The organism is Ewingella sp. AOP9-I1-14 (assembly GCF_052375995.1).
Classification (GTDB): Bacteria; Pseudomonadota; Gammaproteobacteria; order Enterobacterales; family Enterobacteriaceae; genus Ewingella; species Ewingella allii.
The window spans coordinates 223,504-273,500 of the sequence record NZ_JBQSVA010000006.1; the positions used below are offsets into that span (position 1 = coordinate 223,504).

Here is a 49,997-nt window from a genome sequence, read left to right on the forward strand (position 1 = left end):
CGACGTGGCGGCCATTATTATCTCCGTGAGTGATTTGAACAGCGGCAAGCTGTCGGAGATAAATTCGCTGGGTTTTGGTATCCCGGCATTTGTTGCAGTGCAGGGGGCAGAGCAGGTTTCTCCTGATTATTTGTTGATGCTCAAAGGCGTGGTGACGCTGTCGGATGCCAATCAGGCGTTCTATGCGGCGCAGATTGAAGCCGCCGCGCAGGCTTATGAAGAGGCGCTTTTCCCGCCGTTCTTTGACACCTTAAAGAAGTACGTTGAGATGGAAAACGCCACCTTTGCCTGCCCAGGGCATCAGGGCGGTGAGTTTTTCCGTCGCCATCCGGCGGGCCGCCAGTTTTATGACTTTTTTGGCGCGAATATTTTCCGTTCCGACATGTGCAACGCTGATGTGAAGCTGGGCGACCTGCTGATCCACGAGGGTTCAGCCAAAGATGCCCAGAAATATGCCGCCAAGGTATTCAGCGCGGATAAAACCTATTTTGTGCTCAATGGCACCTCGGCGGCCAATAAAGTGGTCACCAACGCGCTGCTGACCCGCGATGATTTGGTGCTTTTCGACCGCAACAACCATAAGTCCAACCACCACGGCGCGCTGCTACAGGCCGGAGCAACGCCGGTTTATTTGGAGACCGCGCGTAACCCGTTTGGCTTTATTGGCGGCATCGACGCAGCCTGTTTCGACGAGTCCTATCTGCGTAAACAGATTCAGGCCGTCGCTCCGCAGCGTGCCAATGAGAAGCGCCCGTTCCGTTTGGCGATCATTCAGCTTGGCACCTATGACGGCACGATTTACAACGCCCGCCAGGTGGTGGATAAGATTGGCCATCTGTGTGATTACATCCTTTTTGACTCGGCGTGGGTCGGCTACGAGCAGTTCATTCCGATGATGGAGCAGTGCTCGCCGCTGCTGCTGAATTTGAATGAAAATGATCCGGGCATCATCGTGACCCAGTCGGTACACAAGCAACAGGCCGGATTCTCCCAGACCTCGCAAATCCACAAAAAAGATAACCATATCAAGGGGCAGAAGCGTCATTGCAGCCATAAAAAGCTGAACAATGCGTTTATGATGCACGCCTCGACCAGCCCGTTCTATCCGCTGTTTGCCGCGCTGGACGTCAACGCGCGTATTCACGCCGGCGGCAGTGGCAAGCATATGTGGATGGAGTGTGTGAAGCTGGGGATTGAGACGCGCAAAATGCTGCTCGACCAGTGTTCAATGATCCTGCCGTTCGTGCCGCCGGTGATTGACGGCAAGCCTTGGCAGCATCATGAAACCGAGAAAATGGCCAATGATGTGCGTTTCTTTGACTTCGTGCCAGGAGAAAACTGGCATGCGTTTGAAGGTTACGCCGAAAAGCAGTATTTCGTCGATCCTTGCAAACTGCTGTTGACCACACCGGGCATTGACGCTGCCAGCGGCAAATACACCGAGTTCGGCATTCCGGCCACTATTTTGGCTAACTATCTGCGCGAGAACGGCATTGTGCCGGAGAAGTGCGACCTCAACTCGATTCTGTTCCTGCTGACTCCGGCGGAAACCCCGGCCAAGATGCAGCTGCTGGTGGATGAGATCGCGCGCTTTGAGCGTTATATTGAAGAGGATGCCTTGCTGAGCGAAGTGCTGCCGACGGTGTATCGCAAAAACGAAGAGCGCTATCGCGACTACACCATTCGCCAGCTGTGTCAGGAAATGCACAACCTTTATGTCAGTTTTGATGTGAAAGAACTGCAAAAGGAGATGTTCCGTGAGGCCAGTTTCCCGAAAGTGGTAATGAACGCCCAGGACGCGCACAGCGAATTTATTCGCGATAACGTCGAGCTGGTGCCAATTGGCCAAGCAGAAGGGCGCATTGCTGCCGAAGGTGCGTTGCCGTATCCACCGGGCGTGCTGTGCGTCGTTCCCGGCGAAATTTGGGGCGGGGCGGTGCAGCGTTACTTTATGGCGCTAGAGGAAGGAATCAACCAGCTGCCGGGCTTCTCGCCTGAGTTACAGGGCGTTTATATCGAGAAGAAACCGGTGGGTTGGAAGCGCATCATGGGGTATGTGATTGCCAAATAAACACTCTTTTTAGATACACAGCGTGAGCGCGGCTAGGATAATAGCCGCGCTTTTTTATTGATATCTATAAGTGCTAGTTATTAGTTGATTGTTTAATTGCTGTTATTTCTATTGTTTACTGCTGTTTATTATTTCATTTTATTTTAGTTGATGGTTTTATTTCTTACCCCGTTCCCATCATGTTGCATTTAATTTATCATTGCTATAGTTTGCGAAAACTAAGTGCCAGTTCAGGACGAATGCAGGGTTGTTGAGTTTTATGTGTCGTTCCTTTTATTTAAATTACTTTTCAAATTAACAATCTATTGCATTAGATATTCTAATGAATAAGTCGAAGGATGCCCGACTTTTATCAATCCATAATAATGAGTTAATCAAATTACATAACTATTTTTTTACTTTTCGATATCAATGGACATGAAATGGAAAAAATTAAAAATATACAATTAATTACCGCCTTAATTGCAGCAATGTCAGTCAGTGGTTGTCAGATCACTCCCGGCTCTAAACTCTCCACCTCAGATAAAAATGTTATTAAATCCGCCGGACCTATTGAGGACATAAATAAGTTAGTGGATGTCTATCCCATTACGCCCAAGCTGGTGGATACATTACGGCGCTCGCCCGTGTCAGCTAAATCCAATAATCAATTGGATGATGAGGTAAAGAATTACGAGTATGAGATTGGTGTGGGGGATGTCCTGATGGTGACCGTTTGGGATCATCCTGAATTGACCACGCCGGCAGGACAATATCGTAGTGCTGGCGATACGGGGAATTGGGTGCATTCCGACGGGACGATTTTTTACCCTTACATCGGTAATGTGCATGTGCAGGGAAAAACGGTTTCTCAGGTTCGCAATCTAGTCACTCGCAAACTCGCCCAATTTATTACGTCGCCGCAAGTCGATGTGAGCGTTGCCATTTTCCGGTCACAAAAAGTGCATGTCACGGGTGAGGTCAATCGCAGCGGACAGCAACCTATTACCAACGTGCCCCTCACGGTGGTCGATGCCATTAATCAGGCTGGCGGAATAAGTGAACATGCTGACTGGAATAATGTTGTATTAACTCGCCAAGGGAAAGAGCAGGTCATTTCATTATATGAGTTGTTTAACAAAGGGAATTTAAGCCAAAACTATTTATTATTGAATGGGGATATTTTATATATCCCGCGTAACGATAATTTAAAAGTGTTTGTGATGGGGGAGGTGAAAAAGCAAACTACATTAAAAATGGACCGCAGCGGAATGACATTGACCGAGGCGTTAGGAAACGCTGAGGGCATTGACCAAATGACCAGCGATGCCAAGGGGATTTTTGTTATTCGCTCCCATCGCGGACAAGGTGAAAAGATTGCCTCTATTTATCAATTGGATGCGCGAGACGCCACTTCACTTATTTTAGGAACGGAATTCGTACTCCAGCCCTATGATATTGTGTATGTCACCACTGCACCAATTAGCCGTTGGAATAGAGTTATTAGTCAATTAGTCCCAACCATAACCGGTATCCATAGCATGACAGAATCGATCCGCTGGGTGGGAACTTGGAAAAATTAAATTTAAAAACTATTCTGGTGGTCTGCGTTGGTAATATTTGTCGCTCGCCGATTGGGGAGCAGTTATTACAAGATTTCCTCCCTGACCATTCGATTCGCTCTGCGGGGCTGAGTGCTCTAGTCGGTTATGATATTGACCCTATCATGGCTGAAAGCGCAATTCGGCACGGTATCAATTTAAAGAGTCATTCTGCTCGCCAGCTGACACAGGAGTTGTGTCGGGATTGCGACTTAATACTGGTAATGGAAAAACAACATATCTCTCAGCTTGCTCATATTGCACCAGCAGCTCAGGGGAAAACGTTACTGTTTGGTCACTGGAGTGATCAAATGGATATATGTGACCCTTTCCGTCGAGCGCAAAGCTTATATGACGATGTTGTATTGCAGCTGCGGCGCTGTGCTCAACAGTGGCGTAATGCTTTAACAATGGCCGAAAAATGAATGCCAAAGGAATAAATATGCTTGCTAAAGGCGTACCGCATCAGGATGTGCACCAAGAAAACGACATTGATTTGCGCTATTTGCTAGGGGTATTAATTGACGCTAAGAAGATGCTGATAGGCATTACGCTAACAGGTTTTCTATTGGGTTTTCTCTGTGTATGGAGCATGCCTACCGTCTATAAGGCTGATGCTTTGATTCAACTCGATAAAAGCACCGGCAGTAGCTTACTTAATGGGATATTTGATTTTGCCAATGGCCATGCGTCGCTTGCAACCACAGAAATTACCTTAATAAAGTCTCGTTCGATATTAGGCAATACGGTATCAGTGCTTGCGCTGGATAATGTGGTGCGAGAGAAGAAATGGCCACTCATCGGCGGGTTATTTCCCCAGCCCACCACGCGCCTCAAGGTGCCATTATTTACCCCACCCGAGAAGATGCAGGGCAAACCTTTTACGCTGACGCTATTGGACTCTGGCCGGTTTCATTTGCAAGGAGAAGGGGTCTCTGCCGAAGGGGAGGTTGGCAAAGAATTAACCTTGCCGGATCTGCGCATTCTGGTTCAGGCCGTTGATGCGCCAGTCGGCTCAATCTTCATCATAAATAAAATCAGTCAATTTGCGGCAATGGAGGCGATCAATAAAAACCTGACCGTTGCCGAAACATCCAAGGACAGTGGCGTTTTGCGCCTGAGCTTGTCGGGGACGGATAAGGTATTAATCCGTCAAATCGTCGATGAGCTGAGTGTCGCCTATCTGAAACAAAATATCGGTCGTAAGTCAGAATCCGCCAGTAAAAGTCTAGCGTTTTTGCAGCAGCAGCTTCCCAAAATAGAGTCGCAGTTGGAAAAAAGTGAAGCCAGCCTCAGGCATTACAGGCAGCTAAACGAATCTATTGATTTACCTATGGAGGCTCGTGGCATCTTGGAGGCAGAAGTCGCGATAACCACGCAATTGAACGGTCTGACTTTCGAAGAAGCCGAACTCTCAAAACGCTACACCAAAGCGCACCCGGTGTATCGCGCACTGGCTGAAAAGAGAAAGACGTTATCGGCGAGTAGAGCCGCGCTGGAGTCAAAAATTAACGGCATGCCGAAAACGCAGCAGGATATCTTGCGATTAACGCGCGATGTGCAAACGGCGCAAGAAATGCATTCTTTGTTAACTAGCAAACAACGAGAAATGGAGATTAAGAAGGTCAGCACCGTAGGGAATGTCCATATCATCGACTCTGCTCAGACATTACCTAACCCCGTGGGGCCGAATAAACCGATGTTGCTAGTGCTTGCGCTGATGTGCAGCGCATTTCTGGCATTAGGTGTCGTACTGTTGAGAAACGCCTTGAAACGCGGCATCAGTTCCTCCCATGAACTCGAGTTGCTGGGTTTAAAAGTGTATAGCAGCCTGCCTCATTCCAAGCACCAAAGCGTCACGAGATTATTTAAGGCGAAAAAAAATCTACCGCGAAAACATAGTTTATTGGCTATAGAAAATCCCGATGACTTGGCAGTAGAAGCGATCAGAAGTTTGCGCACCGGTCTCTACTTTCTACTCAAAGAGGCCAACAATAAGATCCTGATGGTGGTTGGGCCTACCAGTGGAGTGGGTAAAAGCTTCGTGATTAGCAATTTGGCCGTGGTGCTTGCCCAGTCGAACTTACGTGTCTTATTGGTTGATTGCGACATGCGCAAAGGTTGCTTACACCTTCCCTTTAAGTTGAAAGAGCATCGGGGGTTGGCGGAGCTACTCTCAGGACAGAAAAAGATTGCGGAGTGTCTCTACAAAACCTGTCTTCCGCAGCTTGACTTGGTTCCTCGTGGCATCGCACCCTCGAATCCGTCTGAGCTACTGTTGACGCCGCGCTTTGGCGAATTCTGCGATTGGGCGACTAAAAACTATGATGTGGTCTTATTTGATACTCCGCCGATCCTCGCCGTCAGCGATGCTGCGATTATCAGTAAATATGCCGGCACCAGCTTAATGGTGGCTCGCTTTGAAATGACATCCGCTAAGGAAGTTGAACTGGCTATGCAGCGTTTTGAGCAGCAGGGACACACCATCACCGGCGTGGTGCTCAACTCGGTCGAGCCACGGGTGGCGCAATTTTATCAGTATGGTCATTTTGAGAATTACCAATACAAATCTGATACCCACTAAGCACAAAAAACGGAGGCCAAAGGCCTCCGTTTTCTTTCATGCCAACTAGCACCAGGCTAATCCACCCGGCGATAGCTCTTCTGCGTGGTATTAACCTTATACAGATAGCGGCGTGACTCGCCTGATGGGTGTTTGGTGGTCAGCGTGGTGTAAACGTCACCCGGCTCCATGCTGTTGATGATGCTAAACGCACGGTTTTTATCGCTGGAGAAGACGCGCAACACGCTGCCCGCGCCGCCGTTGTAGGCGGTGATCACAGCATAACGTTTGGAGGTTGGGTTGGTGATATTACCCAAGTAGACGTTTTGCAGCATCGCCAGATAGGCAGTACCGGTGTTGATGTTGTTTTGTGGATCAAACAGATAGCTGCGACTTGGTTTGCCCCATTTGCCCTCTGATTTGAACACGTCAACGCCCGCAGTGTGCTGAACAACCTGCATTAAGCCCAGTGCATCAGCATGACTCACGGCATATGGGTTGAATGCGGATTCAGTTTGCATAATGGCGAGGATTAGCGACTGGTCTACGCCGTACTTGGCGGAGGCTTCTCGCACCATTGGCAGGTATTTATGTGCACGTTTGTTCAGGTGGTTTGGCACCATCTGAATAGTAACGGAATAGATGATGTGTAGCCCCGACTGGCGGCGCTGCAGCTTGTTCTGTACCAGATAATCGGCAAAATTAGACGCCCGACCCTGCCAGCGGATTGGCTGCCCGGTGTTGTCCAAAACCTGACCGTAAAGCATCGGCTCTTTACTGATCTGAATATCGTTGGCGTCGGAATAGAGGTCTACATTGCCCGGATCATCGCCTACCAGCAAGGTGCTGATAATCGCCTGATGAAGGTTAGCGGTCGGGTTAGTTCCGGCAATGGTTTCAATAGTGATGGTACCCGCATCAAAGTTGATGTGGCTACGGGTGTAATATTGATCGCTGTATTTTACGTAGTCTTTAGGACCGGCGATAAGGACTTCATTCAGCCCCCAGATATTCTCGATATTGTGAGCAAATTGGCCCATCAAAATATCGAAGCCATTGGTATCCTTGACGTAAGCTTCATTGAACTGGTCTTTTTTGCTCGAGCAGGAGATCAGGAGCGGGGCGATGACCAACAGCGCTAAAATTTTCTTCATCTTCAAAGCCGTATCGTGATGAAAGATGTCAGGCGGTTAATTTCGCGAAATAACGGCCTGACGGGGTTTCTAAATGGAGTGTTATCGACGGCAATTATTTTGACGGCGGCGTATAGCCTTCGATATGCACGTCCTGCCCTTCAAACAGGAAATTCACCATTTCCTGTTCCAGCAATTTGCGGTCATCGGGATTCATCATGCTGAGTTTTTTCTCATTAATTAGCATGGTTTGTTTGCTCATCCACTGTGACCAGGCTTCTTTAGAAATCTCATTGAAAATGCGTTTACCCAGTTCGCCCGGATAAAGCTGGAAGTCCTGACCTTCCGCATCACGTTTTAGAAAGGTACAAAAAATCGTTCTGCTCATGCTGATTCCTTATCGATCATGCTGTTGGGCGACTCTTTCGCCAACTGCGTTAACAAACGCTCTACCGGCGCGGCGAGCCCAACGGATTGTGGTTGCGCTAAGTTATACCAGAGACCCGCACCTTCATCCATGCAACCCGGCACTGAGCGCAGATTTAGCCACATTGGAACGATATCCAGATGGAAATGGCTGAAAGTGTGACGAAAAGCTACCTGCTGCTGCAACTGATTAAGGGTAACACCGTATTTATGCAGGCCACTTTCCAGCTCTTCTTCACTGGCAAATTGTGGGAAACAGAACAAACCGCCCCACAGGCCAACCGGCGGGCGCTGCTCCAGCCACACATTGTCTTTATGTTGAATCATCAACATAAAGGCCGTTTTCTCTGGCAGGGTCTTTTTCGGTTTTTTGCCGGGATATTTCGCCCAGCTGTTGTGTACGTATGACTCACACTGGGTATTTAGCGGGCACAGCTCGCATTTTGGTTTGGAACGCGTGCAAACCATCGCCCCCAAATCCATCATCGCTTGGTTAAATTGCTCAACACCCTTGGCTGGCGTGACCTCTTCGGCGATGGCCCATAAACGGTTTTCGACCTTTTTCTCACCCGGCCAGCCTTCGATGGCGTAACAGCGCGACAGCACGCGTTTGACGTTGCCGTCAAGAATCGGGTGGTGCTGGCCCAGTGAGAGAGACAGCACGGCTCCGGCAGTCGAACGGCCGATTCCCGGCAGTGCATTCACGGCCTCAAAATCGGTGGGGAACACGCCACCGTGCTCGCTGGCGATGGTCTGAGCGGCTTTATGCAAGTTGCGGGCGCGGGCGTAATAGCCCAGCCCGGTCCACAAATGCAGAACCTCATCCTGTGGCGCGGCGGCGAGATCGCTGACGGTCGGGAAACGCGCCATAAAGCGTTCAAAATAGGGGATCACCGTCGCAACCTGTGTTTGTTGCAACATCACCTCGGAGAGCCATACTTTGTAAGGCGTTTTTTCGAGCTGCCACGGTAATGTTTTGCGGCCAAAGCGCTGGTACCATTCGAGTACCGCTGGCGCGAACTGGTTCTGCGCTTGCTTCATAAATGAGTGATGGGTCCGGCAGGATAAATTCAGGGCGGGATCACATCACAGAGTCTGGTGGGTGTAAACCGGAAGTTTCCGACCTGTTTCTGGCCGCAACGCTTGCTTATCACCCCTAGGTTTGGATAATGCGCCATTACTGAATTTGTTGCCCAACCGCGCACTGCTTAAAGAGCACTGCCCAATAGAGTGAAAGCCCTATGAAAAACGACGTCATTTCACCGGAGTTCGATGAGAACGGTCGCGCCATGCGCCGTATTCGCAGTTTTGTCCGCCGCCAGGGCCGCCTGACTAAAGGCCAGCAACACGCGCTCGACAATATCTGGCCGGTAATGGGCGTTGAATATCAGGCAGAAGTTCTGGATATCGATGCGCTGTTTGGCCGCGCCGCGCCAACCGTGTTAGAAATCGGTTTCGGCATGGGTACCTCTCTGGTCACCATGGCGCAGCAAAATCCTGAGCAGAACTTTATCGGCATTGAAGTCCACTCACCGGGCGTGGGCGCATGTTTGATGACGGCTCAGGAAGAAGGGGTCAGCAACCTGCGCGTGATGTGTCACGACGCGGTTGAAGTGCTGGAAAAGATGATCCCGAATGGCTCACTGGACATGGTGCAGCTATTCTTTCCTGACCCATGGCACAAAGCGCGTCATAATAAGCGCCGTATCGTGCAGCCAGCCTTCGTTGAGCTGCTGCGTAGCAAATTAAAAGTCGGGGGCGTATTCCACATGGCGACCGACTGGGAGCCGTACGCTGAACATATGCTTGAGGTGATGACCAGCCTTGAAGACTGGAAAAACCTGTCGCAAGACAACAACTATGTTCCGCGTCCAGAATCGCGCCCGGTAACCAAGTTCGAAATGCGTGGCCAGCGTTTAGGCCACGGCGTATGGGATCTGATGTTTGAGAGGAAGCAATAATGGCCACGAATCGTAGTCGTCGTTTACGTAAAAAGTTACACATTGCCGAGTTCCAGGAACTGGGCTTCTCAGTAAAATGGCGTTTCGCGGAAGGCACCCCGGTTGAAACTATCGATGAGCAGCTTGATGCGTTCATCGAAGGCGTTATCGAGCCAAACAAGCTGGCGTTTGACGGCAGCGGCTACCTGCAGTGGGAAGGTTTGATCTGCCTGCAGGAAATCGGTCACTGCACCGACGAGCACCGCGCACAGGTTAAAAAATGGTTGGAAGACCATAAAATGGAAGATGTAGAAGTTTCCGACCTGTTCGATATCTGGTGGGATTGATTCTGTCGTCATCCTTCGCGCGACATCTGCTGCCTTGATGCAGCGCGAATGTTTTTGGCAGAATGAATAACGGAATTATTAAAGGTGCCTTCGGGGCACCTTTGTCATATCTGGAGTCGAGACGTTGGTAACCGAATTAGATAACCGTTTACTGGAAGATATTCTTGAGCAAGTCCGCCCGCTGATTGGTCGCGGCAAAGTGGCGGATTACATTCCGGCGCTGGCTGAAGTCAATCCTGACAATCTCGGTATTGCGGTCTGTACCACGTCTGGAGAGACGTTCAGCGCTGGCGACGCCAACGAGCGTTTTTCCATTCAGTCGATTTCCAAAGTATTAAGCCTGACGCTGGCGCTGACGCGCTATCAGGAGAGTGAAATCTGGCAGCGCGTCGGCAAAGAGCCGTCGGGCCAGCCGTTTAACTCCTTAGTTCAGCTTGAGCTGGAGCAGGGCAAGCCGCGCAATCCCTTTATCAATCCCGGCGCGCTGGTGGTGTGCGATTTACTGCAAACTCGCCTCGCCGCTCCTAAGCAACGCATGCTCGAAGTGGTCCGTCAATTGGCCGGACAGCCAGATCTCAACTACGATCGACACGTGGCGCGTTCGGAATTTGATAATTCCGACCGTAACGCAGCCATTGCCTATTTAATGAAATCTTTCGGTAATTTCGAAAACGACGTCATTACCGTGCTTCACACCTATTTTCATTATTGTGCGCTGCGCATGAGCTGTGTCGAACTGGCACGAACCTTTGCTTATTTGGCGAATAAGGGCCAGCCGCTCGACAGCGACGAGCCGCTGATTGACGCGCGACAGGCCAGACAAATCAATGCGTTAATGGTGACGAGCGGCATGTACGACGGCGCGGGGGAGTTTGCCTATCGCGTGGGGATGCCTGGCAAGTCTGGCGTCGGCGGCGGTATCATCGCCATCGTCCCAGGGGAGATGTGCATTGCAGTTTGGTCACCCGAACTTGATGCCGCAGGGAACTCTTTGGCCGGAACCGCTGCCTTAGAGAAACTGGCGCAACGAATTGGCCGTTCGATTTTTTAATTGTTTGCTGTTGGAAGGGAGAAAACATGGAATTTAAGACCGGATTGAAAATGAGCATCGCAGGGCTGTTGGCGATGACCGCATGGAGTGCGCAGGCGGACTACCAGTGTAGCGTTAATCCGCAAGATGACGTGGTGATTAAGCCGCAAACCGTGCAGGTGGTGGGCGCCAGCGGCAACTTGCTGATCACCCCGAACGGTGATGTCACGCTAAATGGCAAACAGCCGACGCTGAGCGCCAAACAGCGCCAAGAAGCGATTGATTATCAGGCCGCGCTGCGCCGCGACCTGCCGTGGATTGACCAAGGTGCCACCGCGCATCTGGAAAAAGGCCGCGTGGCGATGGATAAAGTCATCGTCGAGAAGCTGGGCAGTGACAGCAACGTGCGCAATCGCCTGACCACTCTCAACACTCAGCTTAAGCAGCAGATGAACCGCATCATCGAGCACCGCAGCGATGGCCTGACTTACCACTATAAAGCCGTGGATCAGGTGAAAGAGGATGGGCGTCGTATTCTCGAGCAGAGCATGGGCGGCGTCATGCAGGACAGCCTGAACGAAATGGGCGTCAAGCAGGCAACCAGCGGCGGCAACCCACTGCAAGCCGTGATGGGCAATCTGGGCGGCTTACAGCAGGCTGTGCAGAATGAGTGGAGCAAACAGGAGCAGGACTTCAAAAACTTCGGTGATGACGTCTGTAAACGCGTAACCTCACTCGATACCCAGCACAAGACGTTAATGGCGAGTTTGAAGTAATCGCGCCATTAATTGCGCCATCATAAATCTCTAATCCCGCCACAATCGCGCCATATTCGCCAACAAAAGTGGCGCGATTAGGGTGTGAAAGTGGCGCAATAGTGGCGCGAGTCTGCTCATCGCGCCATTCTTAACTCGCCAGCGCGATCAGCTGAGCATCAAAACTTGATGGCGTTGCCATCCGCCACATGCGGCTATAGAAGTCGCTTTCTATCTTATCTTTCAGCAGTGCGCCGGGTTCCAGATAGTAGTAGATATCCGCGTAGACCTTGATTTCCGTTGACGTGATGCGGCGCAGCATATGGTGTGACGTGAGCTGCTCTGGTCGGCTGACGCCCGCTGCGGCCAGCATCTCGGCCAATGCTTTGACGGTATTTTGGTGGAAATGGTAAACCCGCTCGGCCTTGTCCGGCACGACTAAGGCTTTCTGCCGCAGACTATCTTGAGTGGCGACGCCGGTCGGGCAGCGGTTGGTGTGGCAACTCTGCGACTGAATGCAGCCGACGGCAAACATAAAGCCGCGCGCCGAGTTCACCCAGTCCGCGCCCAGCGCCATGACGCTGGCGATATCAAAGGCGCTGATCATCTTGCCGCTGGCACCAATCTTGATTTTATTGCGCAGGTTACAGCCGGTCAGGGTGTTGTGTACAAACAGCAGCCCCTCGCGCAGCGGCATCCCCATGTAGTTCGACAGCTCGAGCGGTGCTGCGCCGGTGCCTCCTTCTTTACCATCAACCACGATAAAGTCCGGCAGGATCTTGGTTTCCAGCATGGCTTTGGCGATAGCCACGAACTCCCACGGATGGCCGATGCACAGCTTGAAGCCGACAGGTTTGCCGCCGGAGAGCTCGCGCAGCTTGGCGATGAAATGCATCATCTCGCGCGGATTGCTAAACGCGCTGTGAGAAGCCGGAGAGATGCAATCTACTCCCTGCGGCACGCCGCGCGTTGCGGCGATTTCGGCATCCACTTTCTTGCCCGGCAGGATCCCGCCGTGGCCGGGTTTAGCCCCCTGACTCAGTTTTATCTCGATCATTTTGACCTGAGAGCTTTTTGCCTGACGGGCAAACTGCACCGGGTCAAACTCGCCGTTCTCCGTGCGGCAGCCGAAATAGCCGCTGCCCAGTTCCCACACTAGGTCGCCGCCGCGTTCGCGGTGGTAGCGGCTGATGCTGCCTTCGCCGGTATCGTGGTAGAAATTGCCCATTGCTGCGCCTTTGTTCAGGGCGCGAATGGCGTTAGCGGAGAGCGCGCCGAAGCTCATGGCGGAGATATTAAATACCGAGGCGGAGTAGGGCTGCTGGCAGTCCGGTCCGCCAATCTCGACGCGGAAGCTTTCCGGGTCCGACACCGGCACGGGCTGCATTGAGTGGCCGATGCACTCATAGCCGGTTTGATAGACGTCCAGCAAGGTGCCAAAAGGCTTCTCGCCCATCTCGTTTTTGGCGCGGCGATAGACAAGCGTGCGCTGGGTACGTGAGAACGGGATCTCTTCGTTATCTTCTTCCAATAAATACTGGCGCAGCTCGGGGCGAATAAATTCAATCAAAAAGCGTATGCGGCCAATCACCGGATAGTTACGGCAAATCGAGTGGCGCTTCTGCACCACGTCCCAGCAGCCAAGCAGGCTCAGCGCGGCGAAGATCAGGGTGACTATCCACATGCCTTCAATGCGTGAGAGGTAAAACAGGCTGACGAGGGTGATAAGCAGGCACAGCGTAAAGCAGGTGTAGCGGCTGAATAGAGAGACTTTCATGACAGCTCCTGTCGTTTTATCTTGCGGATGCAGTTGTCTACTGCTTAACCACAGAGTACTGACAGGAGCCGAATGTTATTTGATTGTTAGTGGCAGATTGCTTTTAGTTACATTTAATTAACTTCTATTCATCCAAAAACAGTTCCAGCAAGGAGTTGAGGAACAGCTTGCCGTGCTCGGTGATTTGCCAGTGTGAATCCGTTTCGAGCAGATAATTCTTGGCGATAGCCTCATCCAACTGCGGGCGAATGGTGGATTCGTCCAAACCGGTATAAATTGCAAACTCCTCGCGCGGCGCGGCTTCCAGCAGGCGGAAACGGTTCATAAAGAACTCAAACGGCAGCTCGGCGGTTTCCACCTGATGCTGTTTATCCATGTAGCGCCCCTGCATATAACCCCGTGGATGCTTGGTTTTCACGGTACGCAAAATCTGCCCGTCGGGTTGAGTGAGCTTGCCATGCGCGCCACAGCCAATGCCGAGGTAGTCGCCAAAACGCCAGTAGTTGAGGTTGTGCTGGCACTGATAACCTGGCTTGGCGTAGGCCGAGGTTTCATACTGCTGGTAGCCCGCGGCGGTCAGCAGCTGGTCGCCCTGCTCGAAGATATCCCACAGCGCGTCGTCGTCTGGGAGCTTTGGCGGGCGCGAAGCGAACATGGTATTAGGCTCGATGGTGAGCTGATACCAAGAGAGGTGCGGCGGATTGAGAGCAATCGCCTGTCGCAAATCGTCCAGCGCCTCTTCCAGCGTCTGATCTGGCAAACCGTGCATTAAGTCGAGGTTGAAGCTGCGCAGCCCGAGGCCAGTCGCCAGATGCGCGGCGCGTTTGGCTTCATCAGGGCCGTGAATGCGCCCCAGACGCTCCAGCTTTTGCGCACTAAAGCTTTGCACGCCAATTGAGATGCGATTGACGCCAGCGCGCTGGTAGCCGCTGAAGCGGTCTGCTTCTACCGTGCCGGGGTTGGCTTCCATGGTGATTTCAGCATCCGCCGCCAATGGCAGGCGCGCACGCACACCGTCGAGCAGGTTTTGCATCGCTTGCGCGCTGAGCAAACTTGGGGTTCCGCCGCCGATAAAAATGGTCTTCACCTCGCGGCCCGCGGTCAGATGCAGGTCAGCATCCAAGTCTGCCAGCAAGTGCGCCACATAATCGTCGTGCGGCACTTCGCCTTTCAGCGCGTGTGAATTGAAATCGCAGTACGGGCATTTCTGCACGCACCACGGGATATGGATGTAAAGACTTAGCGGCGGTAACTTACGCATTCTTCTGGGTTTTCTCTTTCATAGCGGCAAGCAGTAATTTCAGTGCCTGCCCGCGGTGGGATACCGCGCTTTTCTCTTCACGTGTCAGTTCGGCGGCGGATTTACCCAGCGCCGGAACCTGGAAGATAGGGTCATAGCCGAAGCCGCCTTTGCCCGCTTCGGCAAACAGGATTTCACCGTCCCAGCTGCCGTGGCAGACGATGGGCGTCGGGTCTTCGGCGTGGCGCATATAAACCAGCACGCAGTGGAACTGGGCGCTGCGCTGGCCCTGCGGCACGTCTTTCAGCGTGACCAGCAGTTTATCGAGATTCTGCTGATCGCTGGCTTCTAAACCGGCATAACGTGCCGAGTAGATGCCCGGTGCGCCGCCCAAGATATCCACGGCTAAGCCGGAATCATCGGCGATGGCAGGCAGGCCGGTGATGGCGGCGGCGTGACGCGCTTTCAAAATGGCGTTCTCAATAAAGGTCAGGCCGGTTTCCTCGGCTGACTCCACGCCAAGCTCGGTTTGAGCCACAACATCAAGGCCGAAGTCAGCTAACAGGTGGGCGAGTTCGCGCACTTTGCCGGGGTTGCCGGTCGCTAAGACTACTTTTTGCATGAGATTTTATCCTGATAAAGCGGCTTACTTGCCCTTTGCGGGCGTCAGTCCGGCTTTATTGTCCTAAGAGTTAACGATTATTTTGCGAGCAACGTCGCGACTTCGGTCGGTATCTGTTGCGGATTTTCAATGCGGACTTGTTTGTGACGGCCCAATTCGCCTTTCTCAATACTGACCTGACTTTTGGCGACTTTAAACTGTTTGGCGAGGTATTTCACCAGATGCGTATTCGCTTGACCATCAACGGGCGGGGCGGTGATGGCGACTTTGAACTCGTCGCCATGCAAACCTATCAGGCCGTCGCGGCTGGCTTTCGGCTGAATAACTAGCCGTAAAACCAGTGCGTCGGCCTGCCAGCAGACCGGGTTTAGAGCAGGAACCACAGCTCACCCAGCAGATCCATACCAAGATAATTCAGCATATAGAGGATAAGGATCACCACCATCGCTGAGAAGTCGATACCGCCCATCGCGGGCAAAAAGCGGCGAATCGGCGACATTAGCGGCTCGGTCAGCTGCATCAATACATAGTCCATCGGCCCACGGCCCTGGCTGACCCAGCTCATCAGCGAGCGGATAATGATAAGCCAGAACACCAGATAGCCCGCCGACTTCACCAGCGCAATCAGGCCGAACAGCAGGTTATAAGGGCTAAGTGAAATCCCTCCGCCCTGAATCAACAGCAGCAGTGGATATTTGATAGTCATCAGCAAGAAAGCCAGCAGCAGCGAGGCGCTGTCAATCGGCCCCAGCGGCGGAATAATGCGACGCAGCGGCCCAATGATTGGCTGGGTGATTTTCACCACGAACTGTGAGAACGGATTGTAAAAATCGGTCCGCGCCCACTGCATCCAGATGCGTAATAGTAAAACCATGACATACAGGTCAATCAGGGTTTTAACCAAGAAAGTCAGCGTTAACATGCGTTACCCTTGTGTTTGCCCGGCATCGTGCGAGACGGCTCGCAGGAGCTAGGGCATCAATATTTTTATGTGTTCAGAATGATGAATTAGAACAGTTTTTCCATTTCCTGCGCGCGTTTAATGGCAGCTTGCATGGCTTGCGAAACAATTTCTGGCAACTTCTGATCGGTAAAGACTTTTAGCGCTTCGAAGGTCGTGCCGCCTTTGGAGGTGACGTTCTCGCGCAGGGTGGACAGCGGCGTGTCCGGGCTGGCGGCCACCAGTGCTGACGCGCCGCTTGCCGCTTGCTCAACCAGCATACGGGCAGTGTCGGTGCTGAAACCTAAACGCTCGGCTTCGGCTTGCATCGCTTCCATAAACAGGAAGAAATAGGCCGGCGCACTGCCCGCGGCGGCGATAACGTGGTTAATACCTTCTTCGCTATCAACCCAGCACACTTTGCCGACGGCGGTCATTAGGTCGCTGGTATAGTCGCGATCCTGCTGGCCCACGTCTTCTGGCGCATACAAACCGCTCATGCCCTGACCGACCAGCGACGGGGTATTTGGCATGATGCGCACGATCTTCAGATTGTCGCTAAGCAGCTCTTTGAAGCGCGCGACCTTCACGCCTGCGGCGATTGACAGTACCAGTTTCCCGCTAAAATCCACGTCCTTTTGCAGTGTTTTACATACATCTGCCATCAGTTGTGGTTTAACCGCCAGCACAACAACCTCGGCGTCTTTGGCGCAGCCAATATTGTCGTCGCTGCTTTTTACGCCATATTTTTCCGCCAGTGGGTCACGGTTTTTGCCCGAAGGGGCGCACACGCTGATTAAGTTTGCCGGATAGCCGCTTTCGATCAGGCCAGAAATGATGGCACCTGCCATGTTACCTGCGCCGATAAAACAGAGTTTGCGATGTTGCATGAGGCTCCTTGCTAGCTTGATGCTGGATTTTTATAGGATATGGGGATGAATGTGACTAAGCGTAGTCACGCGCACCAAATATTGCGGTACCAATTCGCACCATGGTACTGCCAGCGGCAATCGCGGCGGGCATGTCATCGGTCATCCCCATCGACAGCGTGTCGGCCTGCGGGTAGCGCTGGCGCAGGGCGTCAAAGGCTTCGCGCATCTCGGTGAACACCGCCAACTGGCGCTGATAATCGGTTTCTACAGCCGGAATGGCCATCAAGCCGCGCAAAACAAGATTGGGCATCTGGCTTATCTGTTCAGCCAAGGCATCGACTTCACTTAGCGCAATGCCAGACTTACTGGCTTCATCGCTAATGTTTACTTGAATCAATACGTTAAGCGGCGCTAAGCCTGCCGGACGCTGTTCATTTAGTCGCTGGGCAATTTTTAGACGATCGACGGTGTGGCACCAGTCGAAATTCTCAGCCACCAGACGGCTTTTATTGGATTGCAGCGGGCCGATAAAGTGCCATGTCAATGCAGGCTTATGCCCGGCAAAGTGCGCAATCTTCTCCACGCCTTCCTGAACGTAGTTTTCACCGAAGGCCAACTGCCCGGCTTCAATGGCTTTTTCGACGTCGCTCGCAGGTTTAGTTTTGCTGACTGCAAGCAGCGTAATTTCTTCCAGAGGCCGCTCGCAGCGCTTTGCAGCGGCTGCGATTTTCTCACGGACATCCTGTAGGTTCTTCCCAATAGCGTTGTGCTGACTAAGGCTCATAGTGACTCAGGAGGTTTTAAAGTGGATATCAATGGATTTGTGGAGCGTAGTGTAAAGCAAAATGCGTCAGATCTGCACCTCTGCGCCGGACATCAACCGATGTTACGCACGCAGGGAGAATTACAGCCGTTGCAGGGGACGCCCAAAATCAGTGCCGAAAACATGCGCTGGCTGAGTGACATCTGGCTGGAACCCCAGCAGTTGGAGGCGTTACAGCGAGAAGGGCAGGCCGATTGCGCCATCACTCTTGGCACGGGCCAGCGCATCAGGGTGAATTTCTTCAAACAGCTGCACGGCTTGTCAGCCGCGCTGCGCCGCGTGCCGGAGAAATGCCCGCAGCTGGAGCAGCTCCACGTGCCGCAGGTCTTAGCCGAGCTGGCAACCCAAGAGGACGGGTTGATTCTGGTCACCGGCGCTACGGGCAGTGGCAAATCCACCACCCTTGCGGGGATGATTGATTACCTTAATCGCAGCCGGGCGCGGCACGTCATCACGCTGGAAGACCCGATTGAGTTTATTCACCACAGCAAGCGTTGTCTGATTCAGCAGCGCGAGTTGGGGCGACATACGCGATCCTTTATTGAGGCGATACGCGGGGCGCTGCGTGAGGACCCGGACGTGCTGCTGCTTGGCGAATTACGCGACGCAGAAAGCATCCGTCTGGCCCTGACCGCCGCCGAAACCGGCCACTTGGTGCTGGCAACCTTGCATACGCGCAATGCCACTCAGGCCGTCGACCGGCTGGTGGATGTTTTCCCGGCGGAAGAGAAAAACTTTGTGAGAACTCAGCTGGCAGGCAGCCTGCGCGGGATTATCGCGCAAAAGTTGGTAGCCGGAAATGAGGGGAAAAGAGTGGCGCTGTTTGAAGTGCTGACCTCGACGCCAGCCGTAGCCAATTTAATTCGTGAAGGGAAGACACATCAACTGGCGGATGTTTTGCAAACCGGCGGTAAGGCCGGAATGCAAACCTTCGAGCAGAGTCGCTTGCAGCGCGTCGCTACCGGGCTTATTGCTCCGCCGCGGGTTGACTCCACTGCTTCTCAAACCAGCTTTCCAAAATGATGACGGCGGACGCGGCGTCCACGCTGCCTTTGTCTAACGCACGGAATCCGCCGCGATCGAACAGGTCGGCACGGGCTTCGACGGTGCTCAGGCGTTCGTCATGTAGCTCAACCTGAACGCCAAAACGGCCATGCAGGCGATTAGCAAACTTGCGGGCGCGGGCGGTCAGGGGCTGCTCGGTGCCGTCCATATTGAGTGGCAGGCCAACCACCACCAGATCGGGCAGCCACTCTTTCAGCAGCTTCTCAATCTTTTGCCAGTCGGGGGTGCCATCTTGGGCTTTGAAGGAGGTCAGCGGGCGAGCCGTGCCGGTGACTTCTTGACCGATAGCCAGACCGATGCTTTTGGTACCGAAGTCAAAGCCGAATACCGTGCGGTTAGCCATTATGCGTGACCTGCGTGGGTGGCGAGCTGGCTGACGTTGATACCAATCATCTTGGCCGCTTCGCGCCAGCGCTCGGCAATCGGCGTGCGGAACAGGATGTCGCTGTTGGCTTCAATGGTCAGCCACGCGTTGTCCAGCAGCTCTTTCTCCAGCTGGCCCTGCTCCCAGGCGGCGTAGCCCAGCGCGACTAAAACATCTTTCGGCTGATCGGGCGTGCCCAGAGTTTCAAGGACGTCCTTGGAGGTCGTGATCATGGTGGTGTCTGAAATCTGGATGCTGGAGCCAAATCCGGCGCGCGGCGTGTGCAGAATAAACCCGCGATCGTCAGCCAATGGGCCGCCAGAAAATACCGGGCGATCTAAGCGGATTGCAGGATCGCGCGGTGAAGGCGTTATCTCTAATTTATCGAGGACGTTTTCGACGGTGAAATCTTCCACCAGTTTATTAATCACCAGACCCATTGCGCCGTCTTCGTTATGTTCGCAAACATAAACGACCGAACGCTTGAACGTGGGTTCATCCAGTCCGGGCATGGCAATAAGGAAGTGATGTTGTAAGTTCATGGTATGTAAGATTTAACCTTCTAAAATAAGCGCCATGGCGTAGGAGTACGCCATGGCTTAGGTATGACATTAAAGCAGAATGGCTGAAATTAGCGATTTGCCAAACGCTTTTCGATAGCGTCCATCAGCATTCCGGTAACGGAAATCGGGAATGCGGCTTCAATTTCACGGGCGCAGGTCGGGCTGGTCACGTTAATTTCCGTCAGGCGGTCACCAATGATGTCCAGACCGACGAAAATCAAACCTTTCTCTTTGAGGATTGGCGCGACTTTGCGAGCAATGGCCCAATCGCTTTCGCTTAACGGACGGGCTTCGCCACGGCCACCGGCGGCCAGATTCCCACGGGTTTCGCCCTGAGCCGGGATACGCGCCAGGCAGTAAGGCACAGGTTCGCCGTCGACCACCAAGACGCGTTTGTCACCGTCTTTGATGGCCGGCAGGTAGTTTTGCGCCATGCAGAAGCGGCTGCCGTGTTCGGTCAGGGTTTCAATGATAACCGAGACGTTGGCGTCTTCTGGTTTCAGACGGAAGATTGACGCGCCGCCCATGCCGTCCAGCGGCTTGAGGATCACGTCAGTGTGCTCTTTATGGAAAGCTTTGAGTTGTGCCGCATTGCGGGTCACCAGCGTGTCTGGCGTCAGCTCTGGGAACCACGCGGTAAACAGCTTCTCGTTGCAGTCACGCAGGCTCTGCGGTTTGTTCACAATAAGCGTGCCTTTCTCTTCAGCGCGCTCAAGGATGTAAGTGGCGTAGATAAATTCGGTATCAAACGGCGGATCTTTACGCATCAGGATCACGTCCAGATCTTGCAGCGCGATGTCCTGCTCTGAGCCGAACTCATACCAATTGTCGTAGTCCTGTTTCACGCTCAGCTTGCGGGTCAGAGCACGTCCTTCACCGCCGCGCAGATACAGAGAGTCCATCTCCATATAGTGCAGTTCATAACCGCGACTTTGTGCTTCCAGCAGCATGCCGAAGCTGGTGTCTTTTTTGATATTAATGGACGAAATTGGGTCCATTACGATGCCAAGCTTGATCATGGGTATTCTCCGACACGTTTGGGTCTGTGTGACTTGCCATTTAATCTGGCTGCGATTTTTTGCGTAATAGGACAGTGATGAAGCCCGAACTTAGCGAATTTGTCTATGCCCCTGATGCTTCAAGCGCATAGACCTCGCTTAACCTAAGTCGCCGAAGCGAACTTGCAAAGCGGTGATTGCGGTCAGCGCCGTGGTTTCCGTGCGCAGCACGCGCGGCCCGAGCAAGATATCTGTGAAGCCGTAGCCGCCGGTCATGGCGATCTCTTCGGCGGACAAACCGCCCTCCGGGCCAATCAGCAGGCGGACATTATCCACCGGCAGCGGCAGCGTATTGATGCTGTGGCTGGCGCGCGGGTGCAGATTGAGCTTCAGGCTATTGTCCTGCTCGGCGCACCAGGCTTCTAGCTGCATGGCTTCGCGAATTTCTGGAATACGGTTGCGGCCACACTGCTCGCAGGCCGCGATGGCAATTTTCTGCCACTGCTGGAGCTTCTTCTCCAGCCGCTCGCCGTCGAGTTTAACGCCACAACGCTCTGAAAACAGCGGAGTGATGGTGTTCACGCCCAGCTCGATAGATTTCTGAATGGTGAACTCCATCTTTTCGCCGCGCGAGATAACCTGCCCGAGATGTAAATTCAGCGGAGATTCATTATCGGCCAGCACGCCTGCTCCGACGCTCACGCGAACGCTCTTCTTATCAACGTGGGTGATCGTGGCTTCAAAGGTCTGGTTGCTGCCATCGAACAGCTGAATAGTCTGCCCCGGCTGCATACGCAATACGCGGCCAGTGTGGTTTGCCGCATCTTCGCTAAGCGCAATGTCGCTGTGGTCGATAATAGGTTGCGGGTGAAAAATGCGAGGTATGCGCATGTCGGGCTGCTGTCCTTAAAGTCTTCAGTAAGTGGGTATCTTAGGTTAGCCCTTTTGCTGCATGCAAGCCTGCTGCACGTAAGGATTATGATTTCCCTGTACTTGTGCAATGCGATTATCGCGTAAGCATTCCCACGAGGTCACCGGATACTGCTTGTTCCACGCGGTAAATAGCTGAGTCTGCTGGCGCGATAAGTTGAGCTGGTAGCGATCGCGCATATAAAAATAGGTGCGGGCAATGGCACCACGGGCGCGGGCTGGCGGCTCGGCGGCCTTGGCTTTGAAATCCACCTTCATCTCGCAGCGACCGTATTGGCCTTCGCCACCGTTCCACTGGCTGTACATAAAGTTATTGCGGTCGCCATTCACCTCGCCAATCGCCGGTTGCAGGTTATGCAGGTCAGTTTCAATTTGGCGATAGCCCGCGTCTTTCGCGCAGCTTTTGCGCCCGCCGTCCTGCCAGCACTGGCGTAAGTGGCCGAATTGCCAAGCTGGCATCACGTGCTCCCACTCAATGCGTTCCGCACGAGACAGATTCTTGCGTGGCTGATAGCCGCAGGATTTCAGGTCTGGCGTGCCTTTCTTACCTTGCCAATTGATGTCGCAGCCGCAGTAAAAGGTCGGCGCGCCCTGATTGATCTTCACCGCCTCGGCCTTGGCCTGGCTGAAGTTGTTAATGCCTTTGCTGATGGCGAGAAAAGGGAAAAATGCGGCGATGAGCCCCAGTGAGGCAATGAATTTGCGAGACATATTTATGATTAACCTGGTGTGCAAAGCAATCTGATGCGAAAGGCGGGCAGGGTACCCAAAGCTGGCGGGGCTGACAATCAGGAAATGCTGATTTTATTGTTTAATAATCAAACGATTAACCCGATCCTTTGACGTGAAATCGTAGCAGTTCGCCACAGTGGCGACAGCGATATTCCGACTCTTTGCGCATGACGCGGTTGTGGCGTCTGACCGTCAACTGGTGCTCCTGACAGGCGCAGAGATAAGGGTAGGTTTTGCTTTGAACCGAGGCCGTTTCGAACTTATGGGTGCGACTGGCGGAAACGCCGAGCACCTGCTCCATCATCCAGCGCCACTCTTTGCCGTGGGGCGCGGCGGCGCGGCCAAAACGCCGGTAAACCAACAGGTGCGCCAGCTCGTGCGGCACCACTTCGTCAATAAACGGCTGCTGGTTTTCAATCAGTAAGATTGGGTTAAGGCGGATTTGCCAGTGTTGCAGGTAGGCACTGCCCGCACTGGTTCCACGCTGCTGATAGCTGATTTCTGGCTCTGAATAGTCAGTACCGAAATAGGCGTTAGCGAGCTGGAGTTTTTCCCGCAGGCAGCGCATAACGGCTTGTTGCAGGGCGATAGGGAGGCGTGGGTTTTTCATCAGGCGAAGAATAAATCGCGGCGCGGGGAGATGCAAACAGTTAGTGAAAGCTCCCCCCGACGGACGGGAGGAGCCGTTTTATGACTTATTTATTTACCGATGTCGCGCAGTGCTTCGCCTTTCATCAGATTGCGTTCGATGTGTTCCAGAGAAACGTTTTTCGTTTCAGGAATCAACGCAATGGTGATGAAGATGAACACCACGTTCAGCGCGGCGTAGACCCAGAAGGTATTGGCGTTGCCGAGGCTGTCCAGCATGGTCAGGAAGGTGGCACCGACAATCATGTTGGCAATCCAGTTGGTGGCGGTGGACACGGTGATACCAAAATCACGACCGCGCAGCGGCTGGATTTCAGAACACAGTACCCAAATCAGCGGACCGGCGCTCATGGCGAAACCGACGATAAACATCAGCAGCATGGCGATGGAGAAGTATTTCGCCGCGTCGGATTCCACGCCGATATGCAGCATGGTGCCGAGGATACCCATGCCCAGCGCCATCACCAGGAAGCCCAGTTTCAGCGTAGGTTTACGGCCCCAACGGTCAACCAGACCAATGGCGATAAAGGTGGCGAGAACGTTAACCAGACCGACAATCACCGTGCCCCACATCTGCTGAGACGTGCTGGCAAAGCCCGCGATCCCGAAGATTTTTGGCGCGTAGTACATGATGACGTTCATCCCGGTGAACTGCTGCATTACCTGCAACAGGATGCCGAGGAACACCGCGCGGCGGAAGTTCTTGTTACTGGTGAACAGGCCCCAGCCACTCTGTTTGATCTTCAGGCTTTCGCGGATTTCATCCAGCTCGTTTTTCGCTTGAGCACTGCTATCACGCAGTCTTTCCAGCACCCGTCGCGCCTTGTTGTCATCGCCACGCGCCGCCAGCCAGCGTGGGCTATCCGGCAGGAAGAACACGCCAATCAACAGCAGCAGGGCAGGAATGGTGATCACACCCAGCATCCAGCGCCATGCGCCAGTGTAGCTGAAGGCGGTGTCAGACAGGTAGGCTGCCAAGATACCGATGGTGATCATCAACTGGTACATGGAAATCATGCTGCCGCGGATTTTCTCTGGCGCGATTTCTGACAGATAAATTGGCGCGGTGTAGGAGGCAATACCCACTGCCAGACCCAATAATACGCGTGCGACGATCAGCACTTCGGTGTTAGGCGCGAAGGCAGAGCACAGGGAGCCGACCACGAACAGCACGGCGCCAATCATCAGGCTGAATTTACGCCCAAGGCGGAAGTTCAGCCAGCCACTGCCGATAGCACCCACGGCTGCACCAAACATCATCGAGCTGACCACCCATTCTTGCTGGTGGCTGGTGATTTGGAATTCATGACTGATGAAGGGAAGAGCGCCAGCGATGACCCCGATATCAAGGCCGAACAGCAGCCCCGCTAGTGCAGCGAGAAAACAGACAAAGAAGGTCACGCTTTTATTCGAGCGTTTTCCTTTGCTAGACGTTGAGTTACTCATACTGCCTCCGAAAGATAGCAATAATGCTTAGCTTGTTATGTTATTTACCCTTGCCCACGCATAAAGTGAGCCGGATCACAGCGTTGTAATCGTTTACACTTATCGAATCAATTGCATATCAGGTTCGTAAAGCTTTTGCGAGGAGCCATGCCGGGGAAAGGGTTTGCGTTGAAGAGTAATACGGAATTCTTTGACTTTAATCAATCAGTATTGACTTATAAGTCACTGATTTTATCCCTAATCGTATGATTGTAAAGAAAATATACTTTGTAATCGCTTCCATTTTAATGATTTTTTCGTTTACCACCCCGGTATCCGCTTTTTAGTGTAGTCGCTAATGCTTAGTGCGCTTAGTTTACGGCGCAGGGTAACCGGCAGGGGGCGATGAAAATTCAGGCATAAAAAAGCCCGATGCGTTAACACCGGGCTATTTGCACTCTGTAATGAAAAGCGATTACAGGTTGGCGGCTTCGCGCAGTTGCGCTGCCTTGTCAGTTTTTTCCCAAGGGAAGTGCTCGCGGCCAAAGTGGCCGTAGGCTGCAGTTTCTTTATAGATTGGGTGCAGCAGGTCCATCATCTGGATCAAACCGTATGGGCGCAGGTCGAAGAATTCACGCACCAGCAGCGTTAACTGCTCGTTGGAAACTTTACCGGTACCGAAGGTTTCAACCATGATTGAGGTAGGTTCTGCTACGCCGATAGCGTAAGAAACTTGGATCTCACAACGGTCTGCCAGGCCCGCTGCCACGATGTTTTTCGCCACGTAGCGCGCAGCGTAGGCCGCAGAACGGTCAACTTTAGACGGGTCTTTACCAGAGAACGCACCGCCGCCGTGACGCGCCATGCCGCCGTAGGTATCAACGATGATTTTACGGCCAGTCAGACCACAGTCGCCCATTGGTCCACCGATAACAAAGCGGCCTGTTGGGTTGATGTGATATTTAGTGCTGGCGTTCAGCCATTCTGCTGGCAGAACGGGCTTGATGATCTCTTCCATCACGGCTTCTTGCAGGTCTTTCAGCGCGATGTCTTCAGAGTGCTGAGTCGACAGTACAACGGCGTCGATACCGACGATTTTGCCTTCGTCATACTGGAAAGTGACCTGGCTTTTCGCATCCGGGCGCAGCCATGGCAGCGTGCCAGATTTGCGAACTTCAGCCTGACGCTGAACCAGACGGTGTGCATAAGTCACGGGTGCAGGCATCAGAACGTCGGTTTCATTGGTCGCATAACCAAACATCAGACCCTGGTCGCCTGCGCCCTGTTCCAGCGGATCAGAACGGTCAACACCCTGATTAATATCAGGAGATTGCTTACCGATAGCGCTGAGAACGGCGCAAGAGTTGGCGTCAAAGCCCATTTCTGAATTGACGTAACCAATCTCACGGATGGTCTGACGGGTAATTTCTTCTACGTCTACCCAGGCGCTGGTGGTGATTTCGCCACCTACTAATACCATGCCGGTTTTAACGTAAGTCTCACACGCCACGCGTGCTTTTGGATCTTGCTCTAAAATCGCGTCGAGGACGGCATCGGAGATTTGGTCTGCGATTTTATCTGGATGTCCTTCTGAAACAGATTCGGACGTAAAGAGGTGTTTAGCCATTATCTTCTTTACCTTCATACGACGGGTTAGAAATCACTGCATAGCGATGGGAACACGGCAGATAAAGAGTCCGGCTCTTATATCGTCGAATGCATCCTGCACGTCCCCACAAGGCAAAGACCTTCAGCAGTTTGACAGTTAATCCACAACATCGTGTAAGAATAATCCATAAGAAGGATATAGACGGATTAACATCTGGACGGCTATTTTAGGATAGCAGCTGTTACAAAAGCCAGTCATTTTTGTGATAGAAGTAGCCATTATGTGCGGCTTTAGCGTGACATTCACGGATCGAAACAATCCTCTGCGCAATTTCATTTTGCAATTACAGCGGGTTGTCGGTATAACGGCCCGCGCACTGAATGTTTCATTCATCCAGCGTATTCCAGTGTTTACTGTTTCTCAGCAAGACTGCCCGCCGGTGATGCGTGGCACGTGTGGAGGTGGTTAGATTAATGACCCACTTTTTACCGTTTGTAACATTTCTACAGCATCCCCTGCAGGCCGGTTTAATTGCTGCAGCACTCCTTTCTGAAAAATTTCTGTCATCTATCCGATGTTATAAACAGCTGGTCCGTCATTCGGCAGCGTTTAGACAGCCTGACTATAGACAGCTCAGTCCAACATTTCTGAGCGCTACTCAGCGACATCGGGCCGGTTAATATCTTTTCTCCCGTTAAAACTGACGTAGCCCGCCATTGAGGGGCGATAGCCCTATGGGTGGGTTCTGGCTCGTTCACCGGAGTCCGGCATCATGTTTACAAGCAAAAGAATTCTATAATCATATGAGTGATAAACAGTTTGCGAACGCGGCTTTGCAGGGTTTTCTCCTGTCGCAAAGCCCGCTGTTTGGGTTGTTCTCACTTGTTGTTACTGCGATAGTGGCTGGCGATGTGGTCAGTGTTACAAGAGGATTTACTTATGTCTGATGACATCCAGTCCCACCGTCCGTCACATGCGGGCGATTCTGTTTCTTTGCGCTCCATGCAGGAGGTTGCCGTGAACGATCGTGATGCCAGCAAAATGCTGCGCACCTACAACGTTGCCTATTGGGGTAACAATTATTATGACGTCAACGAACTGGGCCACATCAGCGTCTGCCCGGATCCAGATGTTCCGTCTGCCCGCGTGGATTTGGCGAAGCTAGTAAAAGATATGCGCGAGCAGGACGGCCAACGTCTGCCAGCGCTGTTCTGTTTCCCACAAATTTTACAGCACCGTCTGCGCTCGATTAACGCCGCGTTCAAACGCGCCCGTCAGTCCTTCGGCTATGAGGGTGATTACTTCCTGGTTTATCCGATTAAGGTCAACCAGCACCGCCGCGTCATTGAATCACTGGTTGAATCCGGTGAGCCGCTGGGTCTGGAAGCCGGTTCTAAAGCCGAGCTGATGGCCGTTCTGGCCCACGCAGGCATGACCCGTTCGGTGATTGTTTGTAACGGCTATAAAGACCGCGAATACATTCGTCTGGCGCTGATTGGCGAGAAGCTGGGCCACAAGGTTTACTTGGTTATCGAAAAGATGACTGAGATTAAGCTGGTGCTGGAAGAGGCTGAGCGCCTGAACGTGATCCCACGTCTTGGCGTGCGCGCGCGTCTTTCCTCCCAGGGTTCCGGCAAATGGCAGTCGAGCGGCGGCGAGAAGTCTAAATTCGGTTTGGCGGCCTCGCAGGTTCTGCAACTGGTTGAAATGCTTCGTGAGGCTGGGCGTCTGGAAAGCCTGCAACTGCTGCACTTCCATTTGGGTTCCCAGCTGGCGAACATCCGTGATATCTCCACTGGCGTACGTGAATCTGCCCGCTTCTACGTCGAGCTGCACAAGCTTGGCGTGAACATTCAATGCTTCGACGTGGGCGGCGGCCTCGGCGTGGACTATGAAGGGACGCGCTCCCAGTCAGATTGCTCGGTCAACTATGGCCTGAACGAATACGCTAACAACGTGATTTGGGGTATCGGCGACGCCTGTAATGAGCACGGCCTGCCGCACCCGACGGTGATCACTGAGTCTGGCCGCGCCGTGACTGCGCACCACACCGTGCTGGTGTCCAACGTGATTGGCGTTGAGCGCAACGAGTTCCGTGATCCGGTAGCGCCGGGTGACGACGCGCCGCGCGCTCTGAGCAGCATGTGGGACACGTGGAATGAAATGCATGATCCGGAAAATCGCCGCTCTCTGCGCGAATGGCTGCACGACAGCCAGATGGACCTGCACGACGTCCATAGCCAGTACGCGCACGGGATTTTGGATCTGACTCAGCGCGCCTGGGCTGAAGATATCTATCTGAATATTTGCAATATGATTCAGGATCAGCTGGATCCGAGCAACCGCGCGCACCGCCCGATCATTGATGAGCTGCAAGAGCGCATGGCGGACAAGCTGTACGTCAACTTCTCGCTGTTCCAGTCAATGCCGGACGCGTGGGGTATCGATCAGCTGTTCCCGGTTCTGCCACTGGAAGGGTTGGATAAACCGCCGGTAGGCCGCGCGGTGCTGCTGGACATCACCTGTGACTCCGACGGCACCATCGACCATTACATCGACGGTGACGGCGTGGCGACCACCATGCCAATGCCGCCGTATGATCCAGAGAACCCGCCAGTGCTGGGCTTCTTCATGGTCGGCGCTTATCAGGAAATCTTGGGTAACATGCACAACCTGTTCGGCGACACCGCCGCGGTTGACGTGTTTGTCTTCCCTGATGGCAGCATTGAAGTTCAGCAGTCGGACGACGGCGATACCGTGGCTGACATGCTGGAATACGTGCAGCTGGACCCTAATGTGCTGCTCGCCCGCTTCCGCGATCAGGTGAAAGAAACCGATCTGGATGAGGCTCTTCAGGCGCAGTTCGTCGAAGAGTTTGAATCCGGCCTGTACGGTTACACCTATCTGGAAGAAGACGAGTAAGGCGGCTGATATTCCGGCTTGAAGGTAAGCCGGAATAGGGTAAAATCCGCGCCATTAGCAAGACATATTGACTCTGAAGATCCCTTCCTCGTCGGGTAAACGACGCGGTGGGGATTTTTTTTCATCTATACTTCACCACTCCGTCATGGCTGCCGCCCTGCGGCGTAGCAAAAGAGGATCGTTTAATGAGCACTTTAGGTCATCAACCTGATAACTCCCTGGTTTCCAACGCGTTTGGTTTCCTGCGCTTCCCACTGAATTTTCAACCTTATGAAGCTGATGCTGATTGGGTTATCACCGGCATTCCTTTCGACATGGCGACTTCTGGCCGTTCTGGCGCACGTCTTGGCCCGGCGGCAATTCGTCAGGTATCTGTGAATCTGGCGTGGGAAGGCAAACGCTGGCCGTGGGATTTCGACCTGCGCGACCGTCTGAAAGTGATCGACTGCGGCGACGTGGTGTTCAACTTTGGCGACGCACAGGACCTGACCGACAAGCTGCAACAGCACGCTGAAAAAGTGCTGGCCTCCGGCAAACGCATGCTCTCTTTCGGTGGCGACCACTTCGTGACTCTGCCACTGCTGCGCGCCCACGCGAAGCACTTTGGTAAAATGGCGTTGGTGCATTTCGATGCCCACACCGACACCTACTCTAACGGCAGCAAATTCGACCACGGCACCATGTTCTTCCATGCGCCGAACGAAGGTCTGATCGATCCAAACCACTCGGTGCAGATCGGTATTCGTACTGAGTTCGACAAGGATCTGGGCTTCACCGTGCTTGACGCCGCGCAGGTTAACGATCGCACCGTTGACGACATTCTGGCGCAGGTTAAGCAGATCGTTGGCGATCTGCCGGTGTACCTGAGCTTCGACATCGACTGTCTGGATCCGGCACATGCTCCAGGCACCGGCACCCCGGTGATTGGCGGCCTGACCTCAGATCGCGCGCTGAAACTGGTTCGCGGCCTGAAAGATTTGGATCTGGATATCGTCGGCATGGACATCGTTGAGATTGCCCCCGCTTATGACCAGTCGGAAATCACCGCGCTGGCTGCCGCCACTTTGGCGTTAGAAATGTTGCACGTACAGGCTTCTAAAAAAGCGTAATTGTTTAAGCTAGAAAGCTAAGCTATTGCAAAATAAGCTGTTTTGAAGCCCGGTCTTTACCGGGCTTTTTTTCTTTGTGATCTTCGCCTCACTATAAGTTTTTCCTCTTTGATTAATACCTTCAAATAAATGAATATTTAAATCATCAAATTGTTGAAGATTTTTATGTTATTTTCGACCTTCTCTAGTGCGTCGCGGAAATTGCCAAAATGAGTATGACATTCATCAAGAAAGAAGGTATTGCCCTCGTTAGCCTCGCCAGATATTTGCTGGTTATGAAAGGAGGCGAGCGTCTTAGAACCATTGATGAGATGTCGGATGAATTCTCGCTATCAGTCGGAGTGGTGCAGAACGCGCTGAAAACCCTGGAAGCGAACGATTCAATCAAGCTTGAGCGTCGCGGGCGTAACGGCACCATTTTGAAAGAACTGGATATGTCCAAGCTGCTGCAACAGGCGGATTTAGGCAATCTGGTTTGCGCCATGCCGTTGCCGTACACCAAATTATATGAAGGGCTGGCCAGTGGCCTGAGATCGCAATTCACCACTTTGCCGCTGTTTTTTGCCCATATGCGCGGCGCCGAAGTGCGTATCAACTGCCTGATCGAAGGTATTTATGATATCGCCGTGGTGTCCCGTCTGGCGGCTGACAGTTACATCGAGCAAGGCAAAGTGGTGACGGCGGTGAATCTTGGTCCGCGTTCATATGTCGATGGCCACCAGTTGATTTGCCGCCAAGGGGCATCGGGCGAAATTCGCCGCGTAGGCTTTGACCCAAGCTCCCCTGACCAGCGGCTGCTGAATGATATCGCTTTTGCTGGCAAAGAGGTGGAGTGGGTCGAGACGCCTTATAGCGAATGTTTGCGCCATATTGAAAACAACATGATTGATGCCGCGATTTGGAACGTCAGCAATGCCCAGCCGAATCCGATGCTGGAAGCCCACCCGCTGACCGGCGATCCGCGTTATCAGCAGGCGTCGGAGGCGGTGATTTTGGTGCGAAAAGACAATGCGCCGATCCTGCGATTGCTCACCACCCTGGTGGACACTTTTGCCCTGTTGAATCATCAGCAGGCCGTTGAACGAGGCGAGATCGAACCTCGTTATTAGTTTTTAGACTACAGGCGCTTAGGTGCTATACACAAAGAGGAAGTTATGGAAACAAGACTCGCTATTCTGGCCGAGGCCGGGGTGATTGATGAAGACATTCATCAGGCAATGAGATTAGTCACATTGCGTCTGGAGCGTCACTGGCAGTTGCCGGTGAGAACCGAGCAGGGGATTTTGGCACTGACCCACCTGGCTAACGCCGTGATGCGTGCGCGTCGTGGTGAAGAGATTCAGGGCATTGATGACGAACTGCGCGCCGAGCTGGAAAGTCTGGAAGAATTCAACCAGATAGCCGTTATCCATCAGGACGTAATGGGCCATTTTCCATTGAATGTGCCGGAGCATGAAGTGGGTTACCTGCTGGTGAACATTGCGGGTTTGTATCAGAACCGCTAAGCGAGTGGCACTGACAAGTTGTCGCTATTTTTCACGATTTAAATATTCAAAAAAATGATTATTTAGACTGTAAGCAGAAAGGGAAAGCCAACTCATGTTTTTACACGCTTTGGAAAAACAGAATCCAGCTCTCATCGACGCCGCCGTCGCGCTGTGGCGCAAAGGCGAAATTGCACCGGATACCTGTGTGATTGATGTCGATCAGATGCTCAGTAATGCCCGACTTTTGCTGGCCGAGGCAAAGCGTTTAGGCATTACGCTCTATGCGATGAGCAAGCAGGTCGGGCGCAATCCGCATCTGTGCCGTTTGCTGATTGAAAGTGGTTTTACCGGCATTGTGGCGGTGGATTTTAAAGAAGCACGCCAGCTAATGCGCCACGGCATTCCGGTTTCTCACGTGGGGCATCTGGTTCAGCCGCCGGAAAGCATGATTGCCGAAGTGCTACGCCATCGCCCGGAGGTGGTAACGGTATTTTCGCTGGAGAAAGCCCGCAGTATTTCTGCCGCGGCCCTTGAGGCCGGGATTGTGCAGCCGTTGCTCTTAAAGGTTACTCATGCCGGTGACGCTTTGTATAGCGGCCAAGAGGGCGGTTTTGCACTTAGCGAGCTGCCGAAGGTTGTGGCGCAAATAAATACGCTGGCGGGCGTGAGCATCGCCGGTGTGACGCACTTTCCGTGCATGCAGTATGACCCTAAACAGCAGCGCACCGTGCGCACCGCCAACATGGACACTCTGCTGTCGGCTCGCGACATTTTGGTCGAGCAGGGCGTGGACGTCATCCACGTCAACGCCCCGAGTGCCTCGAGCTGTGAAACCTTTGCCGAGTTGGCACAGTTGGGCGTCACTCACGCCGAGCCGGGCCACGCCTTAACCGGCACGACGCCAGCTAACCAGCGCGGCACCTGTCAGGAAAAAATTGCCATGCTGTATCTCACCGAGGTATCGCATCAGTACGAAGGGCGCGCTTACTGCTTTGGCGGCGGATATTACCGCCGTGGCAATCTGGAGAATGCGCTAGTCATTGACGGGGATGACCGCCGCCGCGACCGCGTTATCGCACCGGACATGACCAGCATCGACTACTGCTTACAGCTTACCGAGTCACACCCTATCGGCAGCGCAGTGGTGATGTGTTTTCGAACCCAAGTGTTTGTCACCCGTAGCGATGTGGCATTGATCAGCGGCGTTTCAACCGGAAAGCCGGTGTTAATCGGCCTGTACGACAGTGTGGGTAATTCCATTAAGGCGGAGGCGAAATGAGTAAATATATTGTTTTGGTGATCGACAGTTTCGGTATCGGTGAGATGCCCGATGTGCCAGACGTTCGCCCGCAGGATATCGGTGCTAACACCTGTGGTCATATCCTTGAACGCCTGCCTGAACTGAATTTACCCGTGATGCGCAGTATGGGTTTGATGAATGCGCTGGGCTATCCGGTGGGTTGTATGACCCCTTCTGACACCGCGACTTTTGGCCGTATCGGCTTGCAGCACGAGGGCGGAGACACCTTCGTCGGCCATCAGGAGATCATGGGCACGCTGCCATTGCCGCCGTTGACCATGCCGTTCTCGGCGGTGATTGATGAAGTCGAACAGGCATTGCGGTTGAAAGGTTTTGTGACAGAACGTATTGTTCTCAACGATTTAAGCTACCTGTGGGTGAACAACGCGGTGGCAATTGGCGACAATCTGGAAGCCGATGTAGGTCAGGTTTATAACATCAGCGCCAATTTGTCGCAGGTCAGCTTCGCGCAAACGCTGGACATTGGCCGCTGCGTTCGCGCCTGTGTCAAAGTCGGGCGGGTGATTGCTTTCGGCGGTGAAATCGAGGATAGCAGCTCGATTCGCGATGCTGCCGAAGTGCGCGATGGTAAATACATTGGCATCAACGCGCCGCGTTCCGGTTTGTATCGCAAAAACTTTCAGGTGGCCCATTTGGGTTACGGCGTTGACGAAAAGACTCAGGCTCCGGCGAAATTGCACGATGCAGGTATCAAAACGGTGCTGGTGGGCAAAGTGGCGGACATTGTCTCCAATGAGCATGGTACGAGTTACATGCAACTGGTTGACTCGCAAACCATTCTCGACATCACGCTGCAAGAAATCAGCCAGTCGGGCGACGCTTTTATTTGTACTAACATTCAGGAAACGGATTTGGCAGGGCATGCAGAAGACGTGGAGCGTTACGCCGATCGTCTGCAAGTCGTCGATAAGTCGCTGGCGCAGTTTATTGACGCCATGCAGCCTGAAGACTTACTGGTGGTGATTGCCGATCACGGCAATGACCCAACGATTGGCCATAGCCGCCATACCCGTGAGCAGGTTCCCTTGTTGGTCTATCAACATGGATTACCGCCGGTTGAGCTGGGCTGGCGCACTACGCTTTCAGACGTAGGCGCTAGCGCCTGTGACTTTTTCGGCGCTGAACCGCCGCAAAACGGTCGCTCTTTCTTGCCTTTATTGTCGCTTAAAACCACGACGAGTACTTCGCCAACACCGGAGAAAAAACCATGATCAATCCACTGGGATATACCTATGCTCACGAGCATTTGCATATCGATTTGTCCGGTTTTAAGGACAATATCGACTGCCGTTTAGATCAGTACGAACCTCTGTGCGCCGAGATGCGCACTCTGGTGAGCAAAGGCGTGCTCAATATTGTCGAAGTGACCAACCGCTATATGGGGCGCAATGCTCAGTTTATGTTGGATTTAATGCGCGATACCGGCATTAACGTTTTGGCTTCAACGGGTTATTACACCGACAGCTTCTATCCGGGCCACGTGCGTAATACCAGCGCCCAGCAGTTAGCGGCAGAAATGATTGGTGAGATTGAAAACGGTATCGATGGCACTGCGCTTAAGCCTTGTGTCATCGCCGAAATCGGCACCAGCGAAAACCTGATCACCGATGATGAGGCCAAAATGTTCCACGCTGCGGCGCTGGCTCATCATGCAACAGGTTTGCCGATTTCAACCCATACCAGCTTCAGTACCATGGGGCCGGAGCAGGTCGTGATGCTGGAAAATCATGGCGTTGCGTTAGAGAATGTGGTGATTGGTCACTGTGATCTGAAAGACGATCTGGACCAAATTTTCCGTATGCTCGACAAAGGCGTTTATGTACAGTTCGACACAATCGGTAAAAACAGCTACTTCCCGGACACCCGTCGGGTCGAAATGCTGCACGCGCTGATTGAACGCGGATTCTGCGACAAAATCATGTTGTCGATGGACATCACGCGTCGTTCTCATCTGCAAGCCAATGGCGGCAGTGGCTTTAGTTATTTGGTTGATACTTTTGTTCCCATGTTACTCGGCGCGGGCATTACTCAGCGTCAGGTTGACACTTTACTTCGCGATAATCCGGCGACTTTCTTTGGTCGTGCCGGCGCACTCTGAGCATTAAGGTAAATAAAATGAAAAAAATTGGTATTGCAGGACTACAGCGCGAGCAGATTCAAAAACTGGTAGAAGCCACAGCACCCGGCGAATTCGAATGTCACATTTTAAGTGATATGGAAGCCGCCTCAAAAGTGAAAAAAGGCGAGCTGGATTACTACATTGGCGCCTGTAACACCGGCGCGGGCGCAGCACTGTCGATGGCCATCGCCATCATCGGGTACAACAAAAGTGCCACCATTGCTAAGCCGGGTATTCAGGCGAAAGCCGATCAGGTTGCGAAATTCATTGCTGAAGGCAAAGTGGCTTTCGGTCTGTCGGTCGAGCACGTGGAACACGCAATCCCACTGTTGATCACCCAGTTACGTTAATCGTGAGATAACCACTATGGAATACGTACACATTGTTGTGGTGGCGTTATTAACCGGGATGACCGCCTTACTGGCGCACAAATCGGTTGCAGTGTTTCATGACGGTATCCGACCAATTCTTCCGCAACTGGTAGAAGGTAATATGAGCCGCCGTGAGGCGGGCAGTATTGCATTTGGTCTGAGCGTGGGCTTTATCGCGTCGGTGGGGATTTCCTTCACCTTGTCGACCGGCCTGCTTAACTCATGGTTGCTGTTCCTCTCCACCGATATCATCGGCGTGCTGGCGATTAACGCCTATCTGGCCTTCGGCTTAGGGGCTATCTGGGGCGTGTTGGTGTTCACCAGCCTGCCTGCGGTAAACAGCGTGCTGACCTCGCTGCCGGTTAACTTTATTGGTTCGCTGGGCGAGCTGAGTTCGCCCGTTATCTCCGCGTTTGCACTCTTCCCGCTGGTGGCTATTTTCTATCAGTTTGGCTGGAAGTCGGGCGCTATCGCGGCGCTGCTAGTGCTGCTGACTCGCCTGCTTGTCGTGCGATTCACGCCGCTCTCTCCAGAATCTATCGAGATTTTCGTCGGTATGATTTTGCTGATTGGCATCGCGATTTACAAAGATATCAAGGCCAAAGCACACCTCGGCGGTGGTGGCGAGTCGATGTTCGAAGAGCGAACCTCGCGCATTATTAAGAACTTGCCGCTCATCGCGATTGTCGGTGCACTGATCTCTGCGGTGGCCAGCATGAAGCTGTTCGGCGGCAGCGAAGTGTCGATTTACACCTTGGCAAAAGCCTATGCGCCGGGCGTGTCTCCGGCGGACTCTGCGAGCCTTATCCATCAGGCAGCACTGGCTGAATTCATGCGCGGCTTGGGCTTCGTGCCAATGATTGCCACCACGGCGCTGGCGACCGGGGTCTACGCCGTAGCCGGTTTCACCTTCGTCTTCGTGGTGGGTTATTTGGTGCCGAACCCGTGGTTAGCTGCACTGCTGGGCGCAATTGTGATCAGCTTAGAAGTGCTGCTGCTGCGTTCAATTGGTAAATGGATGGGGCGTTTCCCGTCGGTGCGTAATGCGTCTGACAACATTCGTAATGCCATGAACTTGCTGATGGAATACGCGCTGCTGATTGGTGCTATCTTCGCCTCGATTAAAATGGCGGGTTACACCGGTTTCACCATGACCACCGCGATTTACTTCCTCAACGAAGCCTTGGGTCGCCCAGTATTGAAAATTGCAGCGCCAGTGGTTGCGGTTATCATTACCGGTATCGTGCTTAACTTGTGCTTCTGGGCGGGTATTTTTATCCCAGCATAAGATAAAGCCAGTAATGTAGATATCAGCCTGATCGCGTCACTGAGTGGCGGGAAATCAACAGGTTGGAAAGCCAAAGGCGCGGATCACACCGCGCCTTTGTGCTTTTAGTGCAGAGTTGTTGTGAGGCGTTACTGTCCGGCAGCAATGCGTTCGCGAATGTGCTTGGCGCGAGCTTCGGAAGAAGGGTGGTCGTCAAACCAGCCAATGCTGCTGCCTTGTTCCATTTTTGCCAGTTTTTCGAAGCTGGTGGCGAGGCCAGTCGGGTCGATGCCGCGTTTCTTCAATAAGTCGAAGGAGTAGTCATCCGCTTCTGATTCTTGCTTTTGCGAGAACTGGGCGTTGACATATTTTTCACCCAGATCGGCGAGTTGTGACTGTGACAGCGTGGCGCTGATGCCGCCCAGTGACGAAGCCGCGGAGCGCGCGGCGGTGGCACCGTAGGCAACCTGCATCGCTTTGCGGGTATGGCCGAGGGCGACGTGGCCCATTTCGTGGCCCAGCACGCCTTCTACTTCGTTGTCATTCATCATGTCCATCAGGCCGCTATAAACGCGAATACAGCCGTTGGCCATGGCCCAGGCGTTGACGTCTTTGGTCAGGTAAACCTTATAGTTGGCGGGCGTGCCGTTGATGTTGTCACCCAGCGCGGCAGAAATTTTCTTCAGGCGTTGAGCGTATTCGCTATTGTCTGGCGCGATTTGGGCTTTCTTGTCCATCTCTTCGCAAGACTGCACGCTGAGGGTTTTAACATCAGCGTCAGACAAGGTGGCAGCCTGATAAGCCTGAGAGCCGGACTGCATCAGGGTGTCGGTATTCAGATTGGCGCAGCCAGCCAGCAGGGTCGCAAGGCTTAGGCTCAACAGCGCAGGAGTCATTTTCATCAGTTTTGGTTCCCAAAAGTAACAATCAGAAGCAAAGAAAAAGCCTTAAAAAAGACCTTAACGATAAGGATAGCGGTAAATTAGGCTTTTAGGGCTTGCCGTTCTATAGTTGATATCCTAAAAATTGCACTGATCTAAAAGTCTTTTTTGTGAAGTTCATCACGCGTGTTAATAGAGATTGCCGTTTTAATGCCTAGTCTGAGAAAATGACTTTCTTGACTGCTTTTTTAATCCGACCTGGAGTAGAACATGTCCTCTCGTAAAGAGCTTGCGAACGCTATCCGTGCATTGAGTATGGACGCCGTGCAGAAAGCGAATTCCGGCCACCCTGGCGCCCCTATGGGCATGGCTGATATTGCCGAAGTCCTGTGGCGTGACTACCTGAACCACAACCCAACTAACCCACACTGGGCTGACCGCGACCGCTTCGTGCTGTCTAACGGTCACGGTTCTATGCTGATTTACAGCCTGTTGCACCTCACTGGCTACGACCTGCCAATCGGCGAGCTGGAAAACTTCCGTCAGCTGCACTCTAAAACCCCGGGCCACCCAGAATACGGCTACACCCCAGGCGTTGAGACCACCACCGGCCCGCTGGGGCAGGGGATTGCAAACGCAGTCGGTTTCGCCATTGCAGAACGCACGCTGGGCGCGCAGTTTAACAAGCCGGGTCACGACATCGTTGACCACCACACCTACGCCTTCCTGGGCGACGGTTGTATGATGGAAGGCATCTCGCACGAAGCCTGTTCACTGGCTGGAACCATGAAACTCGGCAAACTGACCGCGTTCTATGATGACAACGGCATCTCCATCGATGGCCACGTTGAAGGCTGGTTCACTGATGACACTGCTAAACGTTTCGAGTCTTACGGCTGGCACGTAGTGCGTGGTGTTGATGGTCATAACCCAGACTCCATCAAAGCGGCTATTGAAGAATCCCACAAAGTAACCGACAAGCCATCCCTGCTGATGTGCAAAACCATTATCGGTTTCGGTTCACCGAACAAAGCCGGTACCCACGACGTGCACGGTGCTGCGCTGGGTGCTGCGGAAGTGGCTGCAACGCGCGAAGCGCTGGGCTGGAAATACGCCGCCTTCGAAATTCCACAGGACATTTATGCTCAGTGGGATGCTAAAGAAGCCGGTAAAGCGAAAGAAGCCGCGTGGGACGCTAAGTTCGACGCGTACGCGAAAGCTTACCCAGAACTGGCAAAAGAGTTCAAACGCCGTATCAAGGGTGAACTGCCAGCTAACTGGGAAACTGAAGCACAGAAATTCATCGAGCAGTTGCAGGCTAACCCTGCCAACATCGCAAGCCGCAAAGCGTCACAAAACGCGCTGGAAGCTTTCGGTAAAGTGCTGCCAGAATTCCTCGGCGGCTCTGCTGACCTCGCGCCAAGCAACCTGACCATGTGGTCTGGTTCTAAGTCTATCGGCGACGATCAGGCGGGTAACTATATTCACTACGGCGTGCGCGAATTCGGCATGACCGCAATCACCAACGGTATCGCTCTGCACGGCGGTTTCCTGCCGTACTCTGCGACCTTCCTGATGTTCGTTGAATATGCCCGTAACGCGGTGCGTATGGCGGCACTGATGAAGATCCGTAACGTGTTCGTCTACACCCACGACTCTATCGGTCTGGGCGAAGATGGCCCAACGCACCAGCCGGTTGAGCAAATTGCCAGCCTGCGCGTTACGCCAAACATGAGCACCTGGCGTCCAGCGGATCAGGTTGAATCTGCCGTAGCCTGGAAATACGCTATCGAGCGCAACGATGGCCCGGTTACTCTGATCTTCTCTCGTCAGAACCTGACCCAGCAACCGCGTACTGCCGAGCAATTGGCAAACGTGGCGCGCGGTGGTTACGTGCTGAAAGACAGCGAAGGCACGCCAGACGTGATTCTGATCGCGACCGGTTCAGAAGTGGGCATCACCGTAGAAGCCGCTGACAAGCTGGCCGCTGCGGGCACCAAAGTGCGCGTAGTGTCTATGCCTTCTACCGACGCCTTCGACAAGCAGGACGCGGCTTACCGTGAATCTGTACTGCCGAAAGCCGTTACTGCTCGCGTAGCAGTAGAGGCGGGTATCGCTGACTACTGGTTCAAATACGTTGGCCTGAACGGCGCTATCGTGGGTATGCACAGCTTCGGCGAGTCTGCACCAGCTGATCTGCTGTTCAAAGAGTTCGGCTTCACTGTCGACAACGTCGTAGCTCAGGCTCAATCTTTGCTGAAGTAATTCGCTAAAAGACCGAGCCAAAAGGCATCCTTCGGGATGCCTTTTTTATGGCGGGTTTGCAATGAAAGAGTATGACCCGGCTCGCAGTTCTCGTTAGCAATGACGTAGGTCAAACTGCGTGGCCGCCGCCTCGGCTACACTCAAATTCCCTAATCAGTATTTAATGTTGTCCGTTGAATGATAAAAAGGCTGACGTAAATACGATGTAAACGTTAAAGCGGGGAGCGAAGGGCTTGGCTGTGGCGATTTTTTCAGCGATCGCTTCAGGAAATGCGCCGAAATCGGGCGGATTATTCCTTTTGCATACGCTTTCGTTTATGCTCTGCTGAACCGTTTCAGTTGCAAAGTTAGTGGTTAACGTCGCCGCTGAGTGGTTAACGTGTTTTTACAATAATAGCGAAACGCCGTCCCGGCATGCAGAAACGTTGTTGAGAATGATTCACCGTTACTGCGCACTGCATTACTATAGGGTTACCACCATTAGGTAACAACCGTGTAACAGGGAGAAGTATGCCAATACGTATTGCAATTAATGGCTTTGGTCGCATCGGCCGTAGCGTATTGCGCGCGTTATATGAATCCGGGCGTCGGGCAGAAATTAGCGTTGTCGCTATTAATGAACTTGCCAGCCCAGAAGGCATGGCTCACCTGTTGAAGTACGATTCCAGCCACGGGCGTTTCCCATGGGATGTCAGACAGGAAGGCGAACAGCTCTACGTGGGCGATGACAGCATCCGCCTGTTACACCAACCCGATGCAGCCAAGCTGCCGTGGGGTGAACTGAGCGTTGATGTGGTGCTGGATTGCACCGGCGTCTACGGCAGCCGTGAGGATGGCGAGATTCAGCTCAAAGCCGGTGCCAAGAAAATCCTCTTCGCCCACCCAGGCGGACACGATCTTGATGCCACCGTGGTCTATGGCGTCAACCACCAACTGCTTGAACGCCAGCACCGTATTGTCTCCAATGCTTCCTGCACTACCAACTGTATTATCCCAATTATCAAGCTGTTGGACGATGCTTATGGCATTGAGTCCGGCACCGTAACCACCATCCATGCGTCGATGAATGACCAGCCGGTCATTGACTCTTACCATGCCGATTTACGTCGCACCCGCGCAGCAAGTCAGTCAATTATCCCAGTAGATACTAAACTTGCTGCTGGTATCACGCGCATCATGCCGAAGTTCTGCGATCGCTTCGAAGCTATCTCAGTTCGCGTGCCGACCATCAACGTGACGGCAATAGATTTAAGCGTTTTTGTCGAGGGAAGTGTGGCGGTCGAAGAGGTCAACCAGCTGCTGCAAAAGGCCGCACATGGTGCTTTTCGTGGTATAGTTGACTATACCGAACTACCATTAGTCTCGACAGATTTTAACCATGATCCACACAGTGCCATCGTGGATGGCACCCAAACGCGGGTCAGTGGTCAGCACCTGATTAAGACACTTGTCTGGTGCGACAATGAGTGGGGTTTTGCTAACCGAATGTTGGATACAACATTGGCAATGTCCGCTAGCGGTTTCTAGTACGGCACTCCCAGCTTGTTGCTGGAATTGCCCTCAAGCAACTTTAAAGAGAATCAACGAGAGGATTCACCATGTCTGTAATTAAGATGAGCGATCTGGATTTAGCGGGTAAACGCGTACTGATCCGTTCAGACCTGAACGTACCAGTAAAAGACGGCAAAGTGACGTCTGATGCCCGTATCCGTGCTTCTTTGCCTACTATCGAAGCCGCCCTGAAACAAGGCGCTCGCGTGATGGTAACTTCGCATCTTGGTCGTCCGACTGAAGGCGAGTACAACGAAGAGTTTTCTCTGCTGCCAGTAGTTAACTACCTGAAAGATAAGTTGTCTTCTCCTGTTCGTCTGGCTAAAGATTATCTGGACGGCGTTGATGTTGCTGAAGGTGAGCTGGTTGTTCTGGAAAACGTTCGCTTTAACAAAGGCGAAAAGAAAGACGACGAAACCTTATCTAAAAAATACGCTGCCCTGTGTGACATCTATGTGATGGACGCATTCGGTACTGCGCACCGCGCGCAGGCATCTACTCACGGTGTGGGTAAATTCGCACCAGTAGCTTGTGCAGGTCCACTGCTGTCTGCTGAGCTGGAAGCACTGGGCAAAGCGCTGGGTAATCCAGCTCGCCCAATGGTTGCTATCGTGGGTGGTTCTAAGGTTTCTACCAAGCTGACTGTGCTGGAATCCCTGTCTAAAATCGCTGATCAGCTGATCGTAGGTGGTGGTATTGCTAACACCTTCGTTGCCGCGCAAGGCAACAACGTGGGCAAATCCCTGTACGAACCAGACCTGTTAGACACCGCGAAAAAACTGCTGGAAACCTGTGATATCCCAGTTCCAACAGACGTTCGCGTAGCGACTGAGTTCTCTGAAACTGCAACGGCTACCGTTAAGCAAGCTTCAGAAATCAAAGACGACGAACAAATTCTCGACATGGGCGACGTTTCTGCAAATCGTCTGGCCGAGATCATCAAAAACGCGAAAACCATTCTGTGGAATGGTCCGGTTGGCGTATTCGAGTTCCCTAACTTCCGTAAAGGGACTGAGATTGTCGCGAACGCGATTGCTGACAGCGAAGGTTTCTCCATCGCAGGCGGCGGCGACACTCTGGCAGCTATCGACCTGTTCGGTATCGCTGACAAAATTTCCTATATCTCCACTGGCGGCGGCGCATTCCTTGAGTTCGTTGAAGGGAAACAACTGCCAGCTGTTGTGATGCTAGAAGAGCGTGCTAAGAAGTAATGAACTTGAGTAGGCGGCATAAGGCTGCCTACTTTTCTATTTCGCGCGAGGGGCTGCACAGTGGAACTCAGGCGAGATAGCAACCGATTCAAATCCATCTACGGCCGACGAAAAAGGACACCGAACTATGTCTAAAATTTTTGATTTCGTAAAACCTGGCGTCATCACTGGTGATGATGTGCAGAAAGTTTTCGCTATTGCTAAAGAAAACAACTTTGCTCTGCCAGCAGTTAACTGCGTAGGCACCGACTCTATCAACGCCGTTCTGGAAGCTGCTGCTAAAGTTCGCGCTCCAGTTATCGTGCAGTTCTCTAACGGTGGCGCTGCGTTCATCGCGGGCAAAGGTCTGAAAACTGACGTGCCACAAGGCGCGGCAATCCTGGGTGCAATCTCTGGCGCACACCACGTTCACCAGATGGCTGAGCACTACGGTGTTCCAGTTATCCTGCACACCGACCACTGCGCGAAGAAACTGCTGCCATGGATTGACGGTCTGCTGGACGCTGGCGAAAAACATTTCGCGAAAACCGGTAAGCCACTGTTCTCTTCTCACATGATCGACCTGTCAGAAGAATCTCTGGAAGAAAACATCGAAATTTGCAGCAAGTACTTAGCTCGCATGGCAAAAATCGACATGACTCTGGAAATCGAACTGGGTTGCACTGGTGGTGAAGAAGATGGCGTTGATAACAGCCATATGGACGCATCAGCTCTGTATACTCAACCACAAGACGTTGATTACGCTTACGAAAAACTGAACGCCATCAGCCCGCGCTTCACTATCGCTGCGTCATTCGGTAACGTTCACGGCGTGTACAAACCAGGTAACGTTAAACTGACTCCTACCATCCTGCGTGATTCTCAAGAGTACGTTTGCAAGAAACACAACCTGCCACACAACTCCCTGAACTTCGTATTCCACGGCGGTTCTGGTTCTACTGCTGCTGAAATCAAAGAGTCTGTGGGTTACGGCGTGATCAAAATGAACATCGATACCGACACCCAATGGGCTAACTGGGACGGTATTCTGCAGTTCTACAAGAAAAACGAAGCTTACCTGCAAGGTCAGTTGGGTAACCCGGAAGGCGCGGACAAACCTAACAAGAAATTCTATGACCCACGAGTATGGCTGCGTGCTGCACAGTCTTCCATGGTGACTCGCCTGGAACTGGCATTCAAAGAACTGAACGCCATCGACCGTCTGTAATTCAACCATTCTGATCTTTGGATCAGAGAGTGAGAATTACCTTAAAAGGGGCTTCGGCCCCTTTTTTTATTGTCTATAATCCGGCAAACATATGCCTGACTCTCCACAGGCTGGCTCTTTATAGGCACTCCACAGGCTCTCCATAGGAAAACAGGAAAATGCGTCTTACCGTTCTGCTGACTTTGTTAGCTTTGACCCCGCTGGCTCACGCCGCCGAGGTTGATTGCAAAAATGCCAACACCCAAACTGACATGAATATCTGCGCCGCTCAGGGCTTCAAACACAGCGATGCCCTGTTAAATCAGGCCTATAAGCTGAAGATGTCGCAACTCAATGCTGACCAGCAGAAGAAGTTGAAAGTGGCGCAGCGCAGCTGGATTGCTTTCCGCGACAGCGACTGTGACTTCCAATCTTCTGGCGTTGAAGGCGGCTCAGCGCAGCCGATGGTGTATTCCCAATGTCTGCAAGCGAAGACCGAGCAGCGCACCAAAGAAATTAATGACATTATGCACTGTGAAGAAGGTGATTTAAGCTGTCCATAACATGAGGTCCGAAGGTAGAAAGCCATGAAGCCAAAATCTGTCACTCTTGATGATGTCGCGCGCCATGCGGGTGTGTCCTATCAGACCGTTTCTCGCGTCCTGAATCAGGCGGCGCACGTGTCCGTCAGAACGCGCGATAAAGTCGAACAGGCGATGGCTGAGCTGAATTACGTCCCAAACCGTGTTGCTCAGCAACTGGCGGGCAAAAAAAGCTTCACTCTCGGACTGGCGACTACCGAACTGGCGCTGCACGCACCCTCACAAATCGCATCTGCGATGAAAACTCGCGCGAATCAGTTGGGTTTCAACGTTGTGATTTCGATGATCGACAACCTGAGTCTGACCGCCTGCCGTACGGCGGTGAACGAACTAATGTCACAGCGGGTGGATGGGATTCTGATCAACGTGCCGCTGTCAAATGATGATGCGACAGCAATAGCTCAGCTTTGTGGCACTTTGCCGGCGCTGTTTCTGGATGTGGATCCCGAAGCCGACGTCTTCAAAATTCTGTTCGATCCGCATTGCGGGGCTGAGCAGGGGGTGGAACATTTGCTGGCGCTTGGACATCAGCAAATCGCGGTGCTGACTGGTCCGCTCGAATCTATCTCTGCGCGTTTGCGTTATGAAGGCTGGCTAAACACGCTGGCTACGCGTGATATTACACCCTGTGCGATTCAGCACGGCGACTGGAGCGCGGCGTCGGGTTATCAGCAGGCGTTTTTACTGCTCAATCAGCCGAAGCGCCCGACAGCCATTCTGGTCGCCAATGACCAGATGGCGCTCGGTGTCCTGCGTGCCGTGCATGAGTTTGGTCTGCGGGTGCCGGAACAAATTTCGGTGATTGGCTATGACGATACTGAAGACAGTGCCTTTTTCTTCCCGCCGCTGACCACCATCAAACAGGATTTTCGCCTACTGGGGCATGAGAGCATCAATCGCCTGCTGGGTAATCTGCATAATCATGACAATCATCACGGTGGCTCCCTGTTGTTGCCCACTTCTTTGGTCGAGCGCCATACCACTGCCAGACCAGGCGCAGAAAATGTCTCACAGGAAACGTTGTCTCAGGAACTGATCCGGATCGCGCATCAGCTTAGTGCCCTGTAAACCTTCTTTGTAAACACTGACTGGCGCGGAATTTGTGATCCGCGTCCCTTTCCTGAATTCCTCCGCTTTACTTACTCTCTTCAGATAAGCATGTTTACATTATTGTGAGCGTATAACAATTTGCCAAGAAGAGAGTATGAACCCATCTGCTGAAGATAAATTATCATCGCTGGCCACCGTTCTGGCCCGCCGTGACTGGGAGAAACCTGCCTCGACGCAGTGCAATAGATTACCTGCGCATCCGCCGTTTAGCAGTTGGCGTGATGCTCAGGAAGCCAGAAAAAATCAGCCTTCAGCAAAAATCCGCTGCCTCAATGGCGAATGGGGTTTCAGCTATTTTAACCGCCCGGAGGCAGTTCCTGAGCAATGGTTGCAACAGGATCTGGTTGACGCCGATCGCCTACAGGTGCCATCAAACTGGCAGCTGGCAGGCTATGACGCGCCAATATATACCAATGTTCAATATCCGATCCCGGTGGATCCGCCGTTTGTACCCGAAGAAAACCCCACCGGTTGTTACTCGCTCACATTTTCTGTGGATCATGACTGGCTGAGCAGCGGACAAACGCGCATCGTGTTTAACGGCGTCAATTCGGCGTTCTATTTATGGTGTAACGGCAAGTGGGTCGGTTACTCACAGGACAGCCGTTTACCGGCTGAATTCGATCTCAGCAATGTTTTACACACTGGAGAAAACCGTCTGGCTGTGATGGTGCTGCGCTGGAGTGACGGCAGCTATCTGGAAGATCAGGATATGTGGCGCATGAGCGGCATTTTTCGAGATGTCACGTTACTGCATAAACCGGTGGAGCAAATCACCGACTTGCAGGTGCGCACGCATCTATTCCACGGTTTCACGCAGGCGGAGCTGGAAGTCCAGGTCAGTGCCGCCGTGCCGCAGGAAACTGCGACTGATTATCAGGTACGCGTCGAACTTTGGCAGGGCGATAAAGCGGTAGCAGAACATCAGCAACCGCTAGGCAGCGAAATTATTGATGAGCGGGGTGCAGTGTATGACCGTACTACGCTGCGCCTGCCAGTTAGCCGGCCGAAATTGTGGAGCGCAGAACAACCAGCGCTATATCGCGCGGTGATTTCACTGATTTCACCGACAGGCCAACTTATTGAAGCCGAAGCGTGCGATGTCGGTTTCCGTCAGGTTGAAATCAGCAACGGATTGCTGAAAGTGAACGGTCAGCCAGTGCTGATCCGAGGCACCAACCGTCACGAGCATCATCCTGAAAACGGTCAGGTTATGGATGAAGCCACCATGCGTCGCGATATTGTGCTGATGAAACAGCACAACTTTAATGCCGTGCGCTGCTCGCATTATCCGAATCATCCGCTGTGGTACAAGCTGTGCGACGAATACGGCCTGTACGTGGTGGATGAAGCGAATATCGAAACCCACGGCATGCAGCCGATGAATCGCCTGTCGGACGACCCGCTGTGGTTTAACGCTTTCAGCGAACGCGTCACGCGCATGGTTCAGCGCGACCGCAACCATCCCTGCATCATCATCTGGTCACTGGGCAACGAATCAGGGCATGGCGCAAACCACGACGCGCTCTATCGCTGGATCAAATCTGTCGACCCTACCCGTCCGGTGCAGTACGAAGGTGGGGGGGCTAACAGCGCAGCAACCGATATTATCTGTCCGATGTATTCCCGCGTTGAACAGGATCAGCCGTTCCCGGCGGTACCCAAATGGTCGATTAAAAAGTGGATCAGCATGCCGGATGAAACACGCCCGCTGATCCTCTGCGAATACGCTCATGCTATGGGCAACAGCTTCGGGGGATTCGATAAATACTGGCAAGCTTTCCGCCAGTATCCGCGTCTGCAGGGCGGTTTCGTCTGGGACTGGGTTGATCAGAGCCTGACCAAAACCTCGCCGCAGGGCAAAAGTTATCAGGTTTACGGCGGCGACTTCGGCGACACGCCGAATGACCGCCAGTTCTGTATGAACGGTCTGGTATTTGCCGATCGTACGCCGCATCCGTCCTTATTCGAAGCGCAGCGTGCACAGCAATTCTTCCAGTTCTCGCTGATCTGCACCTCACCTTTGACGATCGAAATTCAAAGTGAATATCTGTTCCGCGACAGTGATAACGAGCAGTTAGTCTGGCGTATTGAACATGACGGCGAAGTGATTTCACAGGGGGAAGCGGCGCTGAATATAGCGCCAAACGGTAAACAGACGTTAGAGCTGGGTGATATCCCGCAGGCCGAAAGTGAAGTGTGGCTGAACGTTGCTGTACATCAGCCGCAGGCGACCGCGTGGTCTGAAGCCGGACATCGCAGCGCTTGGGATCAATGGCAGTTACCACAACCTCTGAGCCTGCCGGTGGCGGAGAGAATCCCCGCAGCTGCGCCGGTTTTGGATCAGCAGGGCGATCTGATTTCTGTGGCACACGGCGCGCAACGCTGGCAGTTCAGTCAGCAAACTGGGCAGCTTGAACAGTGGTTTGATGGCGAAACGCCGCGGCTGCTATCTGCGTTGCGCGACCAGTTTGTCCGCGCGCCCGTCGATAACGATATCGGCGTCAGTGAAGTGAGCCGTATTGATCCGAATGCCTGGATTGAGCGCTGGAAAGCCGCTGGAATGTATCACCTGGAATCGCGGCTGCTGAATATCAGCGCCGATCAGTTGCAGGACAGGGTGGTGATTACTACCACTCATGGGTTTATGACCGATGAAGAAACGCGCCTGCTGAGCCGCAAAATTTTCAGCATCAATAATCAGGGCGAGTTGCATATCAGTGTCGACGTTCGTGTGGCGTCAAACGTGCCGTCACCGGGACGCATCGGCCTGACCTGTCAGTTAGCGGACACCGCTGAGAACGTCAGCTGGCTGGGGCTAGGGCCGCACGAAAACTATCCCGACCGCCGTCTGGCGGCGCAACACGGTCGCTGGGATTTGCCGCTGGCTGAGTTGTATACGCCATACGTTTTCCCCAGCGAAAACGGCCTGCGCGGTGAGACCCGCGAGTTGGATTACGCCGGATGGAAGTTACGCGGCAATTTCCACTTTGGTCTGAGCCGCTACAGTCTGCGCCAGCTGATGGATACCAGTCATCGTCACTTATTGCGTGAAGAAGAGGGCACATGGCTGAACATCGACGGCTTCCATATGGGCGTCGGCGGCGATGATTCATGGAGCCCAAGCGTCAGCCCGGAATTCCTGCTGACAGCCGGTCAGTACCATTATTCGTTCATTTGGAAACGTGCCTGACAGCCTGTGCCGCTGGGTTAATTCCCAGTGGCGCAATATTCAGACGTAAGGAAACTGCTTATGTATTACCTGAAAAACACTAACTTTTGGATGTTCGGGCTGTTCTTCTTTTTCTACTTTTTCATCATGGGCGCCTACTTCCCGTTCTTCCCTATCTGGCTACATGACATCAATCACATTAGCAAAAGCGATACCGGCACTATTTTCGCCAGCATTTCATTATTCTCGCTAATGTTCCAGCCGGTGTTTGGTTTACTTGCCGATAAACTCGGGCTGAAAAAACATCTGCTGTGGATCATCACCGGCATGCTGGTTTTGTTCGCGCCGTTTTTTATTTATGTTTTTGGCCCATTACTGAAAATAAACATTTATCTTGGCTCGGTGGTTGGGGGGATTTACCTCGGACTGATTTACAACGCAGGTGCCCCCGCTATCGAGGCTTACATCGAAAAAGTCAGCCGTCGCAGCAGCTTTGAATTTGGCCGGGCGCGTATGTTTGGTTGTGTCGGCTGGGCGCTCTGCGCATCAGTGGTCGGCATCATGTTTACCATCAATAACGAATTCGTGTTCTGGCTCGGCTCCGGCTGTGCGGTGATCCTCGCCATTCTGTTACTGCTCGCCAAACCGGAGGTGACATCAAGCGCCCGGGTGGCCAACGAACTGGGAGTGAACTCCAAATCGTTCAATCTCAAATTGGCGCTTGAGCTGCTGAAAGACAAAAAACTGTGGTTTCTTGCCCTGTACGTGATTGGTGTTTCCTGTACTTATGACGTATTCGATCAGCAGTTTGCCAATTTCTTTACCTCGTTCTTTTCTTCATCTTCAGAAGGGACGCGCGTCTTTGGCTACGTCACTACCCTGGGCGAATTGCTGAATGCCTGCATCATGTTCTTCGCGCCGCTGATTGTGAACCGCATAGGTGGTAAGAATGCTTTGCTTCTAGCCGGGA

General features: G+C 52.9%; 45 protein-coding genes (1 of these 45 running past the window's edge). 26 read left to right on the plus strand and 19 right to left on the minus strand.

All coding sequences use genetic code 11. From position 1 onward, the window contains the following. From speF to ACT3RT_RS17260, 4 genes are all read left to right on the plus strand, one after another. Positions 1-2,071 carry the 3' portion of an ornithine decarboxylase SpeF gene (speF, locus tag ACT3RT_RS17245; RefSeq protein ID WP_496203404.1) on the plus strand. The gene continues 92 nt to the left of window position 1, outside the view, so the window shows 2,071 of its 2,163 coding nt (coding positions 93-2,163); the start codon falls outside the window, past its left edge; its stop codon occupies positions 2,069-2,071. Between the two features lie 422 nt (positions 2,072-2,493). Further along, positions 2,494-3,633, plus strand: coding sequence for a polysaccharide export protein (locus ACT3RT_RS17250; RefSeq protein WP_353503387.1), 1,140 nt, complete (start codon positions 2,494-2,496; stop codon positions 3,631-3,633). Then, positions 3,621-4,076: an arsenate reductase/protein-tyrosine-phosphatase family protein gene (locus tag ACT3RT_RS17255; protein WP_496203405.1), complete on the plus strand. Its 456-nt coding sequence runs from the start codon at positions 3,621-3,623 to the stop codon at positions 4,074-4,076. Before ACT3RT_RS17250 ends, ACT3RT_RS17255 begins: the two co-directional genes overlap by 13 nt. 17 nt (positions 4,077-4,093) lie before the next feature. After that, positions 4,094-6,235: a polysaccharide biosynthesis tyrosine autokinase gene (locus ACT3RT_RS17260; protein WP_496203406.1), complete on the plus strand. Its 2,142-nt coding sequence runs from the start codon at positions 4,094-4,096 to the stop codon at positions 6,233-6,235. A 56-nt stretch (positions 6,236-6,291) separates the two neighbouring features. On the opposite strand, the gene mltC is transcribed toward ACT3RT_RS17260, so the two are convergent. The 3 genes from mltC to mutY form a co-directional block, all read right to left on the minus strand. Next, positions 6,292-7,368, minus strand: a complete 1,077-nt coding sequence (gene mltC / locus ACT3RT_RS17265; RefSeq protein WP_496203407.1) for a membrane-bound lytic murein transglycosylase MltC — start codon at positions 7,366-7,368, stop codon at positions 6,292-6,294. Between the two features lie 94 nt (positions 7,369-7,462). Next, complete coding sequence (locus tag ACT3RT_RS17270) at positions 7,463-7,735, minus strand: oxidative damage protection protein (RefSeq protein WP_034793128.1); 273 nt, start codon at positions 7,733-7,735, stop codon at positions 7,463-7,465. Further along, positions 7,732-8,814: an A/G-specific adenine glycosylase gene (gene mutY, locus ACT3RT_RS17275; protein WP_485902514.1), complete on the minus strand. Its 1,083-nt coding sequence runs from the start codon at positions 8,812-8,814 to the stop codon at positions 7,732-7,734. The genes ACT3RT_RS17270 and mutY overlap by 4 nt, the downstream gene beginning before the upstream one ends. Positions 8,815-9,014: 200 nt before the next feature. Between mutY and trmB the strand changes: the two genes are divergently transcribed. From trmB to ACT3RT_RS17295, 4 genes are all read left to right on the plus strand, one after another. Continuing rightward, the gene (gene trmB, locus ACT3RT_RS17280; protein WP_353503382.1) at positions 9,015-9,734 is read left to right on the plus strand and encodes a tRNA (guanosine(46)-N7)-methyltransferase TrmB; all 720 of its coding nucleotides are present in this window, start codon (positions 9,015-9,017) and stop codon (positions 9,732-9,734) included. After that, positions 9,734-10,060 carry a YggL family protein gene (locus tag ACT3RT_RS17285; RefSeq protein WP_353503381.1) on the plus strand — a complete coding sequence of 109 codons (327 nt, stop codon included), beginning with the start codon at positions 9,734-9,736 and terminating at the stop codon, positions 10,058-10,060. Before trmB ends, ACT3RT_RS17285 begins: the two co-directional genes overlap by 1 nt. A 124-nt stretch (positions 10,061-10,184) precedes the next feature. Continuing rightward, positions 10,185-11,111 (plus strand): glutaminase B, encoded by a 927-nt coding sequence (gene glsB, locus ACT3RT_RS17290; protein ID WP_353503380.1) that lies wholly within the window; start codon positions 10,185-10,187, stop codon positions 11,109-11,111. A gap of 26 nt (positions 11,112-11,137) precedes the next feature. Beyond that, positions 11,138-11,866, plus strand: a complete 729-nt coding sequence (locus ACT3RT_RS17295; RefSeq protein WP_353503379.1) for a YggN family protein — start codon at positions 11,138-11,140, stop codon at positions 11,864-11,866. 130 nt (positions 11,867-11,996) lie between these two features. Here ACT3RT_RS17295 and ACT3RT_RS17300 read toward each other — a convergent pair whose 3' ends face one another. The 7 genes from ACT3RT_RS17300 to ACT3RT_RS17330 form a co-directional block, all read right to left on the minus strand. Next, positions 11,997-13,622 (minus strand): FMN-binding glutamate synthase family protein, encoded by a 1,626-nt coding sequence (locus ACT3RT_RS17300; RefSeq protein ID WP_496203408.1) that lies wholly within the window; start codon positions 13,620-13,622, stop codon positions 11,997-11,999. A 124-nt stretch (positions 13,623-13,746) separates the two neighbouring features. Next, positions 13,747-14,883, minus strand: coding sequence for a radical SAM family heme chaperone HemW (gene hemW, locus ACT3RT_RS17305; protein ID WP_353503377.1), 1,137 nt, complete (start codon positions 14,881-14,883; stop codon positions 13,747-13,749). Further along, on the minus strand, positions 14,876-15,484 hold the full coding sequence (gene rdgB / locus ACT3RT_RS17310; RefSeq protein ID WP_353503376.1) for an RdgB/HAM1 family non-canonical purine NTP pyrophosphatase: 609 nt from the start codon (positions 15,482-15,484) through the stop codon (positions 14,876-14,878). Before rdgB ends, hemW begins: the two co-directional genes overlap by 8 nt. Before the next feature lie 77 nt (positions 15,485-15,561). Then, positions 15,562-15,867 (minus strand): DUF167 family protein YggU, encoded by a 306-nt coding sequence (gene yggU / locus ACT3RT_RS17315; protein WP_034793106.1) that lies wholly within the window; start codon positions 15,865-15,867, stop codon positions 15,562-15,564. Then, on the minus strand, positions 15,852-16,406 hold the full coding sequence (locus tag ACT3RT_RS17320) for a YggT family protein (RefSeq protein WP_034793103.1): 555 nt from the start codon (positions 16,404-16,406) through the stop codon (positions 15,852-15,854). Before ACT3RT_RS17320 ends, yggU begins: the two co-directional genes overlap by 16 nt. 86 nt (positions 16,407-16,492) lie before the next feature. Beyond that, positions 16,493-17,314: a pyrroline-5-carboxylate reductase gene (gene proC / locus ACT3RT_RS17325; protein ID WP_496203409.1), complete on the minus strand. Its 822-nt coding sequence runs from the start codon at positions 17,312-17,314 to the stop codon at positions 16,493-16,495. Between the two features lie 55 nt (positions 17,315-17,369). Beyond that, positions 17,370-18,080 carry a YggS family pyridoxal phosphate-dependent enzyme gene (locus ACT3RT_RS17330; protein ID WP_496203410.1) on the minus strand — a complete coding sequence of 237 codons (711 nt, stop codon included), beginning with the start codon at positions 18,078-18,080 and terminating at the stop codon, positions 17,370-17,372. A gap of 21 nt (positions 18,081-18,101) precedes the next feature. On the opposite strand from ACT3RT_RS17330, the gene ACT3RT_RS17335 reads away from it, so the two are divergent. Beyond that, the gene (locus ACT3RT_RS17335; RefSeq protein WP_485902524.1) at positions 18,102-19,142 is read left to right on the plus strand and encodes a type IV pilus twitching motility protein PilT; all 1,041 of its coding nucleotides are present in this window, start codon (positions 18,102-18,104) and stop codon (positions 19,140-19,142) included. On the opposite strand, the gene ruvX is transcribed toward ACT3RT_RS17335, so the two are convergent. The 8 genes from ruvX to metK all read right to left on the minus strand — a co-directional run bounded on the left by ruvX (position 19,087) and on the right by metK (position 26,471). Further along, positions 19,087-19,527 carry a Holliday junction resolvase RuvX gene (gene ruvX / locus ACT3RT_RS17340; RefSeq protein ID WP_353503372.1) on the minus strand — a complete coding sequence of 147 codons (441 nt, stop codon included), beginning with the start codon at positions 19,525-19,527 and terminating at the stop codon, positions 19,087-19,089. The genes ACT3RT_RS17335 and ruvX overlap by 56 nt on opposite strands. Beyond that, positions 19,527-20,090: a YqgE/AlgH family protein gene (locus ACT3RT_RS17345; RefSeq protein ID WP_353503371.1), complete on the minus strand. Its 564-nt coding sequence runs from the start codon at positions 20,088-20,090 to the stop codon at positions 19,527-19,529. The genes ruvX and ACT3RT_RS17345 overlap by 1 nt, the downstream gene beginning before the upstream one ends. Positions 20,091-20,179: 89 nt before the next feature. Further along, positions 20,180-21,130, minus strand: a complete 951-nt coding sequence (gene gshB / locus ACT3RT_RS17350; protein ID WP_485902526.1) for a glutathione synthase — start codon at positions 21,128-21,130, stop codon at positions 20,180-20,182. A gap of 138 nt (positions 21,131-21,268) precedes the next feature. After that, on the minus strand, positions 21,269-22,000 hold the full coding sequence (rsmE, locus tag ACT3RT_RS17355; protein WP_353503369.1) for a 16S rRNA (uracil(1498)-N(3))-methyltransferase: 732 nt from the start codon (positions 21,998-22,000) through the stop codon (positions 21,269-21,271). A gap of 45 nt (positions 22,001-22,045) precedes the next feature. Beyond that, positions 22,046-22,750, minus strand: a complete 705-nt coding sequence (gene endA, locus ACT3RT_RS17360; RefSeq protein ID WP_353503368.1) for a deoxyribonuclease I — start codon at positions 22,748-22,750, stop codon at positions 22,046-22,048. A 115-nt stretch (positions 22,751-22,865) separates the two neighbouring features. Continuing rightward, positions 22,866-23,381 (minus strand): SprT family zinc-dependent metalloprotease, encoded by a 516-nt coding sequence (locus ACT3RT_RS17365; protein ID WP_353503367.1) that lies wholly within the window; start codon positions 23,379-23,381, stop codon positions 22,866-22,868. Positions 23,382-23,470: 89 nt separating this feature from the next. After that, entirely contained in the window at positions 23,471-24,865 is a 1,395-nt protein-coding gene (locus ACT3RT_RS17370; protein WP_353503366.1) for a sugar porter family MFS transporter, read from the minus strand. A gap of 454 nt (positions 24,866-25,319) precedes the next feature. Beyond that, positions 25,320-26,471, minus strand: a complete 1,152-nt coding sequence (gene metK, locus ACT3RT_RS17375) for a methionine adenosyltransferase (RefSeq protein ID WP_353503365.1) — start codon at positions 26,469-26,471, stop codon at positions 25,320-25,322. 921 nt (positions 26,472-27,392) lie between these two features. Here metK and speA point away from each other — a divergent pair. From speA to ACT3RT_RS17420, 9 genes are all read left to right on the plus strand, one after another. After that, positions 27,393-29,375, plus strand: coding sequence for a biosynthetic arginine decarboxylase (gene speA, locus ACT3RT_RS17380; protein WP_353503364.1), 1,983 nt, complete (start codon positions 27,393-27,395; stop codon positions 29,373-29,375). 185 nt (positions 29,376-29,560) lie between these two features. Then, positions 29,561-30,484, plus strand: a complete 924-nt coding sequence (gene speB, locus ACT3RT_RS17385) for an agmatinase (protein ID WP_353503363.1) — start codon at positions 29,561-29,563, stop codon at positions 30,482-30,484. Positions 30,485-30,693: 209 nt separating this feature from the next. Beyond that, on the plus strand, positions 30,694-31,593 hold the full coding sequence (gene yhfZ / locus ACT3RT_RS17390; protein ID WP_353503362.1) for a GntR family transcriptional regulator YhfZ: 900 nt from the start codon (positions 30,694-30,696) through the stop codon (positions 31,591-31,593). 45 nt (positions 31,594-31,638) lie between these two features. After that, the gene (locus ACT3RT_RS17395) at positions 31,639-31,989 is read left to right on the plus strand and encodes a PRD domain-containing protein (RefSeq protein ID WP_353503361.1); all 351 of its coding nucleotides are present in this window, start codon (positions 31,639-31,641) and stop codon (positions 31,987-31,989) included. Between the two features lie 94 nt (positions 31,990-32,083). Next, positions 32,084-33,250, plus strand: coding sequence for a YhfX family PLP-dependent enzyme (locus ACT3RT_RS17400; protein WP_496203411.1), 1,167 nt, complete (start codon positions 32,084-32,086; stop codon positions 33,248-33,250). After that, positions 33,247-34,503, plus strand: a complete 1,257-nt coding sequence (locus tag ACT3RT_RS17405; protein ID WP_496203412.1) for a phosphopentomutase — start codon at positions 33,247-33,249, stop codon at positions 34,501-34,503. Before ACT3RT_RS17400 ends, ACT3RT_RS17405 begins: the two co-directional genes overlap by 4 nt. Beyond that, positions 34,500-35,390, plus strand: a complete 891-nt coding sequence (locus ACT3RT_RS17410) for a phosphotriesterase-related protein (protein ID WP_353503358.1) — start codon at positions 34,500-34,502, stop codon at positions 35,388-35,390. The genes ACT3RT_RS17405 and ACT3RT_RS17410 overlap by 4 nt, the downstream gene beginning before the upstream one ends. Positions 35,391-35,407: 17 nt before the next feature. Beyond that, positions 35,408-35,761 carry a DUF2620 domain-containing protein gene (locus ACT3RT_RS17415; RefSeq protein ID WP_034793057.1) on the plus strand — a complete coding sequence of 118 codons (354 nt, stop codon included), beginning with the start codon at positions 35,408-35,410 and terminating at the stop codon, positions 35,759-35,761. A gap of 16 nt (positions 35,762-35,777) precedes the next feature. Next, positions 35,778-37,070 carry a YhfT family protein gene (locus tag ACT3RT_RS17420; protein WP_485902541.1) on the plus strand — a complete coding sequence of 431 codons (1,293 nt, stop codon included), beginning with the start codon at positions 35,778-35,780 and terminating at the stop codon, positions 37,068-37,070. Between the two features lie 128 nt (positions 37,071-37,198). On the opposite strand, the gene ACT3RT_RS17425 is transcribed toward ACT3RT_RS17420, so the two are convergent. Next, a complete protein-coding gene (locus tag ACT3RT_RS17425) occupies positions 37,199-37,951 on the minus strand; it encodes a metalloprotease LoiP (RefSeq protein WP_353503356.1) in 753 nt (250 codons plus the stop codon). 249 nt (positions 37,952-38,200) lie between these two features. Between ACT3RT_RS17425 and tkt the strand changes: the two genes are divergently transcribed. From tkt to ACT3RT_RS17465, 8 genes are all read left to right on the plus strand, one after another. Continuing rightward, on the plus strand, positions 38,201-40,195 hold the full coding sequence (tkt, locus tag ACT3RT_RS17430) for a transketolase (RefSeq protein ID WP_353503355.1): 1,995 nt from the start codon (positions 38,201-38,203) through the stop codon (positions 40,193-40,195). 510 nt (positions 40,196-40,705) lie between these two features. Continuing rightward, positions 40,706-41,722 carry an erythrose-4-phosphate dehydrogenase gene (epd, locus tag ACT3RT_RS17435; protein WP_485902545.1) on the plus strand — a complete coding sequence of 339 codons (1,017 nt, stop codon included), beginning with the start codon at positions 40,706-40,708 and terminating at the stop codon, positions 41,720-41,722. A gap of 71 nt (positions 41,723-41,793) precedes the next feature. After that, entirely contained in the window at positions 41,794-42,957 is a 1,164-nt protein-coding gene (gene pgk, locus ACT3RT_RS17440) for a phosphoglycerate kinase (RefSeq protein ID WP_353503353.1), read from the plus strand. A gap of 127 nt (positions 42,958-43,084) precedes the next feature. After that, positions 43,085-44,164: a class II fructose-bisphosphate aldolase gene (fbaA, locus tag ACT3RT_RS17445; protein WP_034793046.1), complete on the plus strand. Its 1,080-nt coding sequence runs from the start codon at positions 43,085-43,087 to the stop codon at positions 44,162-44,164. Positions 44,165-44,322: 158 nt separating this feature from the next. Then, entirely contained in the window at positions 44,323-44,706 is a 384-nt protein-coding gene (locus ACT3RT_RS17450; protein ID WP_485902548.1) for a lysozyme inhibitor LprI family protein, read from the plus strand. Positions 44,707-44,730: 24 nt separating this feature from the next. Beyond that, the gene (locus tag ACT3RT_RS17455) at positions 44,731-45,813 is read left to right on the plus strand and encodes a LacI family DNA-binding transcriptional regulator (RefSeq protein WP_485902550.1); all 1,083 of its coding nucleotides are present in this window, start codon (positions 44,731-44,733) and stop codon (positions 45,811-45,813) included. 136 nt (positions 45,814-45,949) lie between these two features. Next, positions 45,950-49,048 (plus strand): beta-galactosidase, encoded by a 3,099-nt coding sequence (locus ACT3RT_RS17460; RefSeq protein ID WP_496203413.1) that lies wholly within the window; start codon positions 45,950-45,952, stop codon positions 49,046-49,048. 60 nt (positions 49,049-49,108) lie between these two features. Further along, positions 49,109-49,997: oligosaccharide MFS transporter (locus ACT3RT_RS17465; RefSeq protein WP_496203414.1), on the plus strand; the 889-nt coding region annotated here is incomplete at its 3' end.

Coding starts and splice junctions, on each gene's coding strand:
- ACT3RT_RS17250 (WP_353503387.1), top strand. CDS start 2,494: ATGGAAAAAATTAAAAATATACAATTAATTACCGCCTTAATTGCAGCA.
- ACT3RT_RS17260 (WP_496203406.1), top strand. CDS start 4,094: ATGCTTGCTAAAGGCGTACCGCATCAGGATGTGCACCAAGAAAACGAC.
- mltC (WP_496203407.1), bottom strand. CDS start 7,368: ATGAAGAAAATTTTAGCGCTGTTGGTCATCGCCCCGCTCCTGATCTCC.
- ACT3RT_RS17270 (WP_034793128.1), bottom strand. CDS start 7,735: ATGAGCAGAACGATTTTTTGTACCTTTCTAAAACGTGATGCGGAAGGT.
- mutY (WP_485902514.1), bottom strand. CDS start 8,814: ATGAAGCAAGCGCAGAACCAGTTCGCGCCAGCGGTACTCGAATGGTAC.
- trmB (WP_353503382.1), top strand. CDS start 9,015: ATGAAAAACGACGTCATTTCACCGGAGTTCGATGAGAACGGTCGCGCC.
- ACT3RT_RS17285 (WP_353503381.1), top strand. CDS start 9,734: ATGGCCACGAATCGTAGTCGTCGTTTACGTAAAAAGTTACACATTGCC.
- ACT3RT_RS17295 (WP_353503379.1), top strand. CDS start 11,138: ATGGAATTTAAGACCGGATTGAAAATGAGCATCGCAGGGCTGTTGGCG.
- ACT3RT_RS17300 (WP_496203408.1), bottom strand. CDS start 13,622: ATGAAAGTCTCTCTATTCAGCCGCTACACCTGCTTTACGCTGTGCCTG.
- hemW (WP_353503377.1), bottom strand. CDS start 14,883: ATGCGTAAGTTACCGCCGCTAAGTCTTTACATCCATATCCCGTGGTGC.
- rdgB (WP_353503376.1), bottom strand. CDS start 15,484: ATGCAAAAAGTAGTCTTAGCGACCGGCAACCCCGGCAAAGTGCGCGAA.
- ACT3RT_RS17320 (WP_034793103.1), bottom strand. CDS start 16,406: ATGTTAACGCTGACTTTCTTGGTTAAAACCCTGATTGACCTGTATGTC.
- proC (WP_496203409.1), bottom strand. CDS start 17,314: ATGCAACATCGCAAACTCTGTTTTATCGGCGCAGGTAACATGGCAGGT.
- ACT3RT_RS17330 (WP_496203410.1), bottom strand. CDS start 18,080: ATGAGCCTTAGTCAGCACAACGCTATTGGGAAGAACCTACAGGATGTC.
- ruvX (WP_353503372.1), bottom strand. CDS start 19,527: ATGGCTAACCGCACGGTATTCGGCTTTGACTTCGGTACCAAAAGCATC.
- ACT3RT_RS17345 (WP_353503371.1), bottom strand. CDS start 20,090: ATGAACTTACAACATCACTTCCTTATTGCCATGCCCGGACTGGATGAA.
- gshB (WP_485902526.1), bottom strand. CDS start 21,130: ATGATCAAGCTTGGCATCGTAATGGACCCAATTTCGTCCATTAATATC.
- rsmE (WP_353503369.1), bottom strand. CDS start 22,000: ATGCGCATACCTCGCATTTTTCACCCGCAACCTATTATCGACCACAGC.
- endA (WP_353503368.1), bottom strand. CDS start 22,750: ATGTCTCGCAAATTCATTGCCTCACTGGGGCTCATCGCCGCATTTTTC.
- ACT3RT_RS17365 (WP_353503367.1), bottom strand. CDS start 23,381: ATGAAAAACCCACGCCTCCCTATCGCCCTGCAACAAGCCGTTATGCGC.
- ACT3RT_RS17370 (WP_353503366.1), bottom strand. CDS start 24,865: ATGAGTAACTCAACGTCTAGCAAAGGAAAACGCTCGAATAAAAGCGTG.
- metK (WP_353503365.1), bottom strand. CDS start 26,471: ATGGCTAAACACCTCTTTACGTCCGAATCTGTTTCAGAAGGACATCCA.
- speA (WP_353503364.1), top strand. CDS start 27,393: ATGTCTGATGACATCCAGTCCCACCGTCCGTCACATGCGGGCGATTCT.
- speB (WP_353503363.1), top strand. CDS start 29,561: ATGAGCACTTTAGGTCATCAACCTGATAACTCCCTGGTTTCCAACGCG.
- yhfZ (WP_353503362.1), top strand. CDS start 30,694: ATGAGTATGACATTCATCAAGAAAGAAGGTATTGCCCTCGTTAGCCTC.
- ACT3RT_RS17395 (WP_353503361.1), top strand. CDS start 31,639: ATGGAAACAAGACTCGCTATTCTGGCCGAGGCCGGGGTGATTGATGAA.
- ACT3RT_RS17400 (WP_496203411.1), top strand. CDS start 32,084: ATGTTTTTACACGCTTTGGAAAAACAGAATCCAGCTCTCATCGACGCC.
- ACT3RT_RS17405 (WP_496203412.1), top strand. CDS start 33,247: ATGAGTAAATATATTGTTTTGGTGATCGACAGTTTCGGTATCGGTGAG.
- ACT3RT_RS17410 (WP_353503358.1), top strand. CDS start 34,500: ATGATCAATCCACTGGGATATACCTATGCTCACGAGCATTTGCATATC.
- ACT3RT_RS17415 (WP_034793057.1), top strand. CDS start 35,408: ATGAAAAAAATTGGTATTGCAGGACTACAGCGCGAGCAGATTCAAAAA.
- ACT3RT_RS17420 (WP_485902541.1), top strand. CDS start 35,778: ATGGAATACGTACACATTGTTGTGGTGGCGTTATTAACCGGGATGACC.
- ACT3RT_RS17425 (WP_353503356.1), bottom strand. CDS start 37,951: ATGAAAATGACTCCTGCGCTGTTGAGCCTAAGCCTTGCGACCCTGCTG.
- tkt (WP_353503355.1), top strand. CDS start 38,201: ATGTCCTCTCGTAAAGAGCTTGCGAACGCTATCCGTGCATTGAGTATG.
- epd (WP_485902545.1), top strand. CDS start 40,706: ATGCCAATACGTATTGCAATTAATGGCTTTGGTCGCATCGGCCGTAGC.
- pgk (WP_353503353.1), top strand. CDS start 41,794: ATGTCTGTAATTAAGATGAGCGATCTGGATTTAGCGGGTAAACGCGTA.
- fbaA (WP_034793046.1), top strand. CDS start 43,085: ATGTCTAAAATTTTTGATTTCGTAAAACCTGGCGTCATCACTGGTGAT.
- ACT3RT_RS17450 (WP_485902548.1), top strand. CDS start 44,323: ATGCGTCTTACCGTTCTGCTGACTTTGTTAGCTTTGACCCCGCTGGCT.
- ACT3RT_RS17455 (WP_485902550.1), top strand. CDS start 44,731: ATGAAGCCAAAATCTGTCACTCTTGATGATGTCGCGCGCCATGCGGGT.
- ACT3RT_RS17460 (WP_496203413.1), top strand. CDS start 45,950: ATGAACCCATCTGCTGAAGATAAATTATCATCGCTGGCCACCGTTCTG.